Consider the following 47,844-nt stretch of genomic DNA (forward strand, 5'->3'; position numbering starts at 1 on the left):
GAAGCGGCGCAGGAAAAGCGCGGCGGTGATCGAGCCCGCCATCCCGCCCGAGGGCGCGTTGTCGAGATCGGCGATACCCGGTTCGATCAAGGCCTCGTAGGGCGCCCAGAACGGCATCCGCCAGAGCGGATCGGCGAGTTTGTCGCCGGTGGCAAGCGCCGCGGCGAGATCGTCGTCATCGGTGTAGAAGGGCGGCAGATCGGGGCCGAGCGCGACCCGCGCAGCGCCCGTCAGCGTCGCCATGCAGCAGATCAGATCGGGGCATTCCTCGTCGGCGGCCGCAAGCGCATCGGCGAGCACCAGCCGCCCCTCGGCATCGGTGTTGTTGACCTCGACCGAAAGCCCCTTGCGCGAAATGAGCACGTCCTGCGGCCGGAACGCCTCCCCCGCGACCGAATTCTCGACCGCCGGGATCAGCACGCGCAGCCGCAACGCCAGCCCCGCGCCCATGATCAGATGCGCGAGGCCCAGCACCGTCGCCGCGCCGCCCATGTCCTTCTTCATCAGCCCCATCGAGGCGCCGGGCTTCAGGTTCAGCCCCCCGGTGTCGAAGCAGACCCCCTTGCCGACGAGCGCGAGATCGGGCCCCTCGGCCCCCCAGCGCAGCTCGATCAGCCGCGGCGCGCGGGGCGAGGCGCGCCCGACCGCGTGGATCATCGGATACCCCTCGGCGAGCAGATCCGCGCCCGCCACCACGGAGACCGCGGCGCCGTGGCGTGCGGCGAGAACGCGGGCCGCGGCCTCGAGCTCATCCGGCCCCATGTCGTTCGGCGGGGTGTTGATCAGGTCGCGGGTGAGCGCCTCCGCCTCCGCCATCAGCGCGATCCGCGCCGCGTCTATCCCCTCGGGCGCGACGAGCCGCGCGCCCGGCGCGGCATTGGCGGCGTAGCGGTCGAAGCGATAGCCCTCGAGCAGCCAACCCAGCGCCTCGGTCTCAAGGGTTTCGGGCGGAAGATCGGAGACCAGACGCCAATTGGCCGCCGGCAGTTTCGCCGCGGCCGCCGCCAGCGAAAAGCGCTGCCGCGCCCGTTTTCCCGCCGTGCCATAGCCGAACAGCGCCGCGGCGAGCGTGCCATCCGCCTGCGGCAGAAGGCAGATCGTGCCGAGCGCGCCGGAAAACCCCTGCGCCGCGGCAAAGGCGCGTTGCGCCGGCGTCAGATCGGCGGGCAGATCGCCACCCGCCTCGACCAGATGAAGCGGCAGCGCCGGCGCCCCCGGGTCGGCGAAGCGCATCGCGGGGCGGTCGGCGAGAATATCGGCAGGCATCGGCATCTCCGGGCTGGTCACCCCGCAAGCCTAGCGCGCCGGGCGGCGCCTGCAAGGCCTTCGCGGCAGCGCAGCATCCCTGGCCTGCCCACCGTGTCCCGGCCGCCGCCTCAGCCGCGCATGTCGGCGATGTCCCAGACCGCGGTGAGCGAGCGGTCCCCGATCCGCAAAAGCCGCGCCAGCACCGCCTCCTGCGAGATCCGGTCGCGCCGCTCCGCGCAGATCTTCAGATCGCGCGCCACCCGCACCAGCGAGGCCATCCCGACCTGCCCGGCGAGCAGGATGATCTCCTCCAGCCCGCGGTCGAAGACCTCGCGGCGCGTTTCCTGCGCCGCCTGTTTCACCGCGACCAGATGCAGCGCGATATCCTCCATGGCGAGGGCGATCACCCGCTCCGCCCCGACCTGCCCCAGCTCGGCATAAAGCGCGACAAGCCGCTCCGCATCGAGCCGCACCGGCTCCTCGATTCGCATCTTCCTCAGTTCAGACACCCCACACCTCCGTTCCGCGGGCCCATCCCGCACCCGGCCCCCGCGGCCAGGGTCAACCTGCGCTGCAAGTTTCAAGAAAAGGTTGAGCCGCGCGAAAAATCCCTCGCTCTCCGCAGCGCGGCGGCCTATCTAATCCGGAGCATTTGAAGGGGATGATGATGAAAGATCATGTTCGGCCTTTGCCCGGTTACCTCGTGACCCGGTACCATGGGTGGAAAGCCACGACCCATGCGGAAAACCTCGCCTGGTATCGCAAGCTTGCCGGCGAAGGGCAGCGCCCGCGCGCGATGGTGATCTCCTGCTGTGATTCGCGGGTGCATGTGACCTCGATCTTCGGCGCGGACACCGGCGAGTTCTTCATTCACCGCAACATCGCCAACCTCGTGCCCGTCTTCAATCCCGACGGCGACCACCACGGCACTTCGGCCGCGGTCGAATATGCGGTGCGCTCGCTCAAGGTCTCGCATCTGATCGTGATGGGCCATTCCCATTGCGGCGGAGTGCAGGGATGCCACGCGATGTGCTCGGGCCATGCCCCTGAACTCGAAGAGAAAACCTCCTTCGTCGGCACCTGGCTCAACATGCTGCGCCCGGGGTTCGAGCGGGTCAAGGATCTGCCCGAGGCCAATCAGATCACCGCGCTCGAGAAGGAATCGGTGGTGATCTCGCTCGAGAACCTGATGACCTTCCCCTTCGTGCGCGCGGCGCTCGACGCGGGCGAGATGACGCTGCACGGGCTGTGGCAGGACGTCGGCGAAGGCGCGCTGCTGCAATACGACCCGGACAGCGGCGATTTCGAGCCGGTCTGAAACGAAGCGAGAACGATTCACCTCGCCTTAAGCTTAATGGGCCAGTCTTGGCCCATGACCCAACATCGACTCGTCACCCTCCGCCTTCCCATCGACCTCATCGCCCGGATCGAGGCGCTGGCCCGCGCCAGCGAGCAGACCCCGGCGGAGACGATCCGCCAATCGCTTGCCACCGCGCTGCGCGACAGCGACGCGCCGATGCCGCGCGGCGAGATGCAGGTGATCGCCACCGCCTTCGACCGGGCGCAGGGCTGGCTCGACCTGCAGGCGCGGTTGCGCAAGGCGGGCTTCGTGCTGCGCCTCGATGGCGACGGCCTCAACCTGCATGAATGGCCCTCGGACCGCTTCGTGGTCCGGGCCGAGGATCTCGGTCACTCACTGACCGAGCTGACCTTGCAATACCGCGCCCCCTTCCCCGGGGCCCTCGTGCTCCGGGCCGGCTTCCGCAGCGGGCGGGAGCGGGGGCGCGACAACGGGCAGGCCGCCTGAAGGCGCCTGCCCTGCCGCCAGAACGGCGGCAGGATCGGGTTTGCGGCGCGGGAATCGGCGCCCGGAAACCCCGCCCGGCCCGGAGGGCAGAACGCGCCTCCGGGGGCCGGGCGGTCCTTTGGCTCTGCGCGCGAGGATCTGCGCGCGAGGGCGCATCCTGCGGCGCGTCAGGCCTGTCGCCGGGCGGCGGCTATGCCGTGGAAAGCCGGCGGGCTACCGCCGGCCCGGTTACTGCAACACCTGATCGGCGGGCCAGCTCAGCGTGGTCTCGAGCCGGATCACCTGCGTCTTGCCGGCGCCAAGATCGAGGGCCCACATCAAAAGGCCCCGCTGGTCGTCGTAATCGCGCTCCGTCTCGGCCGGTGTCGCCTTGTAGGAGATCTTCAGATCCTCCTGTTCGGAATAGGGCACGCGGTCGATCACCCGCAGCGGCCAGTCGCGCGCGGTCAGGTTCTCGACCGTGATCTCGGCCACCTCGCGCCGCTCGTTCGACTTGGAAATGATCCCGCGATCGCCCTCGTTCGCCTCCGGGATCACGCGCTTCAGCTTCAGCCCGTCGATCGCGCCGAAGCCAAGCCGCAGCTTGTCGCCCGCGGCCACCAGCGGCAGATCGGCACCGCCCACCACCGCGCCGTCGAGCCAGAGCACCGCCGGCCCCGGCAGCAGCGGCTCGGCCCCGTCGTTGCGCCCCTCGACCACGCGATAGGCGGTCTCGTCCCCCATCGGCACCGCCTCGGCCAGCTGCGTCACCTTGCGGTCGAGATGGTCGAGCTTGAGCCGCAGATCCTCCACCCCGTCGCGGATATCGACCGCCGCGGGGTAGTGATAGGTCACCGTCTCGCCCTGCATCTGCATGTCCATCCCGGCGATCACCGGCGCCGCCTCGATCGCCGGCTCGATCAGATCCTCGCCCGCCGCCATCGCCCGTTTCGGCGCCGCCATCATCACCACCGGCGGCGCGGGCGGGCCGATCCGGCGCAGGTCGGGCCAAAGCGCGGAGGGCTCGCTGCGCTCCGAGGGCCGCGCGGTCGAGAGCGTCAGATCGACGCCCGACCAGTCCTCCCCCGTCGCCTGATGCACCGAAACGTAACGGTCGATGCCAAGGCTGTCGCCGTCACTCGCCAGCCGCAGATCGTAGCTCGGCGCCCAGCCGGCGTCGTCGACATAGGTCGTCACCGTGACCGTGCCGGGGCCGGAAACCATGACGCTCAGCGTCTCCCCCACCGTCTCGGGATGTTCGAGCGCGGCGAGCGCCTTTTGCGCCCGCTCCAGCGCCTCGCGATCGGGTTTCAGCGCGAGATCGGCGGCGCGCGCCTCCGCCTCCGCGGCGATCCGCGCCTGATCGGCGGCGAGCACCCCCTCGCCCACCGTGGCGGCCAGTTTTGCGATCTGGTCGGGCGCCACGTTCTGCGTGTCGAGCCCGCGCAGGAAGGCGATGCGCGCCTCCGCCGCGGCGGCCTTGGCGCGGATCGCGGCGACCCCGTCCTGCTTTTCGGCGAGCGCCGCGGTGAGCCGCTCGACCTCCGCACGCGCCGCCGCGATCGCCGGATCGGCCTCCTTGCCCAGCGCCGGATCGCGCCCGTCGATCAGCCGCACCGCGCCGATCTCGAGCCCCTCGCCCGCGACGCGCAGCGCCGCGATATCGGTGCCCGCGGGCAGGTTCGGGATCAGCACCTCGCCCGAAGTGCCCGCCGGCACGGTGACCGCGCGCTGCACCTGCGCCCCCCAGGGGAACAGCGTGACGGCGGAAATCTTCGCGCCAAGCTCGGCCGGCGCGGCGAACAGCGCGGCGGGCGCGCAGGCAAGACTGAGAAATGCGATCGTCGAAATGCGAACCATGAAACCCTCCCGGTTTGACCGGATCAGGGTCGCCGGGAAGGGCCGCAAAAGCAAGAGGGCGCCGGGTCACGGCGCCCTCACGTTCAGGTCAGGGGAGCGGAGTTTCGCTGGTGCTCGGGCGTTCGCCCAAGGCACCCGGCCCTTCGCTTGCGCTCCGGGCGTTCGCCGCTTTGAACGCTCCACTGGAGCGTTCAATCCCGACGCGTTGCGCCGGGACCGCGGCTCACCCCTTCTTAAGACACCGATTGCCCAGCGTTTCCGCGATCTGCACCGCGTTCAGCGCCGCGCCCTTGCGCAGGTTGTCGGACACGCACCACAGGTTGATGCCGTTCTCGATGGTGCTGTCCTGGCGGATGCGCGAGATGAAGGTCGCGTAATCGCCCACGCATTCCTTCGGCGTGATGTAGCCACCGGGCTCGCGCTTGTCGACGACCATGACACCGGGCGCCTCGCGCAGGATGTCGCGCGCCTCGTCCTCGTCGAGGAATTCCTCGAACTCGATGTTGATCGCCTCGGAATGGCCGACGAAAACCGGCACGCGCACGCAGGTCGCGGTCACCTTGATCTTCGGATCGACGATCTTCTTCGTCTCCGCGACCATCTTCCATTCTTCCTTGGTCGAACCATCGTCGAGGAAGACGTCGATATGCGGGATCACGTTGAAGGCGATCTCCTTGGTGAACTTCTTCGGCGGCACTTCCGAGGTCGGGTTGTAGACGGCCTTGGTCTGCTCCCAAAGCTCGTCCATGCCTTCCTTGCCCGCGCCCGAGACCGACTGATAGGTCGAGACGACGACGCGCTTGATCCGCGCGCGGTCGTGCAGCGGCTTGAGCGCGACGACCATCTGCGCGGTCGAGCAGTTCGGGTTCGCGATGATCATCTTGTTTTTGTAGTTCTCGACCGCTTCCGGGTTCACTTCCGGCACCACCAGCGGGATCTGCGGGTCGTAACGGTAGAGCGAGGAGTTGTCGATCACGACGCAGCCCTGCGAGGCCGCGATCGGCGCGTATTTCTTCGTCGCATCGGAGCCGATCGCGAAGAGCGCGATATCGTAGCCGGTGAAATCGAAGCCCTCGATGTCCTTGGTTTTCAGGGTCTTGTCGCCATAGCTGACCTCAGTGCCAATGCTCCGGCGCGAAGCCAGAGCGATAACCTCATCGGCAGGGAACTCGCGTTCCGCAAGAATGTTCAGCATTTCGCGACCCACGTTGCCCGTGGCGCCCGCGACGACGACCTTGTAGCCCATCAGGGACCTCCTTGCTCAAAAGCAGGCAGCCCATATCGGAAACTGCACGATTTGCAAAGGGATTCCCGATCAAATCGCGCGGGTGATGCGCGAATCCCGCGCGATCAGACCGGTGACGAACTCCGCCTCGGCGGAGAAGTCATGCGGCACCTGTTCCGCCGTGCGCCGCCCCGAAAGCGAGAGCGAGGCGAAGAAGTCGAACCCATAAAGCGTGAGCCGCGAAAGACCCGATCGCGCGAAAAGGTCGATCAGCATCGCCCCGGTGGTCGGCGGCGCGCCGAAACCGGCGGCAAGCGCCGCGTAATCGGGAAGCGGGTGGAGGTAGAACCCCGGGCTCGTCGCGGTGGCGTAATCGAGCCGCTTGCGCTTCGGGCTCATCCAGAGGAAGCGCCCCGGCGCAAGCCGCGCGCGATCGGCCGCATCGAGCGCGGTGGCGAGCGCGAGCCAGTCGGTGCGGCTGCCGTGGCTTTCGGGCGCGGGCATCGGCGCGCGGTTGATCCGCACGACAAGATCATGGCCGTCGATCGCCGCGCCGTGGCGGCTTTCGGCCAGCGCGCGCGCATTGCCGACAAGCGCGACCGAACGCCCGCCCAGCGCCGCAAGCAGCTCCGCCTGCGGGATCGAGAGCGCGGCGAGCGGCGCCTCGCGGCGCAGCGTGCGGGCGAGGAGAAATTCGAACCGGGTCATGCGAGGAGCTTGCGGTAAAGCGCGACGAGCGCCGCCGCCTCGTTCTCGATGCGGAAATTCGCGAGCACATGGGCGCGGGCCGCCGCCCCCGCCGCCGTGCGCATCGCGTCATCGTCGAGGAAAGGTTCGCAGGCCGCGGCCAGCGCCGGAATGTCGCCCGGATCGACCAGCGCCCCGGTTTGCGGCGTCACGATCTCCTCGAAGGCACCGACGCGCGTCGCCACCACCGGCACGCCGCAGGCCATCGCCTCGAGCGGCGTCAGCCCGAACCCCTCCCAGCGCTGCGGCGCGACGTAAAGGTCGAGCACGCGATACCAGTCGGCCATCCGGTCGACGGTGACCTCGGGCGGAAACAGGATCCGCCCCTCGAGCCCCGCGCGCGCCACCTTCGCCTTCAGCCTCGCGAGAAACTCGCCCTGCCCCTCGGTCGCGCGCCCCATCACGAGGGCACTCACCCCGGGCCGCGCGGGCAGAAGCCGGATCATCGCGTCGACGAAGGCATCCGTGCCCTTCTGCGCGCGGATCCGTCCGTAACAGCCGACGAGCACCCCTTCGGGCAGGCCCAGCCGCGCACGTAACGCGGCGCGATCCTCGGGCGGGGTAAAACCCGTCGTGTCGATCCCGTGCAGGATCACATGCGCCGGCCGCTCCAGATAGGCCGCCGTCCGCGAAGATGTCGCCACCACCTCGTCCATCTTCGAGATCAGCCATTTCGTGTAGCCGGTGTGGCGGCGCTGGCTCGCCGAGGTGAAGACGAACTTCAGATCCATGAAGAAAAAGCGCCGCAGGATCAGGCCGAGCATCATCTCGGTGTTGCGCCGCGCATGCCAGACCCGGCGCCGGCGCGGCAGGAACGGCAATTTCGCCAGCGCCACATGCGGCACCTCGGGCGGCAGGCCGGGGCCGGTCGCGACGATGCCGATGCTCCGCGCCTGGATCGGCACGAGCCGCACCACGGTCGCGGTCACGCCCGACAGGCGGCGTTTCAGGTTCGGGGCGATGACTTCGATCTCGGCGTTCTGCATGCCCGCCTTCTAGCGCATCGTTCCGGTGCTGTCGCGGGCGAAGCGCGGCCATCCGCCGGCTTGCACCTCACCTCTTCGCGCGCGACACTTAGGCAAAACGGAGGGGGCGATGGATCTGACACGCGCGACGCTGCGGCTTTACTTCGGCAAGCTCGTTTTCGGCCCAGGCAAGGCCGACCTGCTCGAGGCGATCGCGGCGGAGGGCTCGATCTCGGCCGCGGGGCGGCGCATGGGGATGAGCTACAAGCGCGCCTGGAGCCTCGTCGAGGAGATGAACGCGGGTTTCACCGAGCCGCTGGTGACAAGCGCGCGCGGCGGTGCCCATGGCGGCGGCGCGCATCTGACCGAGGCCGGCGCGGCGGTGCTCGCCGAGTATCGCCGGCTGATGGCGCGGCTTGCCGAGGAGGGCGCGGGCGAGATCGCCGCGATCGGCGCGCGGATCCGCAGCGATATAGCCGAGCGGAAATAAGGCTTGCCCGGCGCGCACCCGATTGCTTATGTTCGACGGAACATAACGCATTCAGGGAGAGAGAGATGCGTCCCACCCGCTTTGCCGCCCCGCTGGTCACGCTGGGCCTGCTCCTGCTCGGTGCCACGACCGAGGCGCGCGCCGCCGATCCGGTCGTCTTCGCCGCCGCCTCGATGAAGACCGCGCTCGACGAGATCGCCGCCGACTGGGCGGCCGAGGGCCATGCCGCGCCGGTGATCTCCTATGCCGGCTCCTCGGCGCTGGCGAAGCAGATCCTCGCCGGCGCGCCCGCCGACATCTTCATCTCGGCGAACGAGAAATGGATGGACGAGGTCGAAAAAGGCGGCGCGCTGGTGCCCGACACGCGGCGCGATCTGCTCGGCAATGCGCTCGTGCTCGTCGGTCATGACGCGGGCGACGTGGCCCTTGCCGATCTGCCCGCGACGCTTGGCGAAGATCACCTCGCGATGGCGCTCGTCGAGTCGGTGCCGGCCGGGCAATATGGCAAGGCCGCCTTCGAGAGCCTCGGCCTCTGGGCCGAGATCGAACCCCATGTCGCGCAGGCCGACAATGTGCGCGCCGCGCTCGCCCTCGTCGCGACCGGCGAGGCGCCCTATGGCGTCGTCTACGCGACCGATGCCGCGGCGGAGCCGAAGGTCCATGTCGTCGCGACCTTCCCCGAGGAGAGCCACCCGCCGATCACCTATCCGGTGGCGCTCCTGAAGGACGGGCCCGCGACCGAGGAGGCGAAGGCCTTCCTCGATTATCTCGGTTCCGCTAAGGCTGTGGGGATCTTCGACGCGCAGGGGTTCACCATCAAATGACACAAACGGGCACATGACATGCTCGGCCCGGAAGAGCTGACAGCGCTTCTGCTTTCGCTCAAGGTCGCCACGGTCGCCGTGGCGGCCTCGCTGCCTTTCGGGGTAGCGGTGGCGCTGCTGCTCGCGCGCGCACGCCTGCCCGGGCTCTGGCTCGTCAATGCGCTCGTGCATCTGCCGCTGATCCTGCCGCCCGTCGTCACCGGCTACATGCTGCTCCTCTCCTTCGGGCGGAAGGGGCCGGTGGGCGGGCTGCTCTACGATCTCTTCGGCTTCACCTTCGCCTTCCGCTGGACGGGCGCGGCACTTGCCGCCGCGGTGATGGGCTTTCCCTTGATGGTGCGCGCGATCCGCCTCGCGATCGAGGCGGTCGATCCGAAACTCGAGGAGGCCGCCGCCACGCTCGGCGCCTCGCGGCTTGCGATCTTCGCCACCGTCACCCTGCCGCTCATCCTGCCCGGGGTGATCGCCGGCGGCATCCTCGCCTTCGCCAAGGCGATGGGCGAATTCGGCGCGACGATCACCTTCGTCTCGAACATCCCCGGCCAGACCCAGACGCTGCCCTCCGCGATCTATGCCTTCCTCCAGGTGCCGGGTGGCGAGAGCTCCGCCGCGCGTCTCGCCCTCGTCTCGGTCGTCGTCGCGATGGGCGCCGTGCTCGCCTCCGAGCTCATCGCGCGCCGCGTCGCTGCTCGCATCGGGGGCCGCGATGGCTGAGCTCGAAGTCGCCCTCACCCAGGATTTCGGCGGCTTCGCCCTGAACGTCGCCTTCGAGGCGCCCTCGGGCGTCACCGCGCTCTTCGGCCCCTCGGGCGCCGGCAAGACGACGATCGTCAACGCCGTCGCCGGGCTGACGGTGCCGCAACAGGGCCGCGTCACCGCGCGCGGCACGCTGCTCCTCGACACCGCCGCCGGGGTGAACCTGCCGCCGCGCCGCCGCCGCGTCGGCTATGTCTTTCAGGAACCACGGCTTTTCCCGCATCTGAGCGTGCGCACCAACCTGCTTTACGGCGCTCATTTTGCGCCGAAAGGGGCCGAGGGCCCCTCCTTCGACCGCGTGGTCGAGATGCTCGGCATCGGCGCGCTGCTCACCCGCCGCCCCGGCGCGCTCTCCGGCGGGGAAAAGGCGCGCGTCTCGATCGGGCGCGCGCTGCTCGCGAAACCGCGGCTCCTGCTGATGGACGAACCCCTCGCCGCGCTCGACGCCGCCCGGCGCGAGGAGATCCTGCCCTTCCTCGAGGGGCTGCGCGACGCCGGCCTGCCGGTGCTTTACGTCTCCCACGCGATCGCCGAGGTCGCCCGCCTCGCCCAGACCCTCGTGCTGATCGAGGGCGGCAGGCTCCGCGCCGCCGGCCCCGCCTCCGAGATCCTCGCCGACCCGGCGCTTGCCCCGCTTCTCGGCGGCGGTGAAGCCGGCACGATCCTCGCCGCGCGCATCGCCGAGATCGCCCCCGACGGGCTCATCCGCCTCGAGACCGGCGCCGGCCCGGTCTGGGTGAGCGAGGCGCCCGGCGGCCCCGGCGCGGCGCTGCGCCTGCGCATCCACGCCTCCGACGTGATCCTGAGCCGCACCCGCCCCGAGGGGCTTTCGGCGCTCAACATCCTGCAGGGCACCGTCACCCGGATCGAGAACGAGCCAAACGGGCGCGCCTTCGTGCAGCTGAAACTGGGGGAGGAGGCGCTGCTCGCGCGGCTCACGCAACGCTCGGTCGCGGCGCTCGGCCTTGCGCCCGGGGTCGCGGCGCATGCGATCCTGAAGACGGTCGCGGTCAGCCGCGACGACCTCGGCGGCGCGTGAAACACGACCTTGGCGGCGCGTAATTCCCAATAAAAACAAGGCGCGCGGGGGAGGGAATCCCCGCGCGCCGTGGCCCTTGCGGGCCGGCCCGGGACGGAGCCGGGCCGTTAAACGTCAGCCGTCAGTTCGCGACGGGCTCCGCCGCCTCGACCGCATCGACGCGCTTCGCCTCGACGGTATTCGTGCCGGCAATCTCGATCCGGCGCGGTTTCAGCGCCTCGGGCACCTCGCGCACGAGGTCGATATGCAGCATGCCATCGGCATTGCTCGCGCCCGTGACCTTCATGTGATCGGCCAGCGCAAAGCGGCGCTCGAAGGCGCGGGTGGCGATGCCGCGGTGCAGATAGGTCCTGGCCTCGGCCTCGTCGGTCTTGCGGCCGGCCACGATCAGCGCGCCCTCGCGCAGCTCGACGTTCAGCTCCTCGGGGGCGAAGCCCGCGACGGCGATCGAGATGCGATAGGCGTTCTCATCGGTCTTTTCGATGTTGTAAGGCGGGTAGGTCGGCTGCGCCACATCGGCGGCGAGCACCCGGTCCATCAGGTCGGCGACGCGGTCAAAGCCGACGGTGGCACGATAAAGCGGCGAAAAATCAAAGCTGCGCATGGGTTCATCCTCTCTTGAGCGATGTCTCGATGCCCTCCCCTCCGGGGCCGGGCGGTTACCCCGGGGCCCGTCATGGCGCCCCGGATGAGAGGAATCTGGGAAAGCCCCCGGGGCGTTTCAAGACCCCTGCGCGCCCGCAGGCGGCAAAATCAGGGGCGCACGAATTTCGCCCCGCCCGCGCGGGTTTCGTGCAGCGCGTCGCCGGTGGGCGGCGCCTCGATCTCGGCGCGCAGATCCTTCACCCCGTCGACGAGTACGCCAAGCGAGACCGGCGCGCCGCGCAGCTCCGCCTTCGCCGAGACGACCGAGACGATCCGCGGCACCCCGCCCCGCATCGCGAAGATCGGCGAGCCGGAGGCGCCGAAATCGGCGGTGCAATTCATCAGCACCACCCCCGCCTCGCGCTTGAGCACGGCGCACATCGACTGCAGCGCCGGCGCCTCGGAGCGGTCATGCGCATAGGAGACGACGCCGACCTGATCGCCCTCCCCCGGGCCGCTGTCGATCTCGAAGGGTTTCACCTGCGGCAGCCGGATCGGCGCATCGAGCTGAACGAGCGCCAGATCGGAGGCGACGCGGTCGAAACGCTCCGGCCCCTGATAGCTGTAATTCGGCGCGGTGATCGCGCGGCGTGCACCGCGATAGGCCACCGCGCGGCCATTGCGCCAGCCGGCGCGGAACTCGATCTGACCGGCCTCGATCATCTGCCCGGTGATCCGGTCGTAAAGGCAATGCGCCGCGGTGAGCACGAGATCGTCGGAAATCAGCGTGCCGGTGCAAAAGCTGCCATGGCCAAGGTCGAGCCGCCCGACCGCCTCCCAGCCGCGGCTGTCGGTGCCGGTCGAAAGCAGCTGCAGCCCGCTTTCGAAGGCGCCCGCGGGGGCCGCGCCGAGCGCAGTCAGCAGAGCGGTCAGAATCGGGGCAAGGCGGCGCATCGGGTCTCCTCGGGGCTTTGCCGAGGTTTAGCCCGGCGATCGGGCGAGATTAAGGCAAATTCGACAGGCTCGCCGGTTTCGGTCCGCCCGTCGCCCAGTCGATCAGCTCGACCGTATGCACGACCGGCACCCCCGTGCCCGAGCCGATCTGCACCATGCAGCCGATATTGCCCGCCGCGATCAGATCGGGCGCTTTCGCCTCGAGCGTCGCGACCTTGCGCCGCTTCAGCTCCTCGGAAATCTCGGGCTGGAGCAGATTGTAAGTGCCCGCCGAGCCACAACAAAGATGGCTGTCCGCGGGCTCGACCACCTCGAAGCCGACCGTCTTCAGAAGGTCTTTCGGCGCGCTCTTCACCTTCTGGCCGTGCTGCAGCGAACAGGCCGCGTGATAGGCGACGCGCAGCCCCTGCGGCGCCTGCGCGGGCACGCCGATGCGCGCGAGGAATTCGGTCACATCGGTGGCGAGCGCGGCAACCTTCGCCGCGTCTTCCGCCAGCGGATCGCCCGCGAAGATCGCGCCGTAATCCTTCACCGTCGTGCCGCAGCCCGAGGTGTTGATGACGATCGCATCGAGATCGCCCGCCGCCAGATAGGCGCGGATGTTGCGCGCGGCCTGCGCATGGCTTTCGCCGGCGCGCCCCATGTGATGGCTCAGCGCGCCGCAACAGCCGAGATTTTTCGGCACCACCACCTCGCAGCCAAGCCGCCGCAACAGCCGGATCGTCGCGTCGTTGATGTCGGTGTTGAGCGCCCGCTGCGCGCAGCCGATCTGCAGCGCGACACGGTATTTCCGCGCGCCCTGCGCGGGAAACACCTGCGCCCGGTCATTGGGCGAGACCGGCGGCAACCGCGCCGGCGCCATCGCCAGCATCGCGCGCAGCCGCGCATCGGGCACCAGCCGCGCGAAGGGTTTCGCCAGCCGCGCCCCAAGCATCGCCAGCCGGAACCGCCCCGGATGCGGCACGATCTTCGCCAGCACCCAGCGCAGCATCCGATCCGTCAGCGGCCGCCGATAGGTCCGCTCGACATGCCCCCGCGCCTGGTCGATCAGATGCATGTAATCGACGCCCGAGGGGCAGGTCGTCATGCAGGCAAGACAGCCAAGGCAGCGGTCGATGTGCCGCGCCGTCTTCGCATCCGCCGGCCGCCCGCTCTCGAGCATCTCCTTGATGAGGTAGATCCGCCCCCGCGGGCTGTCGAGCTCGTCACCCAGCACCTGATAGGAGGGGCAGGTCGCGGTGCAAAACCCGCAATGCACGCAGGCGCGCAGGATCTTGTTCGCGCGCGCGATTTCCGGGTCGGCCAGCTGTTCGGCGGTGAAATTCGTCTGCATCAGGCACGGATCCCCGGATTGAAAAGCCCCTTCGGGTCGAACCGCGCGCGCAGCCCGGCGCTGAGCCGCGCCACCGGCGCGGGCTCCGGATCGAAGGCCGCAAAATCCCCGCGCAGGCAGGTCGCATGGCCGGTATAGGGCGCGGCCTGCGCCCGCACATCGGTGCCCTCGGGGACAAGCGCCCAGATCAGCCCCCCGCCCCAATCAAGCACCACCTCGCCGCCAAGCCGCGCCGCGATCGCGGGCGCCTCGGAGGGCTTCACCGAGAACCGCCAGAGATCCCCGGCCCGCCCATGGAACGGCCGCACCGCGGCCAGATCCGCCCAAAGCGCGGCCGAGCCCTCCCGCTCCACCCGTGGCGCGAACCGCGCAAGCAACTCGGCCAGCCGCCCCACGCGATAGTCGACCGACTCGGCCAGCCCCTCGACGCGGAGGATCGCCCCCACGCCCGGCAGCCAGCCCGCCCCGCTCACATCCCAGGGCGCGCCCAGCGCCGCGCTCAGCGCCGCCACCGCCTCCGGCACGGCCAGATCCATCACCAGCGTGGCCTGCACCGGCGCCACCGGCAGCAGTTTGAACGCCACCTCGCTCAGCACGCCGAGCTGCCCCCAACTCCCCGCCATCAGCTTCACGAGGTCATAGCCGGTGACGTTCTTCATCACCCGCCCGCCATTCTTGACGACAGTGCCGGCGCCATCGACAAAGCGCACCCCGATCAGGCTGTCGCGACAGGCCCCCGCCTGCACCCGCCGCGGGCCGGAGACATTCGCGGCGACCACGCCGCCGATCGTGCTCCTGCCGTCACGCCCCAGAAGCGCCCCCCAGTCCGCCGGCTCGAAGGGCAGCCGCTGGCCGTGCTCCGCCACCGCCGCCGCGATCTCGGCAAGCGGCGTGCCCGCCCCGGCGATCAGCGTAAGCGCCCCCGGCTCGTAAAGTGAAATCCCCGAAATCGCGACCTCGAGCGGCGTGCCACCCACCCGCGACGGCGCCCGCGTTCCCCCGCCAAGGATCCGCAGCGGCCCTTGCGCATCCCGCACCGCCTCCGCCAGCTCGCTCTCACTCACAACCCTCATGCGCCCTGCTTTCATCTTGCCCGAAATACCTCGGGGTCCGGGGCAGCGCCCCGGCGCTTTCAACCCGCGCGCCGCCCGGCACTCACGCCCAGCGGAAACACCTTCGCCGCATTGAGCAGCCAGCCCGGATCGAAGACATCCTTCACCCGCATCTGCGCCTCCAGATCGGCGCGGGAGAACTGCACCTCCATCAGATCGCGCTTCTCGATGCCGACGCCATGCTCCCCGGTCAGACACCCCCCCGCCTCGACGCACAGCTTCAGGATCTCGGCGCCAAGCCGCTCGCAGAGCTCCTGCTGCCCGGGCTCGTTGGCGTTGTAGATGATGAGCGGGTGCATGTTGCCGTCGCCCGCGTGGAACACATTGCCGACCTCGAGCCCGAATTCGCGGCTCAGGATCGCGATGCGGCGCAGCACCACCGGCAGGCTCGAAACCGGGATCGTGCCGTCGAGGCACATGTAATCGCCCTTCTGCCCCATCGCGCCAAAGGCCGATTTGCGGCCCAGCCAGATCCGCGCCGCCTCCTCGGCCGAGCCCGCCTCGCGGAACTCGACCGGCTGATGGCGCGCGGCGATCTCGCGGATCAGGCCAAGCTGCTCGGCGATTTCCGCGGCGCTGCCCTCGCATTCGACGATGAGCAGCGCCTCGCAATCGGGGTAACCGGCGTGGCAGAAGGCCTCGGTCGCCTCGATGCAGGGGCGGTCCATGAATTCGATCGCGACCGGCAGGATCCCCGCGCGGATAATGTCGGCGACGCAGGCGCCGGCGATCTCGTTTGCGGAAAACCCGATCAGCACCGGGCGCGCGCCCTCGGGCTTTGGCAGGATGCGCAGGCAGGCCTCGGTCACGATGCCGAGCTGCCCCTCCGAGCCGCAGATCACGCCCAGCAGATCGAGCCCGCCCGCATCGCAGAACGGCCCGCCGATCTCGACCACCTCGCCCGCCGTCGTGACGAGCGTGACACCCAGCAGGTTGTTCGTCGTCACCCCGTATTTCAGGCAATGCGCGCCGCCCGAATTCATCGCGATATTGCCCGCGATCGCGCAGGCGAGCTGGCTCGACGGATCGGGGGCGTAGAACCAGCCGTCGCCCTCGATCGCGCCGGTGACGGAAAGGTTCGTCCGCCCCGCCTCGACCCGGACGAAGCGGTTCTCGTAATCGACCTCGAGCATCCGGTTCATCCGCGCGAGGCCAATGACCACCGCATCGGCCGAAGGCATCGAGCCACCGGCCAGAGACGTCCCCGCCCCCCGCGGCACCACCGGCACGCCCATCTCGGAACAGATCTTCAGCGCCGCCGCGACCTCGGCGGTGGTGCGCGGCAGCACCACGGCGAGCGGCAGGCAGCGATAGGCGGACAGCGCGTCGCATTCATAGGCGCGGGTCTCGGCCGGATCGTCGATCACCGCGTCGCGCGGCAGCGCCGCACGCAGACGCGCCACGATCTCGGCCTTCGCGCCCAGAACGCGCGGGCTGGGAATCGGCATTTCCATGAGACCCTCCTCCAGGCTGGTCAAAAAATATAACCAGTTTTGCCATCTGGCAAGGAATCCTTCCGCGCGCTAGCCTGCGCCGATGATGACCTCACTTCACATCGGCCCGCTCGGCCTGCTCGATCTTGTCGCCGCCGCGCTCCTGCTGGGCGCCTGGCTCTGGATCGGCTGGATCACCGAGAACCCGCCCGCCCATCGCCCCTCGGTCGGCAAGCTGATGGAGGGCTATCGCCGCGCCTGGATGCGCGAATTCGTCACCCGCAAGCCGCGGATCTTCGATAGCGCGATGATCGACGGGCTGAGGCAATCGACCACCTTCTTCGCCTCAACCGCGCTGGTCGCGGTGGGCGGCGGGCTCGCGCTGATCGGCAAGCCCGAACAGGTCACCGCGCTCGCCTCCGATTTCGCGCTCGGCGATGCGCCGCGGCTGCTTTGGCAGGTGCGGATCCTGACCGCGGTGCTGTTCGGCGCCAATGCGTTTTTGAAATTCGTCTGGTCACACCGGCTCTTCAGCTATGCCGCGATCGCGATGGCGGCGGTGCCGAACGACGAGAGTGACCCGCTCGCCTACCCCCGCGCGGAGCAGGCGGCGCGGCTGAACGTGAATGCGGCGAAAAGCTTCAATCGCGGGCTGCGGGCGGTCTATTTCGCGCTCTGCGCGCTCGCCTGGCTGCTCGGGCCGCTCGCCCTGATCGCGGCAGTGCTGTTCACCACCGGCATGCTCTGGCGGCGCGAGTTCGCCTCGAGTGCGCGCCGCGCGCTGCTCGAGAACCCGCCGCAATAGGGGGCGCTGCCCCCGTCCTTCGGACTCCCCCGGAGTATTTCGGCCAAGAAGAAGGCCCCCTTTCATCTTGCCCAAAATACCTCGGGGGTCCGGGGGCAGCGCCCCCGGCCGGTTCAGGCGCGCCGCCGCCCGCGCCCCTCGACCATCCAGGCCGCGAGCGTCAAAAGCGCGGCCATCACCAGCCAGGCCCAGGCTGGCAGCACCGGCGTCACCCGGATGTCGCTGGTGGCCGAAGCCGCGCGCGGGGTGATACCGATCCAGCCGCGCCCGACCGAGGGCCGGCCGGACCGCACCGCGCGGATCGCCGGAATGCCCTCCTCGATCCGGCTCACGCCGCCGCCCGAAGCCGCGATCGCGGCGGAAAGCGGCACGTCGGAGGCGATCGTCTCCTCGAACTCGCGCGGGCTCGCCGGGCCAAGCGCCACGACCCGCTCGAGATCGCCGTCCTTCAGCCGGTAGAGCCCGGCCTCCGGCGCGACCCAGGTCACGGCGAAACGCCCCGGCCCGGCCGCGGTGAGCGGCAGCTCCTGCGTGGTGCCATCGGGCAGAGTAATGGTGACCGGCGGCGCCTTGTCCGCCATCGTGCGCCGGGTGATGGTGAGCGCGAGCGAGCCGGGATCGACCTCGGCCTGCAGCGCCTCCTCCTCGAGATCGGGCTCCTTCATCGCCCAATGCGCGATCCGGCGCAGCAGTTCGAGCTGCGGCCCGCCGCCCTCGTAACCGCGATCCCAAAGCCAGGCATGATCCGAGGCGAGGAGCGCCACGCGCCCCTTGCCTGCGCGGTTCAAAATCAGCAGCGGCTCGTCCTCCGCCCCCTTCATCACCACCTCGCCCTGCGCCCCGCTCAGCTCGATCTGGCGCAGCCAGCGGCCCCAATGGGCCTTGCCCGGGTCACCCTCGGGCGGTGGCGCGCCCTCGAGCCCCGCGGTCACCGGATGGCGCAGGCCCAACTCGGTCGGGCGCGGCAGATAGGCCTCGGAGATCACCCGCCCGGTCGGACGCGCGGGCAGGATGTCGCCCAAGGGCGTCTGCCAGAGGCTTTCCACCGTGGCAAACTCCGGCCCCGCCGAGACCAGCACCGCGCCCCCGCGCTCGACATAGTCGCGGATATTGCTGAAGTAGCGCGGCGGCAGGATCCCGCGCTCGCCGTAGCGGTCGAAGATGATCAGATCGAACTGGTCGATCTTGTCGATGAAGAGCTCCTGCGTCGGGAAGGCGATCAGCGAGAGTTCCGAGACCGGCACGCCGTCCTGTTTCTCCGGCGGGCGCAGGATGGTGAAATGCACGAGATCGACGCCCGCGTCGGATTTCAAGAGGTTGCGCCAGGTGCGCTCGCCCGCGTGCGGCTGGCCCGAAACCAGCAGCACCCGCAGCCGGTCGCGCACGCCGTTGATCTGCACCACCGCGCCATTGTTGCGGTCGGTGAGCTCCCCCGCAACCGGCGCGATCGCGAATTGCACGACGTTCTGGCCGCCATGTTCGAGCTTCAGCGGCAGTTCCAGATCGCGCCCGACCTCGACCTGGTAATGTTGCGGCTCCGCCCCGTCGATCGCGATCGTCAGATCGGCCGACTTGCCGGCGGCGGCGGGCACCCGGCCCTGATCCTCGACGCGCAGCCGGATCGCGGTTTCCTCGCCGATGATGCCGAAGGCGGGCGCCGTCTCGATCACCAGACGCCGGTCCCAGTCCTTCGCGTGGCCGGTCAGGACAAGCTGCAAGGGCGCGGGCAGATCGGGCGCGAGTTGCGCATCATGCGCCTGCCCGTCGCTCACCACGATCGCGCCGGCGACGCGGGCGCGCGGCTCGGCGGCCAAGGCCTCGGCCAGCGCCGCGCCGATCTCGGTGCCCGCGTTTTTCGCGCCGTCGCGGACGGTGATCCGGCGCAGCTCGGTATTGGGCCGGGCCAGCACCTCGGCGGCGAGCTTTTCCACCGCGCGATCAGTCTGATCCGCGCGATCGGCCAGCGTCTGCGAGGCGGAACGATCGTCGAGCAGCAGCACGATATCCGAAAGCGGCGTCTTTTCCTCGCGCTGGAAGGAGGGCTGCGCGATGGCGGCGAAAAGCAGCGCGAGCGCCAGCGCGCGCAGCGCCCAGCCGCGCAGCCCGCGCCAGAGCGCGAGCGCCAGCAGCAACACCGCCAGCGCCGCCCCCGCACCGATCACCGGCCAGGGCAGAAGCGGCGCGAAGATCATCGACAGCCCGCTCATTGCCCGAGCCTTTCCAGAAGCGCCGGCACATGGACCTGGTCGGATTTGTAATTGCCGGTCAGCACATGCATCACGAGGTTCACGCCAAACCGCCAGGCGATCTCGCGCTGCCGCTCCCCCGCCGAGCCACGGCCGAGCGGAAACATCGGCTGGCCGACGTCATCCACCGCCCAGGCGGCCGCCCAATCGTTGCCGCCGATCACCACCGGCGTCACCCCGTCGTTGAGGTTGCGAAACGGCATGCCCTCGGCCTGCTCGGCGTTTTCCGGCGCCGCCTCGACCCAGATCGGGCCATCGTAGCGGCCGGGAAAATTCTGCAAGAGGTAAAAGGCGCGGGTCAGCACGTGATCGGCCGGGATCGGTTCGAGCGGCGGAATGTCGAGCGGCGCGGCGATCGCCTGCAGCCGCCGCCCGGCCTCCGTCGCCGTGCCCATGCCGGCAAGATCGGCGTCGCGCGTGTCGAACAGGATCATCCCGCCGCCGCGCAGATAGCGGTTGAGCTTGGCATAGACCGCCGGGCTCGGCGCGGCCTCATTCGCGACGACCGGCCAATAGATCAGCGTGAACAGTGCGAGATCGTCGGTCTCAAGGTTCAGTTCCATCGGGTCCGAGGGCTCGACCGTGGTGCGGCGGGTGAGCACCTGGCTCAGCCCCCGCAACCCCGCCATCGAGACGCGATCTACGGCGACATCACCACTCGGCACATAGGCGAGCACGACGTTCGAGGCGGCCTCGATCGCGCGGTCGATCGGCATCGTGTCGGCCTCCTGCGCGCGGGCCTGCGGCACGGCGAGGCCAAGCGCCAGCACCGCGATCAGCGCAGCCGTGGCACGCGGCCCGCGCAACCGCCCCGAGACGGCAAGCGAAGCGAGAATGTCGAGCATCAGCGCGCCAAGTGCCAGCGCCAAAAGCAGCCCCTTGAGCGGCATTTGCCGCGGCGCCTCCACCCCCTCGACCGGCACGTCGAGCGGCCAGACCGTCATGCCCAGCGCCCGCCCGCGGGCCAGCGCATTGAGCGCGACGCTGCGCTCCTCGGCGGCATAAAGCCCGGGGGGCAGCGCGGGGCCCGGCGGATCGTCGGCGAGTGCCGCGCCCGGCACGCCGGCGGCGCCCTCGGCCGTGTCGAGCCGCCCGAACCCGTCGAGAAGTTTCTTCGGCACCCAGGTCTGGCCCGCGAGATCCTCGGCCTTCGGCGCCGCGGGGCGTGTGGAAACTGCAAGCCGTTCGAGCATCTGCGGGAAAAGGCCCGAAAGCGGCAGCGTCGACCATTCGGCATTTGCCGTGACGTGGAAAAGCACGATCGCCCCCTCGCCGAACTCCGCCCGCGTCACCAGCGGCGTGCCGTCGGCAAGTGCGGCGATGGTGTGGGAGGCCAACTCCGGCCCGGGTTCGGCCATCACCTGCTCGGTCACCGTCACGTCGTCGGGCACGGTGAGCCCGGCGAAAGGCGAGCCGTCCGGGAAGGGCGCAAGCCGGCGCGGCTCGCCCCAGCTCATCGTGCCGCCGACCGAACGCCCGCCCTGACGCAGCCGCACCGGCAGGAGCGGATCGCCCGCGGTCTCGGCGGCCGCCAGCCGCGGCCCGGCGAAGCGGATCAGCATGCCGCCCTTTTCCACCCAGTCGGCGAGCGCATCGGCCTCGGGCGCCTCGCCCAGATCGGCGAGGATGATGACATCGGGGTTCGCCTGCAGCGCATCGGCGAGCGTGCCGTCGATCAGGTCGGCCGTCGGCGCCAGCGCCTCGCGCAGGTAATGCGTCGGCGCGAGCAGCTCGAGCCCCTCGCGCGCGGCCGACGACGAAATCAGCGCCACCTTGCGCCGCTTCACCGCATCGTCGGTCAGGCTCACCGCCCCGGCCGAACGAATGCCCGCCACCTCGAACCGGCTCACCCGGTTGCGCAGCTCGGGCGGCAGATCGAAGACCGCCTCCCCCGCCGCGGTATTGGTGAGCTTCACCGTCTCGCGCGCAAGTTCCCGCTCGATCCCCGCCGGGTCCGGCCCGATCGCGGCGATCTCATATTGCGCACTCACCGGCGCGGCGAGGTAAAGCGGCACGCGCACCTTCGTGCCCTCGACCTGCGCCGGACCAAGCGCCAGCGCCGGCGCCGCGGGCTGCCAGACGCGCAGCGCGCCGCGGGCGCGGAGGGCGTCGAGCACCGGCTTGCGCGCGGCGCGGTCGAGCCCGTCCGAAAGCCAGAGCGTGTCGAAATTGCCCGGCGGCAGGATCTTCGCGGGGTCGAGATCGGCGGCCGGCTCCCAAGGTTTGGGCGCAAGGCCCGGAAGCTGGCTTTCAAGCTCGGCGGCATTGGCGAAGACGGGCGGCGCGGGCGGCGGATCGGAGAGCGAGACGATCGCGGCGGGGCGCCCGGCGGCCGCCGCCCCGGTCAGCGCGCGGGAGATCCGCTCGATCCGGCGCGGCCAGTCGCGGGCGGAGGGCCAGCCGCCATCCTCGACGATCAGAAGCGGCCCCTGCCCCGGCGCGACCGGCGTCGGGTTCAGCACCGGGCCGGCGAAACCCACGATCGCGGCCGCAAGCGCCAGAAGGCGCAGCGCCAGCAGCCACCAGGGCGTGCGCTCGGCCTGCTGCGTCTCGTCGGGCAGGCCGATGAGCAGCGCCACCCCCGGGAAGCGGCGGCGGATCGGCGCGGGGGGCGTCGCACGCAGGAGCCACCAGAGCAGCGGCAGCGCCACGAGCCCCAGCAGAAGCCAGGGCGCGGTGAAGCCGAGCGGGCCGAAGACGCTCATCGCGCGCCCCTTTCGAGCGCGCCATGCAACCAAAGGAGCGCCGCCTGCGCCGGCGCGCCGGTGTGATGGGTGGAAAACTGCCAGCCGGCCTTGAGCGCGAGATCGGCGAGCCGCGCGCGTCGCTCGGCCAGCCGCGCGACGTAGCGCGCGCGCAGATCGCCCGCCTCACGCGTCTCGTGCCGCAGCCCGCCCGCCATCGATTCGAAGATCGTGCGCCCGTCGAAGGGGAAATCCTCCTCCGCCGGGTCGAGCACCTGCACCATCACCCCGCTCACCCCGCGATCGGCAAGCGCGCCGAGCGCCCGTTCGATCGCGCCGAGATCGCCGAAGAAATCCGAAAGAAACACCGCCCGCGCCTGCGCCGCGATGCCGGTCACCTCGGGCGCGCCGTAATCCGTGGCGCCCGCGTCGGAGGCCAGCACCGAGGCCAGCGTGACAAGCTGCGCGCGCCCGGGCCGCGGCGGGGCGAGCGGGCCGGTGAGCCCCACCCGTTCGCCAGCGCGGATCGCGAGCACCGCAAGCGCCAGCGCCAGAACCTGCGCGCGCCCGGCCTTCGTCGGGCGGGCATGGCGCCCCGAGGGCGCGCCGGAAAACCGCATCGAGGCGGCGTCATCGACCCAGAGATGCAGCGATTGCGCCAGCTGCCATTCGCGGTCGCGCACGAATTGCGCATCCGACCGGGCCGAGCGGCGCCAGTCGACGAAGCGCGCCGCGTCACCCGAATGCGCCGGGCGGTATTGCCAGAATTCCTCGCCCGGACCTGCGCGGCGCCGGCCATGCCCGCCCATCTGCACCGTCGCGGCCAGATGCTCCGCCGCAATGAGCAGCGCAGGCAGCGCGGCGCCTTCCTCCGCCTGACGGCGCAGGGACAGGGCGGCGTTGTCCTGGGGCGAAAGGCTCACGCAGCGGCCTCGGCCTGATCGCCGAGCACCTCGGCCAGCACCCGCGCGATCACCTCGGAAAGCGTCTCGCCACGGGCGCGGGCGGCGAAGTTGAGCGCCATGCGGTGGGTGAGCACCGGACGCGCCAGCGCCGCGACATCCTCGACCGAAGGCGCCAGTCGGCCGTTGAGCAGCGCGCGCGCCCGCACGGTGAGCATCAGCGCCTGCGCCGCACGCGGCCCCGGCCCCCAGGCCAGCGCCTCGCGCGCGATCGCGCGCGCCTCGGGTTCGCCCGGGCGGCAGGCGCGCACCAGATCGAGGATCGCCTCGACCACGCTTTCGCCGACCGGCATCCGCCGCACCAGCGCCTGCGCCGCGATCAGTTCCTCGGGCGAGAAAACGCGGATTGCCTCCGCCTCGGTGGCGCCCGTCGTCGCCAGAAGAATGTCGCGCTCGGTCGCGCGGGTCGGATATTCGACATCGACCTGCACGAGGAAGCGGTCGAGCTGCGCCTCGGGCAGCGGATAGGTGCCCTCCTGCTCGATCGGGTTCTGCGTGGCAAGCACATGGAAGGGCGGGCCCAGCGGGCGATGCACGCCGGCGACCGTCACCTCCCGCTCCTGCATCGCCTGCAACAGCGCGGATTGCGTGCGGGGGCTGGCGCGGTTGATCTCATCCGCCATCAGCAGCTGGCAGAACACCGGCCCCTCGAGGAAGCGGAACGCCCGCGTGCCATCAGCCGCGGTTTCCAGCACTTCGGAGCCCAGAATATCGGCGGGCATCAGGTCGGGGGTGAACTGGATCCGCCCCGGGTTCAGCCCCATCACCGTGGCGAGCGTGTCGACGAGCATCGTCTTGCCCAGCCCCGGGAGGCCCACAAGCAACGCATGCCCGCCCGAGAGCATCGCGGCGAGCACCAGCTCGACCACCCGCTCCTGCCCGATGAAGCGGCGGTTGATCGAGGCGCGCGCCGCGCCAAGCTTCTGCCCCAGGGTTTCGATCTCGCCGATCAGGTCTTCGGTCTCGGTCATGACAGGGGCTCCCTTGCACTCTATGCTCAGAGAAACAGATAACCGCCCCCGACCCAACCGCAAAGAGCCGATGACAGAGACAACCGATCCACAAAAGAGCGTGAAACCCGATGCCGCGGGCATCGCCGCCGCGGCGACCCGCGCCACGAAGAAGGGGCCGCCGCCGGTGCATCTGTGGAACCCGCCCTTTTGCGGCGATATCGACATGGAGATCCGCCGCGACGGGACGTGGTTCTACCTCGGCACGCCGATCGGGCGGGCGCCGCTGGTGAAGCTTTTCGCCTCGATCCTGAAGCTGGAGGACGGGAAATATTTCCTCGTCACCCCGGTCGAGAAAGTGGGCATCCGGGTCGTCGACGCCCCCTTCGTCGCCGTCGATTGCGAGGTCTCGGGCGCGGGCGCGGATCAGGTGCTCAGCTTCACGACGAATGTCGGCGACGAGGTCACCGCCGGGCCCGAAAACCCGATCCGCGTCACCCGCGCCGCGGATGGCGAGCCCTCGCCCTATATCCACATCCGCCGCGGGCTCGAGGCGCTCATTGACCGCAAGACCTTCTACCGGCTCGTGGACATCGCCACCCCCGCCCCCTTCGAGGGGGAGGACTGGCTCGGCCTCACCTCGCGGGGGGCGTTCTTTCCGATCATCCCGATGGCGGAGCTTGCCACGTGAGTTCGCCTCGACGCCGCCTCGGCTGGCGGTTATAAAGCCACCAGACGGAGACGCACATGGTCAAACAAGTAATTTGCATCAACTGGGGCACGAAATACGGCCCGCGCTTCATCAACCGGCTTTACGCGATGGTGGCGCGCAACATCACGCCGCCCTTCACCTTCACCTGTTTCACCGACAACACCGCCGGGATCCGCCCCGAGGTTCTGACCGAGCCGCTCCCCGAGATCCCGGTCGAGATCCCGAAGACGAAGAAGGGCATCTGGCCGAAGGCGCGGCTCTGGGGGCCGAAGCTCGGGTCGCTCAGCGGCAATGTGCTGTTCCTCGACCTCGATCTCGTCATCACCGGCTCGCTTGATGATCTCTTCACCTATGGCGATCCCGACGGGGTCGTGCTCTCGCGCAATCCGGCGAAACCCTTCGAGCGGCTGGGGCAGACCTCCTGCTTCCGCTTCCCGGTAGGCAAGCTTCTGCCCCTGCAGGAGAAATTCTGCGAAAACCCGGCGGCCATCGCCGCGGAATACGTCTTTGAACAGCGTTTCGTGACGCGCAACGCGCCGGGCGGGATCACCCTTTTCCCGCGCGGCTGGGTGCGCCATTTCCGCTATCAGTGCCTGCCGACATTTCCACTGAACCTGTTCATCGCACCGCGCCTGCCGCGCGACACGCGCGTGGTGATCTTTCCCGGCGGGGTGCATCCGGAGGTCGCGATCAGGGGCGGCTGGGTGGGTCGCGAGGGCTGGTCGCTCGCCGAGCACCTGCGCGGCATCGACGCGCGCACGCCCAAGGAGAGCATCTGGCGCTACCTGCGCCATTACACCAGGCCCTCGGCCTGGGTCGCCGAGGCCTGGCGCGAATAGCTCAGGCGCAGCCGCCCGTCGCCCGGTCGGCACAGCCGCGCGCCCGCGTCTCGGGTTCGAGCGTGACATGGGTGAGATCGAACTCCTCGGCGAGCATCGCCTTCGCCTGGGCGATCACCGCCGCGAAATCGGCGCCCTCGGAGAGCACCAGATGCGCCTCGAGCGCGTCGCGCTTTTCGTCGAGCGCCCAGATGTGGAGGTGATGCACCTCCTCGACCCCCGCGATCTCGCCCAGATGTTCCGCCAGATCGGCGCCGTCGCGCTCGGCCGGGGTGCCCATCATCAGGATCCGCAGCACCGGGCCGAGATCCTGCACCACATGCCACAGGATGAAGACCGAGATCGCGATCGTCAGCACCGGATCGACCCAGCGCAGATCCCAGAGCGCGATCATCACGCCCCCCGCGATCACCGCAACCGAGGCGCCGGCATCGGCGAGATTGTGCAGGAAGGCCGCGCGGATGTTCACGCTTTCCTTCGAGAGCCGCCAGGTCAGCGCCGCGGTGCCGAGGTCGATCACCAGCGCCAGCGTCGCAAGCCAGATCACGATGCCGCCCTTCACCTCGGGCGGCGCGAAAAGCCGCCCCGCCGCCTCGCCCATCAGCCAGAGCGCGACGAGGATGAGCGCGGTGTAATTGACGAGCGCGGCGATCACCTCGGCGCGTTCCCAGCCGAAACTCATCATCGCAGTGGGGCCGCGGCGCGCCAGCCGGCGCGCGCCAAAGGCCAGCACCAGCGCCGCCGCGTCGGAGAAATTGTGCACCCCGTCCGCGATCAGCGCGACCGAGCCGGCAACCACCCCGCCCGCGACCTGTGCGAAGGTGAGCACGACATTGATGACCACCGCCCAGAGCACGGCGGTATCGCTCGCCGGCGCAGGATGATGGTGGTGGCCGTGGTGGCCCGGACCGTGATCGTGCGGCATCGCCTCTTCCTCTCGTCGCGGGGGGCGCTGCCCCCTCGGCCTGCGGCCTCACCCCCGGGATATTTCGGCACTTTGGAAAGGCGGAAATCCGTTTCCAAAGTGACAAAATATCCCCGCCGGAGGCATCCGCACCATCCACAGGCGCGCGAAAAACGTCAATGCGCCTCGGCCCAGCTCGCGCCCTGCCCGGCATCGACGATGAGCGGCACCGAAAGCTTGACGACAGGCTCGGCCGCGCCCTCCATCACCGCGCGGGCGGCGGCGATCAGCGCCTCGGTCGCGCCCTCCTCGACCTCGAAGATCAGCTCGTCATGCACCTGCAGGAGCATCTTCGCCGGCAGATCCCTTATCGCGGCGGGCATGCGGATCATCGCGCGGCGGATCACGTCGGCCGCGGCGCCCTGGATCGGCGCGTTGATCGCGGCGCGTTTGGCAAAACCCGCGCGCGGCCCCTTGTCGCCGATCTCGGGGGTGTGGATCTTGCGCCCGAAGAGGGTGCGCACGAAGCCGTGCTCCTTCGCGAAGGCGACGGTGTCGTCCATATATTGGCGGATGCCGGGGAAACGCTCGAAATAGCGGTCGATGAAGCCCTGCGCCTCGGCCCGCGGGATGCGCAGGTTGCGCGCGAGGCCAAAGCCCGAAATCCCGTAGATCACGCCGAAATTGATCGCCTTCGCCTGCCGGCGGATCATCGGGTCCATGCCCTCGACCGGCACGCCGAACATCTCCGAGGCGGTCATCGCGTGGATGTCGATACCGTCCTTGAACGCCTGTTTCATCGCCGGCAGATCGGCGACATGGGCGAGGATGCGCAGCTCGATCTGGGAATAGTCGAGCGAGACGATGCGATGGCCGGGCGTGGCGACGAAGGCCTCGCGGATGCGGCGCCCCTCGTCCGAACGCACGGGGATGTTTTGCAGGTTCGGATCGGTCGAGGCGAGGCGCCCGGTGTTGGCGCCGGCGATGCTGTACGACGTATGCACCCGCCCGGTATCGGGGTTCACATGGGTTTGCAGCGCATCCGTATAGGTCGATTTCAGCTTGGCGATCTGCCGCCAGTCGAGCACCTTCGCCGCCAGCTGCGCGGCCTTCGGATTGGTATCCTCGAGCGTGGTGATATCCTCGAGCACATCGGCGCCGGTCGCCCAGGCGCCGGTCTTGCCCTTTTGCCCGCCCTCGACGCCCATCTGGTCGAAGAGGATCTCGCCGAGCTGCTTCGGCGAGCCGACGTTGAAGGGCACGCCCGCGATCGCCTGGATTTCGTCCTCGAGCCCCGCCATGCGCTGCGCGAAGACATTCGACATCCGCGCGAGCACCGCGGTGTCGACCTTCACCCCCGCCATCTCCATCTCGGCCAGCACCTCGACCATCGGGCGTTCGAGCGTCTCGTAAACGGTGGTTACCTGCGCCGGCGAGAGCATCGGGCGGAAGCGGCGCCAGAGCCGCAGGGTGATGTCGGCGTCCTCGGCGGCATAGGCCACGGCCTTGTCGACATCGACCTTGTCGAAGGTCACCTGCGCCTTGCCCGAACCGATCAGCTCCTTGATCGGGATCGGGCGATGGCCGAGGTATTCCTCGGAAAGCGCATCCATCCCGTGGCCATGCAGCCCCGAGAACATCGCATAGCTCATCAGCATCGTGTCCTCGAGGGGCGCGATGCGGATGCCGTTCCGGGCAAAGATCTTCCAGTCGTATTTCATGTTCTGGCCGATCTTGAGGATCGCTTCATCCTCGAGCACCGGCTTAAGCAGCGCTAATGCAGCCGCGCGATCCATCTGCCCCGGCACCGGGGCCGCGCCGCCAAAGAGATCGTCGCCGCCCACGCTATGGCCAAGCGGCAGGTAACCGGCCTGACCGGGTTCGACGCAAAGCGAGATGCCGACGAGATCGGCCTGCATCTCGTCGAGGCTCGTGGTCTCGGTATCGACCGCGATCCAGCCGCGCGCGCGGGCCTGATCGAGGAATTTCCCGAGCGTCGCGGCATCGGTGATCTTCACATAGGCCGCGGTGTCGAAGGGCGCCTCGGGCGCCGCCTGCGCCGTGATCTTCCGGCCGGGCGCCGCCTTGTCGGCCCAGGCCGCGGCGGCGGCGTCGCCGCGCGCGACCTCGGTCGCCACCGGCGCCTCGAGGCCGAACTTGTCCGCCACCCGCTTCGTCAGCGTGCGGAATTCCATCCTGTTGAGGAAGGCCATCAGCTGCGCCGGATCGGGCTCGCGCACCTCGAGATCGTCGAGCGTGAAATCGAGTGGCGCATGGGCGTCGAGCGTCACGAGACGTTTCGACACCCGGATCTGATCGGCGAAATTCAGAAGCGTCTCGCGGCGCTTGGGCTGTTTGATCTCGCCCGCCCGGGCGAGCAGCGTTTCGAGATCGCCATATTCCTGAATGAGCTGCGCCGCAGTCTTGATGCCGATGCCCGGCGCGCCCGGCACGTTATCGACCGAATCGCCCGCGAGCGCCTGCACGTCGATCACGCGGCCCGGATCGACGCCGAATTTCGCCTCGACCTCGTCCGGGCCGATCGTCAGGTTCTTCATCGCGTCGAGCATCTCGACCCCGCCGCCGACGAGCTGCATCAGATCCTTGTCGGAGGAGATGATGGTGACGCGCCCGCCCGCCTCGCGCGCCTGCCGCGAGAGGGTGGCGATGATGTCGTCGGCCTCATAGCCCTCCATCTCCTTGCAGGCGATGTTGAAGGCAATCGTCGCCTCGCGCGTGAGCGGGAACTGCGGGCGCAGATCCTCGGGCGGCGGCGGGCGGTTCTCCTTGTAGGCGGGATAGATCTCGTTTCGGAAAGTCTTTGACGAATAATCGAAAATCACCGCCGCATGGGTCGGCGCATCGGCCCCCTTGGCGTCTTCGATATAGCGGAAAATCATATTGGCAAAGCCCGCCACCGCGCCGATCGGCAGCCCGTCGGACTTGCGCGTGAGCGGCGGCAGCGCGTGATAGGCGCGGAAGATGAAGGCCGAGCCGTCGATCAGATGCAGATGGCAGCCTTTGCCGAAACTCATATGGGCCTCCCGTTTTGCCCCGTTCTGCCACAGCCCGGCCGGCATCGGAACCCGCGAAACGAAAAGGCGGCCCGAAGGCCGCCCCGATCAGACCCGAGCGCAGGGCTCAGGGGCCTGCGTCTCAGTGATCGTCATGCGCATGGGCGCGGTCGATCACATATTTCTTGTCGCAATAGGGGCATTCCACCTCGCCCGTCTCGCGCGAGAGCGTGAGCCAGACGCGCGGATGGCCGAGCGCCCCCTCGCCGCCGTCGCAGGCGACTTTCCACGTGGTCACGACTTGCGTTTCCGGCGGTTTCGGGGCGGTGGCGGTGGCGGTCATTCTCGGCTCCGGATAAGTTGCGGCCAAAGGCCGCGTCCGCGGCACTATGAGCGATCCGGAAAGGCAGGGCAAGTGGAACGGCAGGCGATCGAGATCACGGGGCTGCGCAAGACCTATGCCGGGGCCGGCAGGGCGACGCCGAAGGAGGCGCTGAAAGGCGTCGATCTGAGCATCCCGGCGGGGTCGATCTTCGGCCTGCTTGGCCCGAACGGCGCGGGGAAATCGACGCTGATCAACATCCTCGCCGGGCTCGTGCGGAAGACGGCGGGCAAGGTCACGATCTGGGGCTTCGATCAGGACGTGAACCCGCGTCAGAGCCGCGCCGCGATCGGGGTGATGCCGCAGGAGCTGAACATGGATCCGTTCTTCTCGCCGCGTGCCGCGCTCGAGGTGCAGGCGGGGCTTTACGGCGTGCCGAAAGCGGAGCGCTGGACCGAGGAGATCCTCGCCCTCGTCGGGCTGACGGATCAGGCCGAGGCCTATGCGCGCAATCTTTCGGGCGGGATGAAACGGCGGCTGCTGCTCGCCAAGGCGCTGGTGCACCGGCCGCAGATCCTCGTGCTCGACGAGCCGACGGCGGGGGTCGACATCGAGCTGCGCACGATGCTCTGGGCGAATGTGCGCCGGCTCAATGCCGAGGGGATGACGATCATCCTGACGACGCATTACCTCGAGGAGGCGGAGGCGATGTGCGACGAGATCGCGATCATCACCCATGGCGAGCTGATCGTGCGCGATACCACCGCCGCACTGCTGGGCCGGATGGACCGGAAGGCGCTGGTGATCGAGCCGGAGGGTGCGGTGCCCGACACGCTCACCCTGCCCGCGGGGGTCACGATGGAGCGCCGCGCGGGCGGGCGGCTCGCCTTCCACTACCGGCGCTGCGACACAACGGCGGAGGCGGTGCTCGACGCGCTGCGCGCGGGCGGCGTGGCGATCCGCGACGTGGCGACGGAACAGCCGCGGCTGGAGGACGTCTTCGTCGCGCTCACCTCGGGGCGGTAAGAGCCTCCGGCGGGGATATTTCAGCTCTGTAGAAACAAGCGCGCCGCGCCCTGAGCCCCGCGGTTGCCCGGTGGGTCAGGGCGCTTTCGCTTCTACAGAGACGGTCATCGGCGTCCCCGCCTGTACCGTGCCCCCAGATTGGCGGATCCTGGTTTCTATAGAGTTAAAATATCCCCGCCGGAGGCTCCGCAATCGCCACGGGCGCGGCGGCGGGGATCTGGCTCACTCGGCCTCGGACATGTCCAGCATGCGGCCGAGCGGGCGGCCGGCGAGGATGTGCAGGTGGAAATGCGGCACTTCCTGCACGCCGTGTTCGCCCGCATTGGTGATCGCGCGGAAGCCCTTATCCTCGACGCCGAGGATCTCGCAGACCTTGGCGCAGGTGCGGGTGAAGTCGACGATCTCTGCCTCCGAGGCGGCGGCGCAGAAATGGTCGAAGGTGACGTAAGGCCCCTTCGGGATCACCAGCACATGGTCGGGGGCCTTCGGCGCGATGTCGCGGAAGGCGAGCGTATGCGCGGTTTCCAGCACGGTCTTGTTCGGGATCTCGCCGCGCAGGATGCGGGCGAAGATGTTTTGCGGGTCATAGGCGTAGGCCAAGGGGAATCTCCTTAATCGACGAAGAGATAATCGGTCGCCATGATCTGCTGCGCAACCTCCGGATCGACGCCGAGAAAGCGCGCGAGCGGCATGGCGTTCTCGGCCGCACTCACGCTTTGCCGCACCCGCTGGAAACTCGGGAAGCGGGCATCGCGCATCCGGTCGCTTTCGAAACGCAGATCGTAGCGGACCGTCGGCAGGAGCCGGTCGATCACCTCCTGCGGCGTGCTTTCGCCGGCGAGGCCGACGCGGCGGGCATGGCCGATCAGATAGTCGTCGGTGAAGTCGCATTCGATCTCGAGCACCCGCGTCACCGCCTTGTCGGAGGTGAAATCCTGCATCACCTCGAAGGCGGCGGGGTCGAGGCAGATCACCAGCCGGTCGGTCTGGAAATGGTCGAAAAGCATGCGCAGGAGCGCGCGGCGGTGGCGGTTGCGCTTTTCCAGCGTGCGCTCGATGCCGCCGAGATCGGGCAGCCCGCCCGCCTCGTTGAACAGATATTCCACCGCCGCGATGTCGGTGCGCGCCCGGATCTGGTCGACGAGGCGTTTCGCGACATGCCATTTCTTGCACACGATCATCATCAGCGTGCGCTCGCGCCCGAGGCTCGATTCGGTTTCCCAGAAACGGGGCGCGAAACGGCGCCCGATCCGGCCGCGGCCGGAGAGGAAGGTGAAGAGCGAGCGCCCCTCGTTCGAGATCGGGAAGGAGACCCCCGTCTGGTGCCACAGATCGCCGAGCCGCGCCTTCAACTCCGTCGCGTCGGGGCTGATCTTGCGGGCGAAGAGGAAATCCTGCGCCAGCAGCAGGTCGTAATGGTCGTTGTAGAAGGTCACCGGCATGCCGTAATCGGTGAACATCAGGAAGGTGAGCGTGCGGGTGCGCAGCTCCTTTTCCGGCACGACATGGCGCACGACGGTCTGGAAGAAGGTCTCGTCTGGGATCCAGGTCGTGCGGAAGAAGCGCATCACGTCGGGCCGCGTGCGGCAGAAATCGAGCACCCATTCGATCGTGCGCCGCCGCAGGCACCACCATTGCGAGCCGATCATCATCTGGATGTCCTCGGGCACCTTGCGGGTGAGGCCGAGGCGTTTCTGCCAGTCGTAGCTCTGGTAGAACCACCACTTGTGATTGCGCTCGTTGAACCAGTGGCGATAGATCAGCCGGTCTTCCTTCATCCCGGTCTTGATCCAGTCCGAGGCGAAGAAATCGAAGCTCTCGATATAGTCGACATCCTCGGCGTCGAGATAGGCATGGGCGAATTCAGCGGTCTTGATCTGCATGCAATCGCCCGAGAGCATGTAGAAATGCGTCGCCTCCGGGAAGGCCTCGACCGCGGCCTTCACCGCCTCGAGCGTGGCGGCGACGAGGCTCCATTCGCCCCAGCCGCATTTCAGCCGTCGCTTCGCGAAGGTGACCGAGGGGTTCGGATCGAGCGCGTCGCGCAGCTTCTGGAAGTCGGAGGGTTTCGCGCGGGCGTCGAAATGGATCGAGACGAAATCGCCCGTCTCGGTCAGCCGCTCCGCCTGCTTGATGATCCCCTCGGGATCCTTGTGGGTCAGCAGGATGAAGGCGATTTTTGCCATTTTGGAAACAGGCCGTCCGCAGTACACTCGTTATCTGCCTTGATAACGTCAAAGGACATTGAAAAAACAGAGGTTCTTTGATCTTTAAGGATTAAATATTAAGGAGTGGCATCTGCGCGTGCGACCGCCACTCAAGGAGGCTGAGTATCATGGGTTTTCCCGGCACCTGGATGACCGAAAGCGAAAGCATGGTCTATCGGGTCGTTCCGAAATGCGCCTGCTCCTCGATCGGGCAGATCATGTTCTATTCCGATCACGGCACCTTCTTCGACGGTGACATCCACGATTCGACCGCCGGGCTGCACAAATGGTCGCAGCCGGAGAGCCAGAAGCCGATCGAGCAGAACGTGAAGGGGCACAAGAGCTATTCCTTCACCTGCGTGCGCAACCCCTACGCGCGGATCCTCTCCTCGTTCTTCGACAAGATCGCGGGGATCCAGCGCAACGGCAAGCGCTACCGCGGCAATCTGGTGCCGCAGCTCATTCAGAAATACGGCATCGAGGTCGGCTCGCCCGAGGACGGGTTCGAGTTCGATCAGGTGAAGTCCTTCCGCCGCTTCCTGCTTTTCGCGCGCGACACCATCCGCTGGCGCCGCCCGATGGAGCCCGACATCCACTGGTCGGCGATGTCGGGGCATATCTCGACCTTCATCGTGAACGGCGGCAAATACGACGAGATCTTCTTCACCGAGAAGTTCAACGAGGGCATGCAGGTCGTGCTCGACCATGTGAAGACGCCGCAGAAGGTCGATCTGAAGAAGATCCCCAAGTTCAACGAGAGCGAGGGCCACGGGCCGAAGCGCGCCCATCCGGTGAGCGCCTATTTCGACGACCTCTCGCGGCACCTGATCTGGGAGATCTACAAGAAGGACTTCCAGCTCTTCCAATACGATTTCGACGATCCCGACAACAAGATGCCGATCGGCGAGATCGACCTCGACGAGGTGCATGCCAAGCTTGGCGACTGACGCGGGCTGAGGGCTTAGGGCGCCTTGCCGCAGCAGGCGTCCGGGCCGCCGCCGAGGTCTTCGAGGATCGGGCAATCGGGGCGGTCGCTGCCGGAACAGGCCGCGGCCAGATGGCGTAGCGTGTCGGCCATCGCCTGCATCTCGGCGATCTTGCGCTCGAGCGTGGCGACGTGATCGAGCGCCAGCCGCTTCACGTCGCTGCTGTGGCGATGCTGATCGCTCCAGAGCGCGAGAAGCTCCTCGATCACCGCCACCGGAAAGCCGAGATCGCGGGCGCGGCGCACGAAGCGCAGGATCTGGATCTCGCGCGCGCCATAGCTGCGATAGCCCGCCGCGCTGCGCGCCGCTGCCGGGATCAGCCCGATCGATTCGTAATAGCGGATCATCTTTGCCGAGACGCCGGAGGCCCTGGCCGCTTCGCCGATATTCATCGCGCGCCTCCCGTCACCGGGGCGAAACGCTTCAGCCGCAGCGCATTGCCCAGCACGAAGACCGAGGACATCGCCATCGCCCCGGCGGCGAAGACCGGCGAGAGCAGGATGCCGAAGGCGGGCCAGAGCGCGCCGGCCGCAAGCGGGATCAGCGCGGTGTTATAGGCGAAGGCCCAGAACAGGTTTTGGCGGATATTCGCCATCGTCGCGCGCGAGAGCGCGATCGCCTCGGGCACCACGGTGAGGCGGCCCGACATCAGCACGACGTCGGCGGCCTCGATCGCGATGTCGGTGCCGGTGCCGACCGCGATGCCGACATCGGCCGCGGCCAGCGCCGGCGCGTCGTTGATGCCGTCGCCGACGAAGGCGAGCTTGCCCGCCGCCTTCAGCCGCTCGATCGCCTGCACCTTGCCCTCGGGCAGCACCTCGGCCACCACCTCGTCGATGCCGAGCTGGCGCGCGATCGCCTGCGCGGTGCGGGCGTTGTCGCCGGTGATCATCGCGACCTTGAGGCCGAGCCCATGCAGCGCCGCGATCGCCGCGGGGGTCGTGGGCTTGATCGGATCGGCAACCGCGAGCACCGCCGCCACCCGATCCCCGATCGCGGCGTAAAGCGGGGTCTTGCCGGCCTCGGCCAGCGCCTGCGCCTGGGCGGCGAGCGGCGCGATGTCGAGCCCGCGCCCGGTCATCAGCCGATCCGCCCCCACCACGATCCGCCCCGCCTCGCCGCGCGCCGAAACGCCAAGCCCGGTCTGCGAGACGAAGCCGCGCACCTGCGGCAGGGTCAGGCCCTCCTCCTCGGCCGCCTGCACCAGCGCGCGGGCGATCGGATGTTCGGATTTCGCCTCGACCGCCGCAACCGCGGCCAGAACCGTGGCGCGGTCGAACCCGGGCGCGAGGCTCAGATCTGTGAGCTGCGGGCGGCCCTCGGTCAGCGTGCCGGTCTTGTCGAGCGCGACGACGCGCACCTCCTGCAGGCTTTGCAGCGCCTCGCCGCGGCGGAACAGGATGCCGAGATCGGCGCCGCGCCCGGTGCCGACCATGATCGAGGTCGGCGTGGCGAGGCCCATCGCGCAGGGGCAGGCGATGATCAGCACCGCGACCCCGTTCACCAGCGCGAAGCTCAGCGCCGGGCTCGGCCCGAAGATCAGCCAGGCGAGGAAGGTCAGCGTCGCGAGCGCCATCACCGCCGGCACGAACCAGAGCGTGACGCGGTCGACCAGCCCCTGGATCGGCAGCTTGCCGCCCTGCGCCTCCTCGACCATGCGGATGATCTGGGCGAGCATCGTCGCCTGGCCCACCGCGGTCGCGCGCAAGACAAGCGCGCCGGTCTGGTTCACGGTGCCGCCGGTGACCGCGCTGCCCGCGACTTTTTCGACGGGCAGCGGCTCGCCGGTGATCATGCTCTCGTCGATCCAGCTCGTGCCCTCGGTCACCACCGCGTCGGTCGGCACCCGCTCGCCCGGGCGGAGTTCGATCTCGTCGCCCGCGCGCAGCTCGGCCACCGGGATCTCGCGCAGCGCGCCCTCGCGCCGCACCCGCGCCGTGCGCGGCTGAAGGCCGACGAGGCGCTGGATCGCCTGCGAGGTGCGGCCCTTGGCGCGCGCCTCCATCCAGCGACCGAAGAGGATCAGCGTGACGATGACGGCGGCGGCCTCGTAATAGACGTTCACCGTGCCCGGCGGCAGCAGGCCGGGCGCGAAGGTCGCCACCAGCGAATAGCCCCAGGCGGCGAGCGTGCCGACCGCGACGAGGCTGTTCATGTCGGGCGCGCCGCGCAGCAGCACCGGCAGCCCCTTGCGGTAGAATTGCCACCCCGGCCCCGCCATCACCGCGGTGGTGAGCGCCGCCTGCAAGAGCCAGCTCGCCCGCTCGCCGATCGTCGCCATCACCAGCGCGTGGAAAGGCGGGAAGAGGTGCGAGCCCATCTCGAGCACGAAAACCGGCAGCGCGAGCAGCGCCGCAAGGATCAGGTGGCGCTTCAGCCCCGCCTCCTCCTCGGCCTTGCGCGCGACCGTCTGCACCGTCGAACTCCCACCCTCGGCGGGGGCGAGCCGCGCCTCGTAGCCCGCGGCCTCGACCGCGCGGATCAGCGCCTGCGCCTCGACGCCGCCCGTCACCTGCGCGCGCTCGGTCGCGAGATTGACGCTCGCGCCGGTGACGCCGGGCACCGCGGCGAGCGCGCGTTCCACCCGGCCCACGCAGGAGGCGCAGGTCATCCCCCCGACCTCGAGCGCGACGGTTTGCGGGCGCACATCATAGCCCGCCGCCTCGACCGCCTTGACGAGCGCGTCGCGGTCGAGCCCGGCGCCCGCGATCTCGGCCCGCTCGGTGGCGAGGTTGACCGCCGCGCTCTCGACCCCGGGGGCGGCCTTGAGTGCCTTTTCCACCCGCAACACGCAGGAGGCGCAGGTCATCCCCTCGATGTCGAGCGTGACCTTGTCGCTGGAGGAGGCGGGGGAAGCGGCGGGCCCTGTCATGTCGGCATCCTTTGGTGAAGTCATCCGCGGGCAGAGATAGTGGTTCCCATGATGGGAAGGTCAAGAGGGGGATTTGGACGCGTCCCTCCTGACCTTGCCCCCTCTTGACCTTGCCACGGTGGGAAGCCCCATCTGGACAGGCATGAGCGACAATCCCAAGGAGGGGCCCATGCAATTCCACATCGAAACCATGACCTGCGGCGGCTGTGCGCGCGGCGTGACGAAGGCGATCCACTCGGTCGATCCGACGGCCGAGGTGCAGGCCGATCCGCCCTCGCACCGGGTCGAGGTGAAGACCGAGGCCCCGCGCGCGGCGCTGGTCGCGGCGCTGACCGAGGCCGGTTTCGCGCCGAGCTGAGCGGGCGACAGGCGGCACGGCCAAAGGCAGGCGGCGGAAGCGGTCTGCGCCGCCCCTCGGGCCTGGAGGATATTTCTTATCAAATCATGCCGTTACAGGCCCAGCCCTCGCAGCGCGGGGATCGAGGGGCGGACTGCGGCTCTCGCCCGGGACGATGCAAATGCCCCCTACCCCGCGGCCTCAGCCCTCTCCGTCCCGAAGCGCCTCGCCCTTCTCGGCGGAAACCTGCGCCGCGGGGGCGGGATGAACCGACGCCCATTCGCGACGGGAGGGCCCCTCGATCCGCCCGCTCGCGACCAGAAACTGCACCACGCTCAGCGCCAGCGGCAACAGCAGGGCGAGCGCGAGGATGAGCGAGTTGTGCAGCGCGCGGTCGATCCAGTTCGGCGCGAGCGTCGTGGTGGCGACGCCGCCATAATTGACCAGCCGCAGCACCGGCTTGCCCGCCTCCGAGGCGATGCTGACGTGAAACCCGGGCGCATCGGGGGCCTCCGCGGTGATATGGCCGAACTCGTTGGCCGGCGGCGCCCCGTCCGCCCCGTTGCGCAGGATCTCGACGCTCTCGCCGCGGCGCAGCTCCCCGCTGCGCAGAACTTCGGTGTTGCGCGACCACAGCGAACGTTCGCGGGCCTCGTAACTCCCCGCGAGCAACAGATCCTGTTCTCCCGAAACCGCGGGCTGCCCGACACGCGCATGCCCGTAGAAGCTGAGGGCGCCAAGTCTGGAAAGCGCGCCGTCGGGCAGAATGATGCGGGTCTCCTTTGGCCATTCCCCCTCCGAGAGCAGCGTCAGCACGATGTTCCCGACCGCCGGGGAGGAGATCCGCACCACGGCCCCGGGCGGCCAGCTCAGGCGCAGATCGGCCGCGTTGCGTTCGTCGAAACGGCGCGCGTCGCAGGGCCCCGCGCCCCGCGCCCGGGCGAGGTCCATCCTTTTGGGCACGCAGAGCGTCGCGGCCCCGAGCGCCCAATCGTTGGTCGATCCCTTGAAGGTGACGACGGCCCCGGTGGTCTGCGCGTCGATGATGAAACTTTGCCGCGATCCGATTCCGGCGGCCAGCAGCACGAAGGCGAGCGCCGCCAGCAGGCCGGCCGCGACCGAGAGAACCGTGGCGGCCCGCAGCGCGCGCAGCAGGCGCAAGGGCGAGGCGAACCGGGGCACGCCGTTCAAGGCGCGGCCCCGAACCGCAGCGTCAGCCGTTCTTCCGGTCCCATCTCGCCATTCTTGAACGAGATCACCACCGCCTCGATCTCGCCGCGCGCGGCGAGGGCGGCGGGGAGATCGCAGCGCGTGTCGAAGGCGGTGCGGAGTTCCGTCGCCACCGGTTCGCAGGTGACGTCGTCCTGATCGGGCTGATCGGGGAAGGTCAGGAAGGTTTCGTCCGAACGCGCGGTGTTGAGCAATACCGCAAGCCCGCCCGCGGCATTGCGGCCCCAGTAGATCGGGGCCACCTGCGCCTGCGGCTGCCCGCAATCGCCAAGCGAGACGAGCCCGGCGATCTGGCTGCCCGGATAGGCCAGCGCCTCCCGCGCATGCGTGCTCGGATAGCTCAGCGCGGTGCGTCCTCCCGACCAGCCCGGCGCCACCCGATAGGCATTGCGCGACTCGTAAAGACCGTCCGCGGAAACGATTTTCAGGCAAAGCTCCTGCCCCTGCCAATCGGGCGGGATGGCGGCGGCAACCGCGACCGCATCGCCCTCGGGGCGGCCCTGCGGCGCCGCCAGAAAACCGACCAGCCGCGCGCCGGAAATCTCGGTTCCCTTGCGCACCACCTCGTTGAACGGATTTTCGATCAGCGTCACTTTACTTGCCGGCTCGGCTGCGGCGATAGTCGGAAGCAGAGACAGAACAAGACAAGTTTTTTGAAACATGATCGAGAAACGCTTTTTCGTTGCGCTGGCATTCACTCTAGCCCACTCCCTCCTGTCTTGCCTAGCGGCAATGGCCGAAAGCGTCACCATCGACAATGGAACCGAGCGCGGCCAGGGGCTCATCTTCCGCGACGGCGGCCTGTGCTACGTGATCATGCCGCGTCACGTGGCCGGCGGGCAGCGCCGCGTCACGCTGTATTCCGCGGCCCCCGTGGTGCATTCCAGCGCGACGGTCGAAACCCCGTTCTGGCCGGGGATGGATATGGCGATCGGCGTGGCGCGCGGCGCGATCGAGAAGCGCTGCACCACGCCGCTTTCGGCGCTGAACACCGAGATCCAGCCCGAGACCGGCGCGCGGCTGCAACTGATGCGGCTGCGCCCCTCGGGCGAGCCCGAACGGCTCGACATGATCGTGACGAAAAGCGACTACCTCACGCTCGATGCGCGGCTGACCGACGGCAGGAGCGAGCTGTTCAAGGGCACGAGCGGGGCGTTCCTGTTCGATGCCGAGCGTCCCGTGGGCATGGTGACCGAGGCGCTTTCGGCCACCGAGGCGCGTTTCATCCGGATCGAGGAGATCTATCAGAACGTCGCCCGGCGCGTGGCGCGGCGTGCGGGCTATGCCGAAGCGCAGACCCCCGCCACCGCCCGGCCCGAGCCGAACGCGCTCCCCTTCGAGGTGATCGGAGCGACCCTGCCGCCCGCCGCGCCCCAGTTCGCGGAAGAGAATCTGACCGGCCCGGGCAGCTATGTCTTCACGCTGACCAGGCCCAATCGCATCGCCTTCCGCGCCGCCGAGGGCAAGGTGGTCACGCTCTCGGGGTTGCGCCTCACCGCCGAGGCCGAGGGGCCGGCGGGCCTGCCGCGCGACATCCAGATCGACGTTTCCACCGCGCCCGATGGCGCCCGCACGCGCAACGTCTTCTCCGGGCAGATGCCGCCGGACGGTGTGCTCGACGTGGCGATTTCCGGCACGCGGGTGCTGTGGGTCTTCGTCACGATCCGCTCCGGCTGGGACCGGCCCGAGATCGGCATGGATGCGGTGAGCTTTCGCTGAAAGCGTCAGTGCAGCTGGATGCGGACCGGGGCCATCTGGCCGTTACTCAGACGCGCGTCACCAATCAAGCCACCGTCATCGTTCAGGCGGACCTCGCTCCACCCATACCCCAGCCGCGCACGGATTGTCTCCGGGCGAACCTGAAGGAAGCACTTGTCGCCCTTGGTTTCGACCTCTCTGAACTCACCAAGATAGCAGTCCAGCTGCGCGTCATACCCGGTCACGAGAATTGGGACCGGGGCGATCCCCTCGGCATTCGGCACGGTCTTGAACATGTAATCCATGGCTTTCTGAAATCCGTTGTTCGGATCGGTCATGGTGAGGAACACGTCAAGCCGCGGCTTGCTGTCAAGCAAGCCTTTGACGGCCGCACCGCGCACCGCCAGATCGGGGCTGTAAAGGCCATAATCCAGCGCGATCGAGATCAGATCGGGGTCACCCGAGCCCAGCATCACCTTCATCGCAGCTTGAGCGCGTTTGGGATCGGGGTCATTCAGGAGCGCGGTGTATTCGTTGCCCTTGTTCACCTCGGCGTCGATCTGCTTTTGCAGATCGGCCACCGAGAGGGATTGCGCCAGTGCCAACGAGGGCAAGCTGGCGAGCAGCGCGAGGGGAAGGAAATTACGCATCCGTTTCTCCTCAGTTCGAGACCGGAATCGTCACAGGCGCAGGCGGTTCAAACCCGACCTCACCGACCAGTTGCCCCTGATCGTTGAGCGTCACCGGAAACCAGTTGCCACTCAGAAGACTGATTGAAATCTCAGTTTCCGAAATCCGAACCAGGCAATCATTTCTATCTCTGCGAACGTAACAGGACTGATCGGGAATGAATTCGCCGACCGGCATGCTCAGGAATCCCATCTTTGCCGAGTCAATACTGCCGCCAAGACTATCGATGTGATACTCGAAGTTCTCCTTCACCTTCGATCCATCAATCCGCATGCGCAGCACCGGCTGCCCATCGAAAAACGCCTTCAGCGCCAGATAGCGCACCTGAGGATTGGGGCTGTAGAGCCCGTATTCCAGCGCCATCCGCTGCAGCTTGGCATCGCCCGAGTCCAGCATCACCTCCATCGCCGCCATCGAGCGCGCGGGGTCGGGATCGTTCAGCAGATCCTGATAGCCGTTCGTCACCTTGGTCTTCTCCTCGACCTTGGCGAGGATGTCGGCGGGCGAGAGCGATTGCGCGAAAACCGGCGCGGCCAGGGCGGAGCAAAGGGCCATACCGGCGAGAAGACTATGGGATTTCATGCGAAACTTCCTGTGAAAGAACTGCCGCGATGATTGGCGATCGGCTGCGGGCGATCAAGACAAAAGGCACCATGTGCGGCAATTGACCGGCGTCCCGCGCCGGACGGATCACGCCCGCCCGTCCCGTGGCGCAGCTCCTCTTGCGGCACCGCCTGATCGAGCGCCTGGCCGCGGCGCCGGGCGTGCCTTGCGGCGCGCGCTCCTGCGCGGCGGCCCTTCTCCGGCCGGGCCTTCGGACCGACGCCCCGAGGTTTCGTCGACGGATCCCAGGGGGCCGGCGGATGGCGAGACCGGCGGCAACCGCGCCATCTGCGCATCAGCCCGCGAGGGAAATCCCGCCCCCCTTCACATCAAAGATGTAATTTCCTAGAATTTTCCCAAGTCGCAATGCGCATTCACTTCAGAAGGGGTGATTCTGGATTGTTCTAAGCGCTTCACCCTATAAATTCAGACATTGGACAGTGGATCTCATGAGACCAATCCTGCTTGACTGTACCTTTCGAGACGGCGGTTATTACAACGCCTGGGACTTCCCCGAAGAGATTGTCCAGAAATACTTTCAGGCCATGCGGGCCGCAAAGGTCGACATCGTCGAGGTCGGCTTCCGGTTCCTGAAGAACACCGGTTTCAAGGGGCCCTGCGCCTATGTAACCGACGACTGGATTCGCCAGATCGCCCCGCCGTCCGATCTCACCATCGGCGTCATGGTGAACGGGGCGGACCTGCTGACCGATCTCGGCCTGCTCCCCTCGCTCGAGCTGCTGTTCCCCGAACACGCCGAGACGACGCCCGTCTCGCTCGTCCGCATCGCCTGCCATCTGCGCGAAATCGAGGCGATCCTGCCGGCGACGCGCTGGCTGAGCGCGCGCGGCTACCGGGTCGGGCTGAACCTCATGCAGATTTCCGACCGCACCGAGGAAGAAATCCTCTGGTATGCCGAGCAGGCCGGCGCCTACCCGATCGAGGCGCTCTATTTCGCCGACAGCATGGGCGGGATGCGCCCCGAACAGGCCGCGAGCATCGTCACGCTGATGCGGCAGAAATGGGCGGGGCCGATCGGCATCCACACGCATGACAACATGGGGCTGGCGCTGGAAAACACGATGCGCGCCTTTGACGCCGGGGCCACCTGGCTCGACGCCACGGTCACCGGCATGGGGCGCGGCCCCGGCAATGCGCGCACCGAGGAACTGGCGATCGAACTCGACGCGCTGCGCGGCGGCGGGGCCAGCTTCGTGCCGATGATGGAGCTGATCAACAGCTATTTCGGCCCGATGAAGGCGCAGCACGGCTGGGGCAGCAACCCCTATTACTTCCTCTCGGGCAAATACAACATCCACCCGACCTACATTCAGGAAATGCTGGGCGATCCGCGCTACAACGAGGAGGACATCCTCGCGGTCATCGACCACCTGCGCCAGGGGGACGCGCAGAAATACAGCGCCGAGCGGCTGCATGGCGCGCGCGATTTCTACCATGCCCCGGCCCGCGGCAGCTGGGCGCCGAAAGCGCTGATGGAAGGGCGCGAGGTGCTGATCCTCGGCTCCGGCCCCGGCGTGCGGCACTATCGCACCGCGCTCGAAGCCTATGTGGGCAAGCACAGGCCGGTGGTGCTCGCGCTCAACACCCAATCGGGCATCGCGCCCGAGATGATCGACCTCCGGCTGGCCTCGCATCCGGTCCGGATGCTGGCCGACTGGGAAGACCTGCTCAACCTGCCGCAGCCATTGGTGACGCCGTTTGCCGCGCTGCCGGACGACCTGCGCGAGGCCCTCTCCGGCAAGGAGGTGCTGGACTTCGGCATGGAGATCAGCGCTGACGGCTTCGTCTTCGACGAAACCTCCTGCAAGAGCCCGACCTTCCTCGTGCTGGCCTATGCGCTGGCGCTCGCCAACAGCGGCAAGGCCCGGCGCATCCTGATGGCGGGGTTCGACGGCTATCTCGCCGACGATCCGCGCACCGCCGAGACGGATGACATCCTCTCTGTCTACAAGGCCGCCGAGGGGCTGCCGCTTCTGGCGATCACGCCGACCCGGCACAAGATCGCGACCGCGTCGATCTACGGGAGATTCTGAGATGACCTCCGTTTCCGTTTTCCTGCCGTGCCGCAAAGGGTCCGAGCGGATCCCGCGCAAGAACATCAAGCCCTTCGCCGGGATCGAGCACGGGCTGATCGAAATCAAGCTGCGTCAGCTTCTCGGCGCCGAACGTGTCGAAGCGGTGCATCTTTCCACCAACGACGACGAAATCCTCGACTTCGCGGCGACGCTGGGGGCGGGCAAGATCATCCCGCACAAGCGCTGCGAGGACTTGTCGTCCAGTTCGACGAGCACCGACGATCTGGTGGCCCATGCGCTCGAACTTGTCGGACCCGACCGGCATATTCTCTGGACCCATGTCACCTCGCCCTTCGTCGGAGCGGCCCTCTATGACGAAATGATCGAGACCTATTTCGCCAAACAGGGCGAAGGCTATGACTCCCTGATGTCGACCAATGTGATCCATGGCTTCCTGTGGAATGAGGACGGCCCGGTAAACTACGACCGAGCCAAAGAAAAATGGCCTCGCACGCAGACGCTTGCCCCGATCCACGAGATCAACAGCGCGGCCTTCATCGCCCCGTCCTCGGTCTACAGCGAACAGGCTGACCGGATCGGCCAGACCCCGTTCAAGTTCGGCATGGACAAGATCGTCGGCATGGATATCGACTGGCCGGAGGATTTCGCACTTGGCGAGCAGATGATCTCGGCCGGGCTGGCGACGCTGTGACGGTTCCGGACACGTTTCTCTTCGACTGCGACGGGGTCGTGCTCGACTCCAATCGCGTCAAGACGGAGGCCTTCCGGGAGGCGACCTTGCCCTTTGGCGCCGCGGCGGCCGAGGCGATGGTCACCTATCACACCGCCAATGGCGGTGTGTCGCGTTACCTCAAGTTCCGCCATTTCCTGACCGACATCCTGAAGACCGAAGTGACCGACGCGGCGCTCGAGGGCCTGCTCTCGGCCTATGCCGGGGCGGTGCGCGCGGGGCTGAGATCCTGTGCCGTCACCCCGGGCCTCGACGCGTTGCGGGCCCGCGTCCCCGACAGCCGGTGGTGTATCGTCTCGGGCGGCGATCAGGCGGAGCTGCGCGAGGTGTTCGCGGCGCGCGGCCTCGACCGGCTGTTCGATGCCGGCATCTTCGGCAGCCCCGACAGTAAGGAAGTGATCCTCGAGAGGTTGATTTCGGGGGGAGTCGTTCCCGAGCGCGCGGTCTTCATCGGCGACAGCCGGTATGACCACGTCGCCGCCGAAAAATTCGGCATTCCCTTCGTTTTCGCCTCGAACTGGAGCGAGTTCGCCGATTGGCCGATCTATACCAAGGCACGGGGCCTTCCGGTGATCGAACAGGCGTCCCAACTCGTGGATCTCTTCGCACTGGAGACCCGAACCCGGAGCGCCATGCCCTGATGCCCGATACAATTGTTCCAGACGCGAACGGACCGACGGTCGCCTTTCCAAGAAACTTTCTTCACATCAAGCTTCTCGCCGACAATTACCCGCAGGTCGATCACATCCTGTTCCGCGAGGAGTTCATGCGCGCGCAGTTGCTGCGCAGCTTTCCCGCCGAAAAGCTGATCGCGATCGGCCGCGAGATCCGCCCCGGGCGGGGCCAGTGGAACCTTCCCCGGATCTTTGCCGCCAATCGCCGTTACACGCGCGAGAAGGTCGCCCAGATCGCGGCCCTGACCCCGGCGCGCATCATCCTCTTCCTCGAGAACGAACCGCTGGAACTGGCGCTGATCGACCATTTCGGGATCGAGCGTTTCGAGCTCTGGGAAGAGGGGGTCATGCATTACGTCGACATGAACAACCCCTATCTGTTCCGGCTGCGGCGGATGGTGCAGATCGCCTGCGGCTTCTATCCCGGGCACCCTTTCCTGCTGCGGCTGCCGCGCGACAGGATCACGGTGCGCGACCGCTTCGACAAATGCAATCTGCGGATGCGCATCCCCGAAGGCCGCAACCAGCCCCGCGAGGCCATCGCCTTCGTCGCCAACGTTCTGGTGGCCGATGGCCACATCACGCGCGGCAATTACATCAAGGCGCTGGGCAAACTGGTCGAGATGGCGCCGGTGCCGGTGGTCTATCTGCCACATCCGCGCGAGGGGGCGGAAGAGATCGCCGCCATCGGCGCCGCGCTCGACGGTCCGAGGTTCGGCATCGAAAAGCCCGAGGGCGGCTCGCTGCAGCATTGCCTGGACACCGACTACAGGCTTTATCTCTCGCCCTTCTCCACCACCCTGCTCGATTTGCAGAAATTCTCGAAAAGCTACTGGATTCCGCAGCATTTCGCCCTGGGTTCCTATGATCGGGCGCTGCGCTCGACCGATCGCTTTCCGGTCAAGGCGTTGACGGAAGAGGCGCTGGCAGCCTGCCTGTCCGCCGCTGCCCCGGCCGAGGCCGGAGCCGCATCGTGAGCGGCCTGGCGCAACGCGCCGCGCATGGCGCGGTCTGGGTGGCGCTCGGCAATGTCGTCAAGGCGCTTGTCCAGTTCGTTCCGATCGCGATCCTGACCCGGATCATCGCGCCGGACGCCTTCGGCGTTTTCACCATCGTGATGGTCGTCGTCTATGTCGCGGAGCTGATCTCCTTCGGCGGGGTCGGCCCGTCGATCGTGCAGCACCGGGTGCTGAAACCCGTCACCGTCGGCGCCGCGATCTGGATCGCGGCCGGCGTCAGCGTGATCGTCGCCGCCGCGATCATCGCCGCGCGCGGGGCATTCGCCGCGTTCATGCATATGCCGGATCTGGCTGCGCCCCTGCTCTTCGTCGCCCTGGGCTTCCCGGTCAACGGGCTCAGCGTGGTGGGCGCGCGCCTGCTGCAGCGCGATATCAACGTGCGCCTGCTGACCCTGATCGACATCGGCTCCTATATCGTGGGCTATTACCTCGTCGGCATCCCGATGGCCTGGCTGGGATATGGGATCTGGTCGCTCGTGGCCGCCTTTCTCACCCAATCGGTGCTGCGCGCCGCGAGCCTCGCGCTTTCGGTCCGCCGCGAGCTGACGCTGATCACCGACCGCCCGTCGCTGATCGAGATGGCGCGCTCCAGCCTCCCGCTGATGAGCGCCAACCTGCTTCTGGAGCTGCAGTTCAACCTCGACCGGCTGATCGTCGGCCGGGTGATGGGCGCCTCTCCGGTGGGGTTCTACGGTCGCGCCTCCGATCTCATCGTGCGCGGGAACCGGCTGTTCGACCAGATCCTGACGCGGGTGTTCTTCCCCGCCTTTTCCCGCAAGCAGGACGACAAGGAGCGTCTGCGCGAGCTCCTGCCGCTCATCAGCGCCGCGATGCTGCTGCTGATGGCGCCGTTCAGCCTGTTCATGTTCGGCTTCGCCCCCGAGATCATCCGCATCGCCTTTGGCCCGGGCTGGAGCCAGGCCGATACGCCCTTCGCGCTGCTGTCGCTGATGCTGACCTTCACGGTCATCGCGCGGCTGCAGATGATGCTGATTCAGGGCATGGGCCTGTATGGCCTCGCGCTTTGGATCGAACTTGGGGCGACGGTCGTGGTGGTCGCCGGCGCGATGCTGGGCAGCCGCCAGGGGCTTGCCGGCGTCGCCGTTGCGATGCTGGTCGCATTTGTGCTGAAGGCCGTGGTGACGCAAGTCGTCACGGCCAGACTTCTGCAAATTCCGATGCGGGCGCTGGGAAAGGCGCTGGCGCAGGCCTTGCCGATGATCGTGATCGCCGCGATCGCGCTTTGGGGCGCGGAACAGCTTGCCGCGCTCGTCGCCCCGCCCGTGGCGCGGCTGGCCGTCGGCCTTGCGGTCTTTCTGGCGATCTGTGTCGCCGTCGCCCTGCCGACCCGGGGGGCGACCCTTCTCCCGCTGATGACCCTCAAGAGGATCGTCAGGGGATGAAGGGGAAGCCCTGCGGCATCAGGCCGTCCCGGAACATGGCTCCGGCCGGAGGCTAGAGCTCGTCTGGACGCGCCCGGATGACCGCAAGTCCGGTCACCTCGAGCCCCGCCGGCCAGCTTTCGGCAATGGTGCAGCCGGTCACTCCCACCAAAGCCTCGAGAACCGTGGCGGGACAGTTTTCCCAGTTGCAGCCCCAATGCGAGGCCGGTTCGCTGCCATCGGCGGACAGCGGAACGGTGAACTGGCTCCCGATCACCCTTTCCGCATCCGACAGGTTTTCACTCTCGACGAAAATTGCGGTCATCTGTTGCGCCCTCCTCAGATGCGCGCCGCGAGCCAGGCGCGGATCACGGCCTTGTCGGCATCGCTCGGGATGGTCGCGGTTTCGACCAGCCCGTAGAACCGCCCGCCAAAATACGAAAGCGGCGTCCCCACGTTGTTCATCGCGCCGAGAAAGGCCGCCTGCCCCGGCGTGGTCAGGCCCGATTGCGCCAGCGACTTGGAGGCGGGCTCGTTG

The 47,844-nt window shown here is 68.3% G+C and carries 46 protein-coding genes; 18 read left to right on the forward strand and 28 right to left on the reverse strand.

The annotated features are described in order from the left end of the window. Positions 1-1,266: leucyl aminopeptidase family protein (locus tag AB7U46_RS09855; RefSeq protein ID WP_428336794.1), on the reverse strand; the 1,266-nt coding region annotated here is incomplete at its 3' end. 110 nt (positions 1,267-1,376) lie between these two features. After that, positions 1,377-1,757 carry a hypothetical protein gene (locus AB7U46_RS09860; RefSeq protein ID WP_428336795.1) on the reverse strand — a complete coding sequence of 127 codons (381 nt, stop codon included), beginning with the start codon at positions 1,755-1,757 and terminating at the stop codon, positions 1,377-1,379. A gap of 158 nt (positions 1,758-1,915) precedes the next feature. Between AB7U46_RS09860 and AB7U46_RS09865 the strand changes: the two genes are divergently transcribed. Both AB7U46_RS09865 and AB7U46_RS09870 read left to right on the forward strand, forming a co-directional pair. Next, the gene (locus AB7U46_RS09865) at positions 1,916-2,566 is read left to right on the forward strand and encodes a carbonic anhydrase (RefSeq protein ID WP_428336796.1); all 651 of its coding nucleotides are present in this window, start codon (positions 1,916-1,918) and stop codon (positions 2,564-2,566) included. Between the two features lie 54 nt (positions 2,567-2,620). Then, positions 2,621-3,055 carry a ribbon-helix-helix protein, CopG family gene (locus AB7U46_RS09870; RefSeq protein ID WP_428336797.1) on the forward strand — a complete coding sequence of 145 codons (435 nt, stop codon included), beginning with the start codon at positions 2,621-2,623 and terminating at the stop codon, positions 3,053-3,055. A 228-nt stretch (positions 3,056-3,283) separates the two neighbouring features. On the opposite strand, the gene AB7U46_RS09875 is transcribed toward AB7U46_RS09870, so the two are convergent. The 4 genes from AB7U46_RS09875 to AB7U46_RS09890 all read right to left on the reverse strand — a co-directional run bounded on the left by AB7U46_RS09875 (position 3,284) and on the right by AB7U46_RS09890 (position 7,852). Further along, on the reverse strand, positions 3,284-4,894 hold the full coding sequence (locus AB7U46_RS09875) for a mucoidy inhibitor MuiA family protein (RefSeq protein WP_428336798.1): 1,611 nt from the start codon (positions 4,892-4,894) through the stop codon (positions 3,284-3,286). 223 nt (positions 4,895-5,117) lie between these two features. Next, on the reverse strand, positions 5,118-6,140 hold the full coding sequence (locus AB7U46_RS09880) for an aspartate-semialdehyde dehydrogenase (protein ID WP_428336799.1): 1,023 nt from the start codon (positions 6,138-6,140) through the stop codon (positions 5,118-5,120). A gap of 69 nt (positions 6,141-6,209) precedes the next feature. After that, positions 6,210-6,827 carry a glycosyltransferase family 29 protein gene (locus tag AB7U46_RS09885; RefSeq protein WP_428336800.1) on the reverse strand — a complete coding sequence of 206 codons (618 nt, stop codon included), beginning with the start codon at positions 6,825-6,827 and terminating at the stop codon, positions 6,210-6,212. After that, the gene (locus AB7U46_RS09890) at positions 6,824-7,852 is read right to left on the reverse strand and encodes a glycosyltransferase family 4 protein (protein ID WP_428336801.1); all 1,029 of its coding nucleotides are present in this window, start codon (positions 7,850-7,852) and stop codon (positions 6,824-6,826) included. Before AB7U46_RS09890 ends, AB7U46_RS09885 begins: the two co-directional genes overlap by 4 nt. Positions 7,853-7,961: 109 nt before the next feature. Between AB7U46_RS09890 and AB7U46_RS09895 the strand changes: the two genes are divergently transcribed. The 4 genes from AB7U46_RS09895 (at position 7,962) to modC (ending at position 10,940) form a co-directional block, all read left to right on the forward strand. Then, positions 7,962-8,321: a winged helix-turn-helix domain-containing protein gene (locus AB7U46_RS09895; RefSeq protein ID WP_428336802.1), complete on the forward strand. Its 360-nt coding sequence runs from the start codon at positions 7,962-7,964 to the stop codon at positions 8,319-8,321. Between the two features lie 65 nt (positions 8,322-8,386). Next, on the forward strand, positions 8,387-9,145 hold the full coding sequence (gene modA / locus AB7U46_RS09900; protein WP_428336803.1) for a molybdate ABC transporter substrate-binding protein: 759 nt from the start codon (positions 8,387-8,389) through the stop codon (positions 9,143-9,145). 18 nt (positions 9,146-9,163) lie between these two features. After that, entirely contained in the window at positions 9,164-9,859 is a 696-nt protein-coding gene (gene modB, locus AB7U46_RS09905; RefSeq protein WP_428336804.1) for a molybdate ABC transporter permease subunit, read from the forward strand. Next, on the forward strand, positions 9,852-10,940 hold the full coding sequence (gene modC / locus AB7U46_RS09910) for a molybdenum ABC transporter ATP-binding protein (protein WP_428336805.1): 1,089 nt from the start codon (positions 9,852-9,854) through the stop codon (positions 10,938-10,940). Before modB ends, modC begins: the two co-directional genes overlap by 8 nt. A 121-nt stretch (positions 10,941-11,061) precedes the next feature. On the opposite strand, the gene AB7U46_RS09915 is transcribed toward modC, so the two are convergent. The 5 genes from AB7U46_RS09915 to AB7U46_RS09935 form a co-directional block, all read right to left on the reverse strand. Next, the gene (locus tag AB7U46_RS09915; RefSeq protein ID WP_428336806.1) at positions 11,062-11,544 is read right to left on the reverse strand and encodes an Hsp20 family protein; all 483 of its coding nucleotides are present in this window, start codon (positions 11,542-11,544) and stop codon (positions 11,062-11,064) included. Between the two features lie 149 nt (positions 11,545-11,693). Continuing rightward, a complete protein-coding gene (locus tag AB7U46_RS09920) occupies positions 11,694-12,479 on the reverse strand; it encodes a trypsin-like serine peptidase (protein ID WP_428336807.1) in 786 nt (261 codons plus the stop codon). A 49-nt stretch (positions 12,480-12,528) separates the two neighbouring features. Then, positions 12,529-13,812 carry a glycolate oxidase subunit GlcF gene (glcF, locus tag AB7U46_RS09925; RefSeq protein WP_428336808.1) on the reverse strand — a complete coding sequence of 428 codons (1,284 nt, stop codon included), beginning with the start codon at positions 13,810-13,812 and terminating at the stop codon, positions 12,529-12,531. Further along, positions 13,812-14,885, reverse strand: coding sequence for an FAD-binding protein (locus AB7U46_RS09930; protein WP_428336809.1), 1,074 nt, complete (start codon positions 14,883-14,885; stop codon positions 13,812-13,814). The genes glcF and AB7U46_RS09930 overlap by 1 nt, the downstream gene beginning before the upstream one ends. A 59-nt stretch (positions 14,886-14,944) precedes the next feature. Beyond that, entirely contained in the window at positions 14,945-16,378 is a 1,434-nt protein-coding gene (locus tag AB7U46_RS09935) for an FAD-linked oxidase C-terminal domain-containing protein (RefSeq protein ID WP_428336810.1), read from the reverse strand. Between the two features lie 82 nt (positions 16,379-16,460). On the opposite strand from AB7U46_RS09935, the gene AB7U46_RS09940 reads away from it, so the two are divergent. Next, positions 16,461-17,162: a DUF599 domain-containing protein gene (locus AB7U46_RS09940; protein ID WP_428336811.1), complete on the forward strand. Its 702-nt coding sequence runs from the start codon at positions 16,461-16,463 to the stop codon at positions 17,160-17,162. Between the two features lie 113 nt (positions 17,163-17,275). Here the strand turns inward: AB7U46_RS09940 and AB7U46_RS09945 are convergent, their stop codons facing one another. From AB7U46_RS09945 to AB7U46_RS09960, 4 genes are read right to left on the reverse strand one after another with little or no spacing between them, the layout of a single operon-like run. Further along, on the reverse strand, positions 17,276-19,369 hold the full coding sequence (locus tag AB7U46_RS09945) for a hypothetical protein (RefSeq protein ID WP_428336812.1): 2,094 nt from the start codon (positions 19,367-19,369) through the stop codon (positions 17,276-17,278). Next, positions 19,366-22,113, reverse strand: coding sequence for a DUF4159 domain-containing protein (locus AB7U46_RS09950; RefSeq protein ID WP_428336813.1), 2,748 nt, complete (start codon positions 22,111-22,113; stop codon positions 19,366-19,368). The genes AB7U46_RS09945 and AB7U46_RS09950 overlap by 4 nt, the downstream gene beginning before the upstream one ends. Next, positions 22,110-23,015 carry a DUF58 domain-containing protein gene (locus AB7U46_RS09955; RefSeq protein ID WP_428336814.1) on the reverse strand — a complete coding sequence of 302 codons (906 nt, stop codon included), beginning with the start codon at positions 23,013-23,015 and terminating at the stop codon, positions 22,110-22,112. The genes AB7U46_RS09950 and AB7U46_RS09955 overlap by 4 nt, the downstream gene beginning before the upstream one ends. Next, positions 23,012-24,025: an AAA family ATPase gene (locus AB7U46_RS09960; protein ID WP_428336815.1), complete on the reverse strand. Its 1,014-nt coding sequence runs from the start codon at positions 24,023-24,025 to the stop codon at positions 23,012-23,014. The genes AB7U46_RS09955 and AB7U46_RS09960 overlap by 4 nt, the downstream gene beginning before the upstream one ends. 70 nt (positions 24,026-24,095) lie before the next feature. On the opposite strand from AB7U46_RS09960, the gene AB7U46_RS09965 reads away from it, so the two are divergent. Together AB7U46_RS09965 and AB7U46_RS09970 are read left to right on the forward strand one after the other, a co-directional pair. Continuing rightward, positions 24,096-24,695 carry a DUF1285 domain-containing protein gene (locus AB7U46_RS09965; RefSeq protein WP_428336816.1) on the forward strand — a complete coding sequence of 200 codons (600 nt, stop codon included), beginning with the start codon at positions 24,096-24,098 and terminating at the stop codon, positions 24,693-24,695. Positions 24,696-24,751: 56 nt separating this feature from the next. Beyond that, positions 24,752-25,555, forward strand: coding sequence for a glycosyl transferase (locus AB7U46_RS09970; RefSeq protein ID WP_428336817.1), 804 nt, complete (start codon positions 24,752-24,754; stop codon positions 25,553-25,555). Between the two features lies 1 nt (position 25,556). Here the strand turns inward: AB7U46_RS09970 and AB7U46_RS09975 are convergent, their stop codons facing one another. From AB7U46_RS09975 to AB7U46_RS09985, 3 genes are all read right to left on the reverse strand, one after another. After that, positions 25,557-26,480, reverse strand: coding sequence for a cation diffusion facilitator family transporter (locus tag AB7U46_RS09975; protein ID WP_428336818.1), 924 nt, complete (start codon positions 26,478-26,480; stop codon positions 25,557-25,559). A gap of 155 nt (positions 26,481-26,635) precedes the next feature. After that, entirely contained in the window at positions 26,636-29,494 is a 2,859-nt protein-coding gene (polA, locus tag AB7U46_RS09980) for a DNA polymerase I (RefSeq protein WP_428336819.1), read from the reverse strand. 121 nt (positions 29,495-29,615) lie between these two features. Continuing rightward, entirely contained in the window at positions 29,616-29,816 is a 201-nt protein-coding gene (locus tag AB7U46_RS09985) for a zinc-finger domain-containing protein (protein WP_428336820.1), read from the reverse strand. 72 nt (positions 29,817-29,888) lie between these two features. Between AB7U46_RS09985 and AB7U46_RS09990 the strand changes: the two genes are divergently transcribed. After that, entirely contained in the window at positions 29,889-30,821 is a 933-nt protein-coding gene (locus AB7U46_RS09990) for an ABC transporter ATP-binding protein (RefSeq protein WP_428336821.1), read from the forward strand. 222 nt (positions 30,822-31,043) lie between these two features. Here AB7U46_RS09990 and AB7U46_RS09995 read toward each other — a convergent pair whose 3' ends face one another. Continuing rightward, complete coding sequence (locus AB7U46_RS09995) at positions 31,044-31,421, reverse strand: HIT domain-containing protein (RefSeq protein WP_428336822.1); 378 nt, start codon at positions 31,419-31,421, stop codon at positions 31,044-31,046. Positions 31,422-31,432: 11 nt separating this feature from the next. Then, positions 31,433-33,007 (reverse strand): DUF5928 domain-containing protein, encoded by a 1,575-nt coding sequence (locus AB7U46_RS10000; RefSeq protein ID WP_428336823.1) that lies wholly within the window; start codon positions 33,005-33,007, stop codon positions 31,433-31,435. 149 nt (positions 33,008-33,156) lie between these two features. Between AB7U46_RS10000 and AB7U46_RS10005 the strand changes: the two genes are divergently transcribed. Then, entirely contained in the window at positions 33,157-33,975 is an 819-nt protein-coding gene (locus tag AB7U46_RS10005; protein WP_428336824.1) for a sulfotransferase family protein, read from the forward strand. Positions 33,976-33,989: 14 nt separating this feature from the next. On the opposite strand, the gene cueR is transcribed toward AB7U46_RS10005, so the two are convergent. Next, positions 33,990-34,406: a Cu(I)-responsive transcriptional regulator gene (cueR, locus tag AB7U46_RS10010; protein ID WP_428336825.1), complete on the reverse strand. Its 417-nt coding sequence runs from the start codon at positions 34,404-34,406 to the stop codon at positions 33,990-33,992. Next, positions 34,403-36,886, reverse strand: a complete 2,484-nt coding sequence (locus AB7U46_RS10015; RefSeq protein WP_428336826.1) for a heavy metal translocating P-type ATPase — start codon at positions 36,884-36,886, stop codon at positions 34,403-34,405. The genes cueR and AB7U46_RS10015 overlap by 4 nt, the downstream gene beginning before the upstream one ends. Positions 36,887-37,055: 169 nt before the next feature. On the opposite strand from AB7U46_RS10015, the gene AB7U46_RS10020 reads away from it, so the two are divergent. Next, positions 37,056-37,244 (forward strand): heavy-metal-associated domain-containing protein, encoded by a 189-nt coding sequence (locus AB7U46_RS10020; protein WP_428336827.1) that lies wholly within the window; start codon positions 37,056-37,058, stop codon positions 37,242-37,244. A gap of 180 nt (positions 37,245-37,424) precedes the next feature. On the opposite strand, the gene AB7U46_RS10025 is transcribed toward AB7U46_RS10020, so the two are convergent. Next, positions 37,425-38,414 carry a hypothetical protein gene (locus AB7U46_RS10025; protein ID WP_428336828.1) on the reverse strand — a complete coding sequence of 330 codons (990 nt, stop codon included), beginning with the start codon at positions 38,412-38,414 and terminating at the stop codon, positions 37,425-37,427. Then, positions 38,411-39,046, reverse strand: coding sequence for a hypothetical protein (locus tag AB7U46_RS10030; protein WP_428336829.1), 636 nt, complete (start codon positions 39,044-39,046; stop codon positions 38,411-38,413). Before AB7U46_RS10030 ends, AB7U46_RS10025 begins: the two co-directional genes overlap by 4 nt. Before the next feature lie 139 nt (positions 39,047-39,185). Between AB7U46_RS10030 and AB7U46_RS10035 the strand changes: the two genes are divergently transcribed. Further along, positions 39,186-40,172 (forward strand): hypothetical protein, encoded by a 987-nt coding sequence (locus AB7U46_RS10035; protein ID WP_428336830.1) that lies wholly within the window; start codon positions 39,186-39,188, stop codon positions 40,170-40,172. Between the two features lie 5 nt (positions 40,173-40,177). Here AB7U46_RS10035 and AB7U46_RS10040 read toward each other — a convergent pair whose 3' ends face one another. Together AB7U46_RS10040 and AB7U46_RS10045 are read right to left on the reverse strand one after the other, a co-directional pair. Beyond that, the gene (locus AB7U46_RS10040) at positions 40,178-40,801 is read right to left on the reverse strand and encodes a hypothetical protein (protein WP_428336831.1); all 624 of its coding nucleotides are present in this window, start codon (positions 40,799-40,801) and stop codon (positions 40,178-40,180) included. Between the two features lie 10 nt (positions 40,802-40,811). Further along, on the reverse strand, positions 40,812-41,423 hold the full coding sequence (locus tag AB7U46_RS10045; protein ID WP_428336832.1) for a hypothetical protein: 612 nt from the start codon (positions 41,421-41,423) through the stop codon (positions 40,812-40,814). A 566-nt stretch (positions 41,424-41,989) separates the two neighbouring features. Between AB7U46_RS10045 and AB7U46_RS10050 the strand changes: the two genes are divergently transcribed. Genes AB7U46_RS10050 through AB7U46_RS10070 form a run of 5 tightly spaced genes read left to right on the forward strand, consistent with a single transcriptional unit; the run spans position 41,990 to position 47,327 of the window. Next, positions 41,990-43,498, forward strand: coding sequence for an aldolase catalytic domain-containing protein (locus tag AB7U46_RS10050; RefSeq protein WP_428336833.1), 1,509 nt, complete (start codon positions 41,990-41,992; stop codon positions 43,496-43,498). Position 43,499: 1 nt separating this feature from the next. Further along, complete coding sequence (locus AB7U46_RS10055) at positions 43,500-44,192, forward strand: cytidylyltransferase domain-containing protein (RefSeq protein WP_428336834.1); 693 nt, start codon at positions 43,500-43,502, stop codon at positions 44,190-44,192. Further along, positions 44,189-44,872 (forward strand): HAD family hydrolase, encoded by a 684-nt coding sequence (locus AB7U46_RS10060; RefSeq protein WP_428336835.1) that lies wholly within the window; start codon positions 44,189-44,191, stop codon positions 44,870-44,872. The genes AB7U46_RS10055 and AB7U46_RS10060 overlap by 4 nt, the downstream gene beginning before the upstream one ends. Next, the gene (locus tag AB7U46_RS10065) at positions 44,872-45,882 is read left to right on the forward strand and encodes a hypothetical protein (protein WP_428336836.1); all 1,011 of its coding nucleotides are present in this window, start codon (positions 44,872-44,874) and stop codon (positions 45,880-45,882) included. Before AB7U46_RS10060 ends, AB7U46_RS10065 begins: the two co-directional genes overlap by 1 nt. Further along, positions 45,879-47,327 (forward strand): oligosaccharide flippase family protein, encoded by a 1,449-nt coding sequence (locus tag AB7U46_RS10070; RefSeq protein ID WP_428336837.1) that lies wholly within the window; start codon positions 45,879-45,881, stop codon positions 47,325-47,327. Before AB7U46_RS10065 ends, AB7U46_RS10070 begins: the two co-directional genes overlap by 4 nt. Before the next feature lie 52 nt (positions 47,328-47,379). Here AB7U46_RS10070 and AB7U46_RS10075 read toward each other — a convergent pair whose 3' ends face one another. Beyond that, complete coding sequence (locus AB7U46_RS10075) at positions 47,380-47,631, reverse strand: hypothetical protein (RefSeq protein ID WP_428336838.1); 252 nt, start codon at positions 47,629-47,631, stop codon at positions 47,380-47,382. A 14-nt stretch (positions 47,632-47,645) separates the two neighbouring features. Further along, positions 47,646-47,844: hypothetical protein (locus AB7U46_RS10080; RefSeq protein ID WP_428336839.1), on the reverse strand; the 199-nt coding region annotated here is incomplete at its 5' end.

Origin of the sequence: Paenirhodobacter sp. (genome assembly GCF_050177655.1) — a bacterium.
In the GTDB taxonomy this organism is placed as follows: Bacteria; Pseudomonadota; Alphaproteobacteria; order Rhodobacterales; family Rhodobacteraceae; genus Rhodobacter.

Excerpts from the sequence above, each read along its gene's own strand:
- AB7U46_RS09885 (WP_428336800.1), bottom strand. The coding sequence starts at position 6,827 with ATGACCCGGTTCGAATTTCTCCTCGCCCGCACGCTGCGCCGCGAGGCG.
- AB7U46_RS10050 (WP_428336833.1), top strand. The coding sequence starts at position 41,990 with ATGCGGGCCGCAAAGGTCGACATCGTCGAGGTCGGCTTCCGGTTCCTG.
- AB7U46_RS10035 (WP_428336830.1), top strand. The coding sequence starts at position 39,186 with ATGGCCGAAAGCGTCACCATCGACAATGGAACCGAGCGCGGCCAGGGG.
- AB7U46_RS10020 (WP_428336827.1), top strand. The coding sequence starts at position 37,056 with ATGCAATTCCACATCGAAACCATGACCTGCGGCGGCTGTGCGCGCGGC.
- AB7U46_RS09930 (WP_428336809.1), bottom strand. The coding sequence starts at position 14,885 with ATGAGGGTTGTGAGTGAGAGCGAGCTGGCGGAGGCGGTGCGGGATGCG.
- AB7U46_RS10075 (WP_428336838.1), bottom strand. The coding sequence starts at position 47,631 with ATGACCGCAATTTTCGTCGAGAGTGAAAACCTGTCGGATGCGGAAAGG.
- AB7U46_RS09895 (WP_428336802.1), top strand. The coding sequence starts at position 7,962 with ATGGATCTGACACGCGCGACGCTGCGGCTTTACTTCGGCAAGCTCGTT.
- AB7U46_RS10055 (WP_428336834.1), top strand. The coding sequence starts at position 43,500 with ATGACCTCCGTTTCCGTTTTCCTGCCGTGCCGCAAAGGGTCCGAGCGG.
- AB7U46_RS09880 (WP_428336799.1), bottom strand. The coding sequence starts at position 6,140 with ATGGGCTACAAGGTCGTCGTCGCGGGCGCCACGGGCAACGTGGGTCGC.
- AB7U46_RS09975 (WP_428336818.1), bottom strand. The coding sequence starts at position 26,480 with ATGCCGCACGATCACGGTCCGGGCCACCACGGCCACCACCATCATCCT.
- AB7U46_RS10015 (WP_428336826.1), bottom strand. The coding sequence starts at position 36,886 with ATGACAGGGCCCGCCGCTTCCCCCGCCTCCTCCAGCGACAAGGTCACG.
- AB7U46_RS09970 (WP_428336817.1), top strand. The coding sequence starts at position 24,752 with ATGGTCAAACAAGTAATTTGCATCAACTGGGGCACGAAATACGGCCCG.
- AB7U46_RS10040 (WP_428336831.1), bottom strand. The coding sequence starts at position 40,801 with ATGCGTAATTTCCTTCCCCTCGCGCTGCTCGCCAGCTTGCCCTCGTTG.
- AB7U46_RS09915 (WP_428336806.1), bottom strand. The coding sequence starts at position 11,544 with ATGCGCAGCTTTGATTTTTCGCCGCTTTATCGTGCCACCGTCGGCTTT.
- modC (WP_428336805.1), top strand. The coding sequence starts at position 9,852 with ATGGCTGAGCTCGAAGTCGCCCTCACCCAGGATTTCGGCGGCTTCGCC.
- AB7U46_RS09920 (WP_428336807.1), bottom strand. The coding sequence starts at position 12,479 with ATGCGCCGCCTTGCCCCGATTCTGACCGCTCTGCTGACTGCGCTCGGC.
- modB (WP_428336804.1), top strand. The coding sequence starts at position 9,164 with ATGCTCGGCCCGGAAGAGCTGACAGCGCTTCTGCTTTCGCTCAAGGTC.
- AB7U46_RS10005 (WP_428336824.1), top strand. The coding sequence starts at position 33,157 with ATGGGTTTTCCCGGCACCTGGATGACCGAAAGCGAAAGCATGGTCTAT.
- AB7U46_RS09985 (WP_428336820.1), bottom strand. The coding sequence starts at position 29,816 with ATGACCGCCACCGCCACCGCCCCGAAACCGCCGGAAACGCAAGTCGTG.
- AB7U46_RS09950 (WP_428336813.1), bottom strand. The coding sequence starts at position 22,113 with ATGAGCGTCTTCGGCCCGCTCGGCTTCACCGCGCCCTGGCTTCTGCTG.
- AB7U46_RS10000 (WP_428336823.1), bottom strand. The coding sequence starts at position 33,007 with ATGGCAAAAATCGCCTTCATCCTGCTGACCCACAAGGATCCCGAGGGG.
- AB7U46_RS09870 (WP_428336797.1), top strand. The coding sequence starts at position 2,621 with ATGACCCAACATCGACTCGTCACCCTCCGCCTTCCCATCGACCTCATC.
- AB7U46_RS09940 (WP_428336811.1), top strand. The coding sequence starts at position 16,461 with ATGATGACCTCACTTCACATCGGCCCGCTCGGCCTGCTCGATCTTGTC.
- polA (WP_428336819.1), bottom strand. The coding sequence starts at position 29,494 with ATGAGTTTCGGCAAAGGCTGCCATCTGCATCTGATCGACGGCTCGGCC.
- AB7U46_RS10065 (WP_428336836.1), top strand. The coding sequence starts at position 44,872 with ATGCCCGATACAATTGTTCCAGACGCGAACGGACCGACGGTCGCCTTT.
- AB7U46_RS10045 (WP_428336832.1), bottom strand. The coding sequence starts at position 41,423 with ATGAAATCCCATAGTCTTCTCGCCGGTATGGCCCTTTGCTCCGCCCTG.
- AB7U46_RS09960 (WP_428336815.1), bottom strand. The coding sequence starts at position 24,025 with ATGACCGAGACCGAAGACCTGATCGGCGAGATCGAAACCCTGGGGCAG.
- AB7U46_RS09945 (WP_428336812.1), bottom strand. The coding sequence starts at position 19,369 with ATGAGCGGGCTGTCGATGATCTTCGCGCCGCTTCTGCCCTGGCCGGTG.
- modA (WP_428336803.1), top strand. The coding sequence starts at position 8,387 with ATGCGTCCCACCCGCTTTGCCGCCCCGCTGGTCACGCTGGGCCTGCTC.
- cueR (WP_428336825.1), bottom strand. The coding sequence starts at position 34,406 with ATGAATATCGGCGAAGCGGCCAGGGCCTCCGGCGTCTCGGCAAAGATG.
- AB7U46_RS09865 (WP_428336796.1), top strand. The coding sequence starts at position 1,916 with ATGAAAGATCATGTTCGGCCTTTGCCCGGTTACCTCGTGACCCGGTAC.
- AB7U46_RS09890 (WP_428336801.1), bottom strand. The coding sequence starts at position 7,852 with ATGCAGAACGCCGAGATCGAAGTCATCGCCCCGAACCTGAAACGCCGC.
- AB7U46_RS09875 (WP_428336798.1), bottom strand. The coding sequence starts at position 4,894 with ATGGTTCGCATTTCGACGATCGCATTTCTCAGTCTTGCCTGCGCGCCC.
- AB7U46_RS09935 (WP_428336810.1), bottom strand. The coding sequence starts at position 16,378 with ATGGAAATGCCGATTCCCAGCCCGCGCGTTCTGGGCGCGAAGGCCGAG.
- glcF (WP_428336808.1), bottom strand. The coding sequence starts at position 13,812 with ATGCAGACGAATTTCACCGCCGAACAGCTGGCCGACCCGGAAATCGCG.
- AB7U46_RS09965 (WP_428336816.1), top strand. The coding sequence starts at position 24,096 with ATGACAGAGACAACCGATCCACAAAAGAGCGTGAAACCCGATGCCGCG.